This window comes from Gracilimonas halophila (genome assembly GCF_042684365.1).
GTDB classification, from domain to species: Bacteria; Bacteroidota; Rhodothermia; order Balneolales; family Balneolaceae; genus Gracilimonas; species Gracilimonas halophila.
In genome coordinates this window covers 519,044-576,714 of sequence record NZ_JBHULI010000024.1, presented here as the reverse complement: position 1 = coordinate 576,714, position 57,671 = coordinate 519,044, and the positions used below count along the sequence as shown (strand labels likewise).

At 41.7% G+C, this 57,671-nt stretch carries 47 protein-coding genes, 1 tRNA gene, 1 other RNA gene and 1 pseudogene (1 of these 50 cut by a window edge); 36 read left to right on the top strand and 14 right to left on the bottom strand.

The features are described 5' to 3' along the window. Nucleotides 1-170: 170 nt before the first annotated feature. Together ACFSVN_RS08975 and ACFSVN_RS08970 are read left to right on the top strand one after the other, a co-directional pair. Nucleotides 171-635 carry a nuclear transport factor 2 family protein gene (locus ACFSVN_RS08975; RefSeq protein ID WP_390301247.1) on the top strand — a complete coding sequence of 155 codons (465 nt, stop codon included), beginning with the start codon at nt 171-173 and terminating at the stop codon, nt 633-635. 21 nt (nt 636-656) lie between these two features. Continuing rightward, complete coding sequence (locus ACFSVN_RS08970; protein ID WP_390301245.1) at nt 657-1,196, top strand: hypothetical protein; 540 nt, start codon at nt 657-659, stop codon at nt 1,194-1,196. Here the strand turns inward: ACFSVN_RS08970 and ACFSVN_RS08965 are convergent. From ACFSVN_RS08965 to ACFSVN_RS08945, 5 genes are all read right to left on the bottom strand, one after another. Beyond that, a complete protein-coding gene (locus ACFSVN_RS08965) occupies nt 1,193-1,492 on the bottom strand; it encodes a hypothetical protein (protein ID WP_390301242.1) in 300 nt (99 codons plus the stop codon). The two genes, ACFSVN_RS08970 and ACFSVN_RS08965, sit on opposite strands and share 4 nt — an antisense overlap. A 93-nt stretch (nt 1,493-1,585) precedes the next feature. Further along, complete coding sequence (locus ACFSVN_RS08960; protein WP_290873054.1) at nt 1,586-1,762, bottom strand: histone H1; 177 nt, start codon at nt 1,760-1,762, stop codon at nt 1,586-1,588. 130 nt (nt 1,763-1,892) lie between these two features. Further along, a complete protein-coding gene (locus ACFSVN_RS08955) occupies nt 1,893-2,537 on the bottom strand; it encodes a hypothetical protein (protein ID WP_390301238.1) in 645 nt (214 codons plus the stop codon). Further along, the gene (locus ACFSVN_RS08950; protein WP_390301236.1) at nt 2,538-3,242 is read right to left on the bottom strand and encodes a cytidine deaminase; all 705 of its coding nucleotides are present in this window, start codon (nt 3,240-3,242) and stop codon (nt 2,538-2,540) included. A 4-nt stretch (nt 3,243-3,246) separates the two neighbouring features. Further along, nucleotides 3,247-6,150 (bottom strand): glycoside hydrolase family 3 N-terminal domain-containing protein, encoded by a 2,904-nt coding sequence (locus ACFSVN_RS08945; protein WP_390301233.1) that lies wholly within the window; start codon nt 6,148-6,150, stop codon nt 3,247-3,249. Nucleotides 6,151-6,383: 233 nt separating this feature from the next. Here ACFSVN_RS08945 and dnaG point away from each other — a divergent pair, with 233 nt between their 5' ends. After that, the gene (gene dnaG, locus ACFSVN_RS08940; RefSeq protein WP_390301230.1) at nt 6,384-8,390 is read left to right on the top strand and encodes a DNA primase; all 2,007 of its coding nucleotides are present in this window, start codon (nt 6,384-6,386) and stop codon (nt 8,388-8,390) included. A gap of 117 nt (nt 8,391-8,507) precedes the next feature. Here the strand turns inward: dnaG and ACFSVN_RS08935 are convergent, their stop codons facing one another. The 5 genes from ACFSVN_RS08935 to ACFSVN_RS08915 all read right to left on the bottom strand — a co-directional run bounded on the left by ACFSVN_RS08935 (nt 8,508) and on the right by ACFSVN_RS08915 (nt 13,770). Continuing rightward, on the bottom strand, nt 8,508-8,918 hold the full coding sequence (locus tag ACFSVN_RS08935; RefSeq protein WP_390301227.1) for a VOC family protein: 411 nt from the start codon (nt 8,916-8,918) through the stop codon (nt 8,508-8,510). Nucleotides 8,919-8,931: 13 nt separating this feature from the next. Continuing rightward, nucleotides 8,932-9,600, bottom strand: a complete 669-nt coding sequence (locus ACFSVN_RS08930; RefSeq protein ID WP_390301224.1) for a DUF4159 domain-containing protein — start codon at nt 9,598-9,600, stop codon at nt 8,932-8,934. Between the two features lies 1 nt (nt 9,601). Continuing rightward, on the bottom strand, nt 9,602-10,507 hold the full coding sequence (locus ACFSVN_RS08925) for a DUF4249 family protein (RefSeq protein ID WP_390301221.1): 906 nt from the start codon (nt 10,505-10,507) through the stop codon (nt 9,602-9,604). Between the two features lie 2 nt (nt 10,508-10,509). After that, nucleotides 10,510-12,774, bottom strand: coding sequence for a TonB-dependent receptor (locus tag ACFSVN_RS08920; RefSeq protein WP_390301218.1), 2,265 nt, complete (start codon nt 12,772-12,774; stop codon nt 10,510-10,512). Between the two features lie 108 nt (nt 12,775-12,882). Beyond that, the gene (locus tag ACFSVN_RS08915; protein WP_390301215.1) at nt 12,883-13,770 is read right to left on the bottom strand and encodes a DUF72 domain-containing protein; all 888 of its coding nucleotides are present in this window, start codon (nt 13,768-13,770) and stop codon (nt 12,883-12,885) included. Nucleotides 13,771-13,898: 128 nt separating this feature from the next. Between ACFSVN_RS08915 and ssrA the strand changes: the two genes are divergently transcribed. The 20 genes and pseudogenes from ssrA (at nt 13,899) to ACFSVN_RS08815 (ending at nt 38,056) form a co-directional block, all read left to right on the top strand. Beyond that, nucleotides 13,899-14,265, top strand: a transfer-messenger RNA (tmRNA) gene (gene ssrA / locus ACFSVN_RS08910). A 266-nt stretch (nt 14,266-14,531) separates the two neighbouring features. Beyond that, nucleotides 14,532-15,383 carry a proline dehydrogenase family protein gene (locus ACFSVN_RS08905; RefSeq protein WP_390301212.1) on the top strand — a complete coding sequence of 284 codons (852 nt, stop codon included), beginning with the start codon at nt 14,532-14,534 and terminating at the stop codon, nt 15,381-15,383. Between the two features lie 101 nt (nt 15,384-15,484). Further along, nucleotides 15,485-16,993, top strand: a complete 1,509-nt coding sequence (locus ACFSVN_RS08900; RefSeq protein ID WP_390301209.1) for a S10 family peptidase — start codon at nt 15,485-15,487, stop codon at nt 16,991-16,993. A 276-nt stretch (nt 16,994-17,269) separates the two neighbouring features. Next, complete coding sequence (locus ACFSVN_RS08895; protein WP_390301206.1) at nt 17,270-20,410, top strand: SusC/RagA family TonB-linked outer membrane protein; 3,141 nt, start codon at nt 17,270-17,272, stop codon at nt 20,408-20,410. 48 nt (nt 20,411-20,458) lie between these two features. Then, nucleotides 20,459-21,757, top strand: coding sequence for a RagB/SusD family nutrient uptake outer membrane protein (locus tag ACFSVN_RS08890; RefSeq protein WP_390301203.1), 1,299 nt, complete (start codon nt 20,459-20,461; stop codon nt 21,755-21,757). A gap of 47 nt (nt 21,758-21,804) precedes the next feature. After that, a complete protein-coding gene (locus ACFSVN_RS08885) occupies nt 21,805-23,403 on the top strand; it encodes an amidohydrolase family protein (RefSeq protein ID WP_390301200.1) in 1,599 nt (532 codons plus the stop codon). An 80-nt stretch (nt 23,404-23,483) separates the two neighbouring features. Beyond that, the gene (locus ACFSVN_RS08880; RefSeq protein ID WP_390301197.1) at nt 23,484-25,070 is read left to right on the top strand and encodes an amidohydrolase family protein; all 1,587 of its coding nucleotides are present in this window, start codon (nt 23,484-23,486) and stop codon (nt 25,068-25,070) included. Between the two features lie 101 nt (nt 25,071-25,171). Then, complete coding sequence (locus tag ACFSVN_RS08875) at nt 25,172-26,770, top strand: amidohydrolase family protein (RefSeq protein ID WP_390301194.1); 1,599 nt, start codon at nt 25,172-25,174, stop codon at nt 26,768-26,770. Between the two features lie 99 nt (nt 26,771-26,869). Continuing rightward, nucleotides 26,870-28,561 (top strand): DUF885 family protein, encoded by a 1,692-nt coding sequence (locus ACFSVN_RS08870; RefSeq protein ID WP_390301191.1) that lies wholly within the window; start codon nt 26,870-26,872, stop codon nt 28,559-28,561. A 58-nt stretch (nt 28,562-28,619) separates the two neighbouring features. After that, on the top strand, nt 28,620-31,550 hold the full coding sequence (locus ACFSVN_RS08865; RefSeq protein ID WP_390301188.1) for a tetratricopeptide repeat protein: 2,931 nt from the start codon (nt 28,620-28,622) through the stop codon (nt 31,548-31,550). A gap of 141 nt (nt 31,551-31,691) precedes the next feature. Further along, nucleotides 31,692-33,008: a M20/M25/M40 family metallo-hydrolase gene (locus ACFSVN_RS08860; protein WP_390301185.1), complete on the top strand. Its 1,317-nt coding sequence runs from the start codon at nt 31,692-31,694 to the stop codon at nt 33,006-33,008. Between the two features lies 1 nt (nt 33,009). Continuing rightward, on the top strand, nt 33,010-33,396 hold the full coding sequence (locus ACFSVN_RS08855) for a RidA family protein (RefSeq protein ID WP_390301182.1): 387 nt from the start codon (nt 33,010-33,012) through the stop codon (nt 33,394-33,396). 49 nt (nt 33,397-33,445) lie between these two features. Then, the gene (locus ACFSVN_RS08850; protein WP_390301179.1) at nt 33,446-34,519 is read left to right on the top strand and encodes a DUF2779 domain-containing protein; all 1,074 of its coding nucleotides are present in this window, start codon (nt 33,446-33,448) and stop codon (nt 34,517-34,519) included. Nucleotides 34,520-34,554: 35 nt separating this feature from the next. Further along, complete coding sequence (locus tag ACFSVN_RS08845) at nt 34,555-34,716, top strand: hypothetical protein (protein ID WP_390301177.1); 162 nt, start codon at nt 34,555-34,557, stop codon at nt 34,714-34,716. Between the two features lie 222 nt (nt 34,717-34,938). Then, entirely contained in the window at nt 34,939-35,091 is a 153-nt protein-coding gene (locus tag ACFSVN_RS08840) for a hypothetical protein (RefSeq protein ID WP_390301175.1), read from the top strand. A 106-nt stretch (nt 35,092-35,197) separates the two neighbouring features. Next, nucleotides 35,198-35,983: an ion transporter gene (locus tag ACFSVN_RS08835; RefSeq protein WP_390301172.1), complete on the top strand. Its 786-nt coding sequence runs from the start codon at nt 35,198-35,200 to the stop codon at nt 35,981-35,983. 254 nt (nt 35,984-36,237) lie between these two features. Then, entirely contained in the window at nt 36,238-36,411 is a 174-nt protein-coding gene (locus ACFSVN_RS08830; RefSeq protein ID WP_390301169.1) for a hypothetical protein, read from the top strand. A 10-nt stretch (nt 36,412-36,421) separates the two neighbouring features. Beyond that, a pseudogene (locus ACFSVN_RS08825) lies at nt 36,422-36,577 on the top strand (ion channel); the annotation flags it as partial. Nucleotides 36,578-36,753: 176 nt separating this feature from the next. Then, nucleotides 36,754-37,746, top strand: coding sequence for a hypothetical protein (locus ACFSVN_RS08820; RefSeq protein WP_390301166.1), 993 nt, complete (start codon nt 36,754-36,756; stop codon nt 37,744-37,746). Nucleotides 37,747-37,855: 109 nt separating this feature from the next. Then, nucleotides 37,856-38,056, top strand: coding sequence for a hypothetical protein (locus ACFSVN_RS08815; protein WP_390301163.1), 201 nt, complete (start codon nt 37,856-37,858; stop codon nt 38,054-38,056). 468 nt (nt 38,057-38,524) lie between these two features. On the opposite strand, the gene ACFSVN_RS08810 is transcribed toward ACFSVN_RS08815, so the two are convergent. Then, nucleotides 38,525-41,362 carry a M16 family metallopeptidase gene (locus ACFSVN_RS08810; protein WP_390302327.1) on the bottom strand — a complete coding sequence of 946 codons (2,838 nt, stop codon included), beginning with the start codon at nt 41,360-41,362 and terminating at the stop codon, nt 38,525-38,527. A 483-nt stretch (nt 41,363-41,845) separates the two neighbouring features. On the opposite strand from ACFSVN_RS08810, the gene ACFSVN_RS08805 reads away from it, so the two are divergent. Beyond that, the gene (locus tag ACFSVN_RS08805) at nt 41,846-42,208 is read left to right on the top strand and encodes a GIY-YIG nuclease family protein (protein WP_390301160.1); all 363 of its coding nucleotides are present in this window, start codon (nt 41,846-41,848) and stop codon (nt 42,206-42,208) included. Between the two features lie 420 nt (nt 42,209-42,628). Here the strand turns inward: ACFSVN_RS08805 and ACFSVN_RS08800 are convergent, their stop codons facing one another. Further along, complete coding sequence (locus ACFSVN_RS08800; protein WP_390301157.1) at nt 42,629-45,085, bottom strand: penicillin acylase family protein; 2,457 nt, start codon at nt 45,083-45,085, stop codon at nt 42,629-42,631. A gap of 745 nt (nt 45,086-45,830) precedes the next feature. On the opposite strand from ACFSVN_RS08800, the gene ACFSVN_RS08795 reads away from it, so the two are divergent. Beyond that, a complete protein-coding gene (locus ACFSVN_RS08795; RefSeq protein WP_390301154.1) occupies nt 45,831-46,313 on the top strand; it encodes a DinB family protein in 483 nt (160 codons plus the stop codon). 7 nt (nt 46,314-46,320) lie between these two features. On the opposite strand, the gene ACFSVN_RS08790 is transcribed toward ACFSVN_RS08795, so the two are convergent. Then, complete coding sequence (locus ACFSVN_RS08790; RefSeq protein ID WP_390301151.1) at nt 46,321-47,082, bottom strand: dimethylarginine dimethylaminohydrolase family protein; 762 nt, start codon at nt 47,080-47,082, stop codon at nt 46,321-46,323. A gap of 104 nt (nt 47,083-47,186) precedes the next feature. On the opposite strand from ACFSVN_RS08790, the gene truA reads away from it, so the two are divergent. From truA to ACFSVN_RS08750, 8 genes are all read left to right on the top strand, one after another. Further along, complete coding sequence (gene truA / locus ACFSVN_RS08785; protein ID WP_390301148.1) at nt 47,187-47,921, top strand: tRNA pseudouridine(38-40) synthase TruA; 735 nt, start codon at nt 47,187-47,189, stop codon at nt 47,919-47,921. Nucleotides 47,922-47,993: 72 nt separating this feature from the next. Further along, nucleotides 47,994-48,065 (top strand) — tRNA-Asn (locus ACFSVN_RS08780). Nucleotides 48,066-48,307: 242 nt separating this feature from the next. Further along, on the top strand, nt 48,308-48,625 hold the full coding sequence (locus ACFSVN_RS08775; RefSeq protein ID WP_390301145.1) for a hypothetical protein: 318 nt from the start codon (nt 48,308-48,310) through the stop codon (nt 48,623-48,625). A 55-nt stretch (nt 48,626-48,680) separates the two neighbouring features. Beyond that, a complete protein-coding gene (locus ACFSVN_RS08770; protein WP_390301142.1) occupies nt 48,681-49,217 on the top strand; it encodes a hypothetical protein in 537 nt (178 codons plus the stop codon). Between the two features lie 213 nt (nt 49,218-49,430). Further along, nucleotides 49,431-50,327, top strand: coding sequence for a replication protein (locus tag ACFSVN_RS08765; protein WP_390301139.1), 897 nt, complete (start codon nt 49,431-49,433; stop codon nt 50,325-50,327). Nucleotides 50,328-51,758: 1,431 nt separating this feature from the next. Beyond that, on the top strand, nt 51,759-51,968 hold the full coding sequence (locus tag ACFSVN_RS08760; RefSeq protein WP_390301136.1) for a helix-turn-helix transcriptional regulator: 210 nt from the start codon (nt 51,759-51,761) through the stop codon (nt 51,966-51,968). Nucleotides 51,969-51,973: 5 nt separating this feature from the next. Further along, nucleotides 51,974-52,309, top strand: coding sequence for a HipA N-terminal domain-containing protein (locus ACFSVN_RS08755; RefSeq protein WP_390301133.1), 336 nt, complete (start codon nt 51,974-51,976; stop codon nt 52,307-52,309). Then, nucleotides 52,306-53,328, top strand: coding sequence for a type II toxin-antitoxin system HipA family toxin (locus tag ACFSVN_RS08750; protein WP_390301130.1), 1,023 nt, complete (start codon nt 52,306-52,308; stop codon nt 53,326-53,328). Before ACFSVN_RS08755 ends, ACFSVN_RS08750 begins: the two co-directional genes overlap by 4 nt. A gap of 277 nt (nt 53,329-53,605) precedes the next feature. Here the strand turns inward: ACFSVN_RS08750 and ACFSVN_RS08745 are convergent, their stop codons facing one another. Next, a complete protein-coding gene (locus tag ACFSVN_RS08745; protein WP_390301127.1) occupies nt 53,606-53,803 on the bottom strand; it encodes a hypothetical protein in 198 nt (65 codons plus the stop codon). 156 nt (nt 53,804-53,959) lie between these two features. Between ACFSVN_RS08745 and ACFSVN_RS08740 the strand changes: the two genes are divergently transcribed. The 3 genes from ACFSVN_RS08740 to ACFSVN_RS08730 form a co-directional block, all read left to right on the top strand. Then, the gene (locus tag ACFSVN_RS08740; RefSeq protein ID WP_390301124.1) at nt 53,960-54,232 is read left to right on the top strand and encodes a hypothetical protein; all 273 of its coding nucleotides are present in this window, start codon (nt 53,960-53,962) and stop codon (nt 54,230-54,232) included. A gap of 73 nt (nt 54,233-54,305) precedes the next feature. Further along, nucleotides 54,306-56,267, top strand: coding sequence for a DUF2779 domain-containing protein (locus ACFSVN_RS08735; protein WP_390301121.1), 1,962 nt, complete (start codon nt 54,306-54,308; stop codon nt 56,265-56,267). A 77-nt stretch (nt 56,268-56,344) separates the two neighbouring features. Further along, nucleotides 56,345-57,671 carry the 5' portion of a class I SAM-dependent DNA methyltransferase gene (locus tag ACFSVN_RS08730; protein WP_390301118.1) on the top strand. Its footprint extends 365 nt past the window's final position, so the window shows 1,327 of its 1,692 coding nt (coding positions 1-1,327); it begins with the start codon at nt 56,345-56,347; its stop codon lies beyond the right edge, outside the window.

Here is a 57,671-nt window from a genome sequence, read left to right as displayed (position 1 = left end):
TATTGAAATAGACAAGGTTGGTCCAAGCAGACGCTTGAACCGGCTCGTGATTTACACCATTTTTATCAGTGACCATCCGCAAGATCAATCTCATCCGCGTTCCATTCACAAGTTTAATTCCAAAATACCTAGTTACATTTTCTAACAAACTTCTCAGAATTATTGAAATCATGAAATCTATTCTTTTTGCCACAACCATTTTTGTAATGACCTTGTCTGCAACGACGCACGCTCAAAATTCACCTAAAAAGGAAGTACAAACCACTATTGAAGTGCTATTTGAAGGAATGCTTGAAGCAGATGGACAAAAAGTAGCTGATTCTTTTACATCGGACGCCATTATGCAAACCATTGTTAAAAATGAACAGGGAGAGGTTTCTATAAGGAGTGGTGATCTGCAAGCATTTGTAAATAGTATTGGCTCTGCTGAACCCGGTAGATTAAACGAAAAGATCGGTGGATATGAGATCAAGGTTGATGGTGAGCTTGCTTCAGCATGGACACCCTATGAGTTTTATGTGGGGGAAGATTTTTCACATTGCGGAGTAAATTCTTTTCAGCTTATGAAAACTTCAGATGGCTGGAAGATCTTCCATATTGTGGATACACGTCGCAGAGACAATTGTGTAGATTAGCTATAAGCGGAGCATAACAGGATGGATCAAATGAAAAAACTGTCTTTAATACTATTGATAATGCTTCTTGGGGCAGAAGTTACCACAGCTCAGGTCAGTGAAGAACAAAGGACTAAAGATGTTCAAACCATTGACAACCTGATAGAGGCATTGTATGCATCAATTTCAGGAGATAAGGGAGAGCCGCGAGATTGGGAGCGATTCAGGAATTTGGTGATACCAGAAGCCAGATTAATTCCTACCGGTCGGAATGAGGATGGTGAAAATGTTTACAGGGTTTATAGTCCCGAAGAATATATCGGGATGAGTGATAACTATTTTCTTGAAAATGGTTTCTACGAATATGAGATAAATAGAGAAGAACATCACTATGGGAGAGTGGTTCATTTATTCAGCACCTATGGATCTAAGAACAGTAAGACGGATGCCGAGCCTTTTAATAAAGGAATAAACAGCATTCAGCTATTTAATGATGGAGAACGCTGGTGGTCAGTAACGATCTATTGGGCTCATGAATCGGAGTATAACCCCATACCTGAAGAATACAGCGGATCTAATTAATCCTGAGCTTTTAACAACCGGTCGATAAGTTTTGCTTTATCCGGATCAACATACATTCCGTAAGACATAATGAGGGTGCCCTTTACCCCATTATCAGATTTTATGGCATAAACCGAAGATTCACTGCCCGGGTCCGTTCCTTGGTCAAAGGAATGGGTTTCTACAATTGTGAGGTTATCGGTACTGTATTCCACGTCCAGTTCTTTACAGGTAATACAGTTGTCGCCCAACTCGTAAGTATGGTCGAATCCTTTATCCTTCAGAGACTCTACTGCGTCAGCTAAATCGTTGTACATAAATGTTTTACCTATTTTAGATTCATTATATAATACAAATAAAAAAAGCCGCTCGTTCAAGCGGCTTTTTAGAAAAAAAATAGAGCTGTAGAATTAGCCGTTATTTTTAATGTCTTGGATCTCAAGGCGAATTTCTTGGGCCAATTTCTTTAGTTCTTGAAGGCCTTTGCGAGCACGTGTACCGGCTGCTTTGTTACCCTTGTCGTAGAATTTAGTCATTTCTTCTGTTGCTTCTTCTACGAGATTTTTGATTTCGTCAACTCTACTCATTGTAGCTCCGTTAAATTATATGTTAGTTTAATTTTCTGTTTTCAGAAACTGCGTTGAAGCTATTCAATCGGGGCTATTGAGTCAAATAAAAAAAGCGTTTTTTATGGATAAAATGATCTTTTTTTACTTTTTATCTAATAAAAGTCACTTTTTTGAGATCAGGCCAGTTGGTAAAGTCGTTAGCAGTGGTGATTTTTACGGAATGCCCGAAATTATGAAACTCATCAGGAATGGATTCTTCTGCAAATGATTTCGGAATATCATCCCATGTAAATTCATGTTGAGATTCAGAAATTAGAATTTCATCCTTTTCATTTTTCGAAAATAGAAGGATCTCCGACTCGCTCATACTCTGTTCGATCGATTTGGTAAATTGTGGGAGGGGAAGATGAACCGTTTTTCCGTCTTGTTCCACAAGATTTGAGATGAGTAAATTTGGTGTAGAGTGAAGAGCATTAAGGGCTTTGGTATCGACATAAATACTATCCTCTTTTTTGGTTACGAGCCCTTTTTGAAAACCATGTATCCCAATAGTGGCGATTCCCTGATCGGCAAATAACCCTATAAGCCTTTTGTTCAAGTCTTTAATAGCCCTGAGGCGGGCATCTTCCCGCATCATTCCGGTCTGTATTAATCGGTCGGTGTAAGGGCTGTCTCCGTGAATGATGATTCCCTTTCTATCCCCGAGCTGTGCCAGTGACTTGGCAAAAGAAGTGAGAAATATGGAATTTTCTAAATGTTCGTGATCAAGGACCGCAATAAAAGACTTAGGCATTTATTTTTTTAGGGATGAAGACTTAAAATTAAAGGGGAGAAGATCTAAAGTGAGATGTTCAGAACTCGTTCCGTCAGCATGATGTAAGATGATATCGTTATAAGGTAAAAACTCCGTTATAACTTGTCGACACGCTCCACAAGGACTGCTTATCTCACCTTTCTTGGTATGAATTTCTAAACGGGTGAATTCACGGACACCGGCGGCGATCGCTTTTGATAGAGCAACTCGTTCTGCACAGAGTCCTTTGGTCCAGTCACTGACTTCAATATTAACTCCTTCAAGATATCCATCAGAAGTAAATAATAACGCAGAAACAGGGAAGTCTGAGTTAGGAATGACGGCCTGATCCAGAAGTTCCTTCAAACGTGCAGTGATATCAAGGTCAGCATTCCATTTTTTGTGAGGGTCTTCAAGTGGTGATTCCGGTAAAGAATCCGTTTTGATGATCTCGAGCTGAAATTCCTTTTTCCAAAAATGGAGCTGATCGAGTTCATCACCTTCAAGATAAAGTTTTGCCGGGATTTCTTTTTCACTCAAACAAATAGCGCATGCAGCCTGAACAGCGGGAATAGTGATCGGGTAAGAAATATTCTCTGTGCGAACACCTGCAAAAAGCTTTCCCGATCTGCTTTCAACTACACAGGCTTTACTCTTTCCTGAATAGGGGGCATAAGCACGATCATTTAGGGAACTCCAGTTCATTATGTTATTCGTTGATTGCGGAGTAAGCTGCATTAGCTACTCTGGCTCTTATTTGGCTGATGGTCTTACCATATGATCTGTTAGGAAAGGTTCGGTTTGTTAATAATATCACAACCATGTTTTTCTCGCGGTCAATCCAAAAGCTGGTGCCGGTAAAGCCAAGGTGACCAAAAGTATCGTCACTGGCAAGACTTCCGGCAGTTGAAAATCCTTCTTTACTCTTACGGTCAAAACCCAATCCTCGTCCGCTGTGTTCCGACTGTTCGCTGGTAAATAATCGTATAGTTTCAGGTTTCAGGTAATGACGGCCTGAATACACACCGTCATTCAATAACATGGTACTGAATTTTGCGATGTCTATACTTGATGAAAAAAGACCTGCATGTCCGGCAACACCGTCCATGAAATAGGCTCGTTCGTCATGAACCTGAGCCTGAACGAGTCCACGCCCGAATACAGTGTCTATTTCGGTAGGTGCGATCCGGCGTGAAAGCCAGCTGCTTTTAACAGCAGGATTGAAAAATGAACTATACATATTCATAGGAAAGAAAAGTTCTTTTCTTGAGTATGTGTCTAAAGGAAGACCTGACACTTTATGAATGATCTCCGCAAGTAAGATCATACCCAGGTCGCTATACACATATTTAGTTCCCGGTTCATAGGTAAGGGGCTCATTTTTAATAGCTTCAATAATGCCATCCCTGTTTTTGATGGAATCAACATATACTCTGAAAGGAGGCAGTCCGGTTTGATGAAGTAAGATGTCACGAATAGTGATCTCTCGTTTCTCATCCGTATCAAACTCAGGAAAGAAATCTGAGATCCGGTCGTCTAGACTAAGTTTCTCCTCATCTATAAGCTTCATGGTAGAAGCGGTGGTAGCCATAACTTTTGTCATGGAGGCCACGTCATATACATCGGTGTCTCTTACAGCTTCTGTTTTGTTGTAGTCCTGATATCCATATCCTCTGTTGTAAGCCAGCACACCATCTTTGACAACACCGACAACGGCACCGGGGAATACGGAATCACGAATGGCTTCGTTGATGATATCATCAATTTCAAAAAGTTTGTTATGGTCGAGCCCAACTTCTTCTGGCTGCCCAAATCGGAGAGTGGTATGATCCATGTGGATACCGGAACCAAGTTCATATAGGCCCGGGATCTCAATTGGAAGATTTGACGTAACCGTGGATGCTCCAAACAAAGCAGGTACAAGTCCACTGACTTGCTGACTAGAGTTATACCATCCGAGTACGTGAGCGTCTGCATTCTTCAGGTCTGATAGCACATAGGGGTTTCCAAAAGAAACAAGTATAGAGGGTTTATTCATTTTTAATACTTGTTGCAAGAATGACAATTGGTCCGGAGCAAGGTGAATGGATTGTCCGAATCTCAAATAAATGAAAGACCCTATAAGAACAAGATCCACTTCTTTAGCTTTACGAAGCATTTCCCGTTTATCTTCCTCACTGGTACGATTATCATAAATATGAAATGATACATTCGGGTGATAATCACGCAGCTGGCGTACAAAAGAACTTCCCGTATCTCCTGATCGGTCATCAGCTACGGAAATAACCATCATGCTTGGATATTCAGATGGCAAAATGGGCAGAAGATCCTTTTCATTCTTAAGAATAGTTACAGATTCCCTGGCTATACGATCCGATACTGCCCGGTGATGAGCCGTATTGATCTTTGTGTCCAGAGAAGAAATATCAACCTGATTTTGACTTTCAAAAAGACCGTACTGTTGTTTCCATAACATCAGTTTAAGAAAGGATTTGTTGATCCTTTCCTCTGTTATTTCACCCTGTGCAACAGCATCTTCAACTTCATTTATGGCTGTGTATACATCCGGGCTAATAAGCATTATATCAGCACCGGCATTCAACGCCCGAACTACTGCTCTTCCCGGTGAATACTTAGAAGTTATCCCGTTCATCTCAAGGCCGTCAGTGACTACCATTCCTTTAAATCCAAGGGAATCGGTAAGTATATGATTCAGTATAGTGGGATCGAGGGTGGCGGGTAAAAATTCATCGGTGTTTAAATAAGGAAAGGCAATGTGTGCACTCATTATACTGGAGATACCGCCATCTATTGCTGCCCTGAAGGGAATCAGTTCCAAAGAATCGAGACGGTTATAATCATAATTTACTACCGGTAAGTCACTGTGAGAATCTACATCCGTGTCACCATGCCCCGGAAAATGTTTTGCTGTCGAAACCAAACCTTCACTTTGTACACCCTGCATGAATGCCGTTCCAAACTCTGCTACCATATCAGGATTACCTGAAAATGAGCGGACATTGATAACAGGGTTGTCCGGGTTATTATTTACATCCAATACGGGAGCATATACCTGATGAACACCAAGAGCTTTTGCTTCAATGGCTGTGATCTTTCCCATCATAAAAGCATTTCGCTTATTACCAGTTGCTGCCACCCCCATTGCAGGAGTGAAGCGGGTTGTTCCTGAGATCCGCATGGCCGCACCAAATTCCATATCCTGAGAGATCCATAAAGGGAATTTTGCCATTTGCTGGAGTTTATTGGTCATCACAGCCTGGCCATAAATATCACCCCGCATAAAAATGATCCCACCTATATGATGTTTTTCCACCATTTCTTTTAGCTCGGTGTAAGATCGTGAATCACGGTTGGTGAATCTGCCTTCAGCGGGCACAAAGAATAATTGCCCGATCTTTTCCTTCAGTGGAGTATTGGTGACCAATGAATCCAGGTATTCATCCGACTGTATATCGAGTCGCTTTTCAGAAACATTCTTATTTACCCGTTGACCAAATAAGAACTCAGAAAGACTTTGAGCCTGAGCAAAGGTCCCGGTAGATAAAAAAATACTTATCAGAAGTAATAAAACTGCTTTAAAATGGCGTATCATAAATGTGACGATAAACTGTAAATGATATAACGATTGTAGCTCCCTAAATGTACGTGATAGTAACTGTGAACGCCAATGGTTTATTTTAAAACAAAGGCTTTAAGTTTTCCTGTACTGAGAATTGGGATCATTTTTTTTGAGAAGGAATACATATTCTGAAAAGCTTTCGGTAATAATCCTGATGAATTCATAATTTTACTTTATTTCCAGTCAGTAAATGCTCATTATTAACTATGATAAGTGACGAAAAAAAGGAAGAAGTACGCGCCGCCGCAGATATTGTGGAAGTAGTTCAGGACTATGTAAAGCTGAAGCGCTCCGGCAGTGGGTTTGTAGGGCTTTGTCCTTATCATGATGAAAAAACACCTTCCTTCAACGTTACCCCTCGGCTACAGATATTTAAATGCTTTGGCTGTGGAGAATCAGGCGATGTTTTCAAGTTTGTCATGGATCAGGAGGGCGTTGGTTTTACTGAGGCTATTCGTCAGCTTGCCGAACGATACGGTGTTTTTATTCCGGAGGAGGACGATCAGGAACCCAGTGAGAGTACACAACTGCGTGAAGGAATTTTACATGCGCTCAAATTCGCCGGTGTATTCTATTACAGAAATTTGATTGAAAATCCGGAGGCGGAAAAAGCACGGAAGTATTTGGAGGAGCGTGGTTATGGCCGTGAAGTTTTTAAAAAATATGGACTCGGATATGCACCTTCAGGTGGAGAAGAACTCTGTAAGGCAGCAAAAAATGCAGGTGTGGATGAAGAGTATCTTGTTGAAGCCGACCTGATCAAGCCAAGTAACCGCGGCAGCGGGTATTACGATACGTTTAGGGGACGACTGATGTTCCCGATCTTCAATCCAACCGGTAAAGTGATTGCTTTCGCAGGGCGTGTTCTTGGGAACGAGAAAACCGCGAAATACATTAATTCATCCCAAACCAAAGTGTACAATAAAAGTGAAGTAGTGTATGGGGTGAATTTCGCAAGGAATGATATACGCAAGAATAAGGAAGTGATCCTTGTTGAAGGCTATACGGATGTGATCACTCTGATGGAGCACGGCATTGGGAATGTAGTGGCCAGCAGTGGTACATCACTTACTCCGGGGCAAATGAAGATCCTTCACCGTTATGGAGATAAGATCATAATGATATATGATTCGGACAGTGCAGGACAAACAGCCATGAAGCGCGGGATCAATATTGCACTTGCGGAAGGGATGGAAGTGGAGTTGCTTGAACTTCCCGAAGATCAGGATCCGGATTCATTTGTGAAGCAGTTTGGGAAGGAGTCCTTTGAGGACCTAAAGAAAGAAGAAGCCGGCGATTTCGTAGACTTCCTTTTGCTTAAAGCCGGTGAAGAGGGACGATTAGATAAACCGACTGAGATTCCTAAAGTAATCACTGAGATACTTGAAGCGATCGCTAATATCAAAGATTCCATTCAGCGTCAGGTATATGTTCAGTATCTGCATCATAAAATGCAGAAGTTTCAGAAAGTGAAGGAAAGTGATCTTTACGAACAGCTGGAACGTGTGATGAATGATAAACGCTGGGAAGAAAAACGTTCTGAACGAAGAGAAGAGGTAAGGCAGCGTGTTCAGCAACAAAATGAAGGTTTGGGAAATGCTTCTGAAGAAGAACCTCCGCACCCGGGACAACGTACCGTTCAGGCTCAATCCTCAAAAAAGAAACCTCATTTTGAAAAAGAATTGATCCGTCTGATGATTACCTATGGGCGAGGTATGGTGGAATATATCTGTTCATTTACCAACTCCAAGCTATTTGAAGATGACGAGTTGCGTATATTCTATGAAGATATCATTGAGCGCTATAAAGAAGAGAAAGATTTCTCCATTAAGACTTATACCGGTGAAAATGATCCCTTTCCGCGACTTGTTGGTGATGTTTCCCTTGAACAACATTCTGCCAGCGACCGTCATGAGGAAAAGATTGGTTTAAAGTACGAAAAGGATAAAAACCCTTACAAAACCGCCAAAAGTTCGATCCGGGCTTCTGAGATAAGCTTTTATCGGCGCAAATTAAATGAACTAGCTGATAAGATCGGTAAAGTTTCCGGAGATGAACGCCTTGAGCTTATGCAAAGACAAAAGGATGTAAAGTCTAAACTGACAAGGAGAGAAACCACGGATCCCGATGACCTTTATCCCGATCCTGAGAAAGGAGTCAGCGATGAGGTGAATGAGAAAGTGTTTGAATATAAGATGAAGAGTGAGAAATGAGAATTGAGAGTTGATAGTTGAAAAAGTGATAGAAGTTGGGAACATCTCCAAACCTGACCAGTCTGAAATGGTTAACATGGAATACAAGTCAGACATGCCACCATCAACTCTCAACTTTCAGTCATCTATCTCACAATTGAGCATCCAGCGGATACCGAATTTGTCTTTTAACATTCCGTAACGGGCACCCCAAAATGTTTTTTCTAATGGCATGGTGATCTCCCCGCCTTCAGCGAGTGCTTCAAAGATACGGTCTTGTTCATCAGTAGCATCAAGAGTGATACTGAGCTGGACATTATTCTCTTCTTTAATATCCTTATGCGGAGCACCGTCCGAGAACATAATATGGATCTGCTCAGCTTTTAGTTCTCCGTGCATGATCTTTTCTCTATAATCGTCGTCAACGGGCATTTCGGTATCTTTGAAACGTTGCAGGGTTATGATCTCCCCATGCAAACAATCTTTATAAAAATTCATTGCCTGCTCACAATTACCCCGAAAAAATATATATGGTACGATCGTTTTCATAACTTAAGTAAGGTTAGTTACGGGTGAGTGCATATACTAAAATATTTGTACCCATTTGCAAAGCTTTTTGTCGTAGAGATTCTGGAGTGTTATGTACTTCAGGATCGGCCCAGCCGTCGCCAAGATTTGATTCATAGCTATAATAAGCAACAAAACGTCCTTCGTGGAAAATTCCAAACCCACGGGGCGGTTCACCGTCATGTTCATGGATCTTGGGAAGTCCGTTGTCAAAATTAAAAACCTGGTTGTAGATAGGGTGATCAAAGGGAACTTCAACAAATTCCTCTTCCGGAAAAACCTGTTTCATAACGGGACGAATATACTCATCCAGTCCATAGTCATCATCGATATATAAAAAGCCGCCATTTTGGAGATATTCCCTGAGGTTTCTCGCTTCCGAAGAATTGAGTATGATATTACCGTGTCCGGTTAGGAAAATAAAAGGGTATAGATGCAGGTCAGCGCTGCCAATAGAGACATCTTCATAATTCTCAGAGATCCGGATGGGAATATTTGACTTGGTGTATTGAATAAGGTTTTGCAGGGCTGAGGGATCGTTGTACCAATCACCGCCGCCTCGATATTTTGCACGGGCGATCTCAAATTCTCCTGATGTCTGAGCGGGGGCATGATCAGCAAAAAGAAAGGCTGAAATAAGTATAAGCGTGATGCGTATGATCATATCAAAGTGTGGGTCGTTTTACAAAAGTTTCAACGGTATCAGAAGCTACGGAACCAAAAACACCGATACCACCGTTTATATTGGTTATTACATTCTGGATCTCACCGGGAGAAAGGGTAGAGCCCCCAAGCTGAACTTGTTGAGACCTGACGAAATCGTAAATGTTATCATCTAATGTATTTGCCACGATTTTATTTTCTTCAAAAAACGCAATTCCTATCCATGGATATTTTACAGTGATCGATCCATCTCCATTGACCTCAAAATTTCCTTCATTGATAATTCCAGAACTGTTATTGGCGAATTGCTCAAGGTCTTCTTCCTTTTGATCACTGCTTTCATAACGATCGGCATAAAATGGAGTTAGTTTATCGGGAACAGGGTCCTGACTAATGGCATTAAATACAAAAATATTCTGGCGTCCGGGGTAGGAGCTTTCACTCAATCTGATCTCAAGTTGTTCAGAAGATTGATATACGATACTGTCTTGTACTCCACCAAGTACACTGAAAGTATCAGGGACCACGGTATGTGCAGTTATGATATCCTGAGAATCAGGAAAGTTAATTTGGATCTGGTATGTTCTATTTGGAAGCACGGTGTGTTCCTGATTGGATATGTAGATGCCTTGCTGAGAATTTATATAGGTGAATATCTGGTCTATATCACTTTCAGGTCCGGTTTCCAGCAGATGGACCTCAATAAGTGCATTACTTACTGCGGTCTCCTCAAAATCATAAAAGTCTAAAGCAGGTATAGTAGTGGATAGGCGTACAAAAGGAAGTTGCCGGTTGGCTACCAGGTATGATTCCAAGACATAAAATTCTTCATAATCATCCTGTTCATAGACTTCGCATGAAGTGATAGCAGTGATAGCCAATAGTATGGGGATCAAAATATTTTTCATGACTAGAATTTTACGGTGTATGAAATTGAAGGAAGGATAGGTAACATACTAATTTCGTCTACTCCCACCGGATTTTCAGAGAAATCGTAATTTAAGAACCAGGTGTTCCGGCGAGAATATACATTGATGATCTGAAACTGCAGTTCAGAATCCCCAAGGTCAAAGAATCTGCCGGATCTTGAGAAAGAGACATCCATCCTGTGATAATTCGGAAGTCGAGAGGCATTTACTTTTCCTACTGTAAATGCATTCCTGTTGTTGTTATCCCAGGGAAGGTCAAATTGTACATAGCGCCCTAAAACTTTAGTGTACGATTGTCCGGTCGCAAAATTAAAGGAGAGGGTAGCTTTCCATTTATCATTGAACTTATAATTTCCTACTACATTCATATCGTGTCGCCGATCGTATTTTGGAGGGTAGAAACGTGCAACCTGATTTCCCTCTGTAACTTCTGCATTATATCCGGGAAATTTTCTCCAGGTATAGCCCAGTGTGTAACCAATAAAGCCTGTAAAATTCCCTCTTCGTTTTTCAAAAAAGACCTCCATTCCATAAGCGTATCCCTCGCCAACCCGGAACAGATCTTCATATAATAACCCAGAGACGTCAGGAATGAACGGGTCGAGTTCAAAAAGATCGTTCATGTTTCTATAGTAGAATTCAATATCTAACCCATAGTCGGTAAAAGGAATGGTTTTAGTGCCTATTACAAATTGGTCACCGAAAGCAGGAGAAACTCCTTCTGCGGAGGTAAGCCATACGTCAAAGCCTGAGAAAGCTTCGTTTGTAATAAGAGTAAGGAATTGATTGTAGCGTCCATATGCTGCCTGTAAACGAACACGATCCACCGGGCGGAATTCCATGGAAAACCGAGGTTCAATACGCATATAATCTCCATCCGAAAAATAATTAAATCTGACCCCGGGGGTGAAGATCCAGCGCTCGGAAGGGCGGTATTCATCCTGAATATAAAAGGAGGCGTATTGATTCTGTATACGACTTTGAAAAGTATTTTCGTTGTCAAAACTATCCTGAAGCCTTAAAGTAAAACTCCCTGCCCAAACTCCGGTTTTAATTTGATGGTTATTTCCCGGTAAATACTCAAGGTCAGCCTTCAGCGAAAAATCATAAATGTTATTTTCTCTTGTAAATGGGGTTCCGGCAATGTTGAATTTTGGGAAATTGAAATATCGAGAACCGGTAAGGACGAAATTCGAGAATAAGTTTTCGGAAAAGATATGTGTCCAGTTGCCACTTAAGGTTTGGTTTCCATAGTCGAGATTGAATTCAGAGTCATCTCCAAATGGGAAGCTGACCCGATCCTGACCTGCATAGAACGCCAAAGAAAGTTTGTCATTTTCTGTCGCATCCAGGTTAACTTTTCCGTTGAAGTCATAGAAATAGAATTTACTGGGGATATTATCAATAGATTGGCGAAGCCCTGCTAGCAACGGTTCCAGGGTAGAGCGACGTGAAGCCAGCATCCAGGAGCCTTTGCTATATGGTCCTTCCACAGATAGCCTGGAAGCTAATAAGCCAACAGTAGCTGAGCCGGTGGTTTCATTTCGATTTCCATCTTTATTATAAATGGTAAGCACCGACCCAAGCCTTCCACCGTATTCAGCCGGATACCCTCCTTTATATAGCCGCACATCTTTAATGGCATCAGGGTTGAAGGTTGAAAAGAACCCGAAAAAGTGACTGGGGTTATAAACTGTAGTTCGGTCTAATAAGATCAGTGTTTGATCGGGACTGCCACCACGGATATACAACCCGCTTGAAAAATCAGAAGCGGCTTTTACACCGGGTAATAGCTGTACGGAACGGAATACATCAGCTTCAAAAACAGAAGGTAATTCTTTAATGAGTTCGGTATTGATCTGTGCTGTTCCGATGTTTTTTTTCTCTTCTTCTTCAACCCGGGAGCGAACGATGATCTCATCAAGCTCGATACTCTCGGGAACCAACTCAATATCAAGTCGAAGACTTTCGCCTGGCTCCAGTGTAATCTCTTTCCGGTAAGGACGATATCCAATGTAGCTGCAAAACAGGATATAGGTTCCCGGTTCAATATTTGGAAGAGTAAAGTACCCAAGTGTATTACTGGAGGCTCCTTTATTGATCTCCTGAAACCCAACATTAGCACTGATCAGTGTTTCACCTGTTTCTGAATCCGTTACGTATCCATTTATAGAGGCTGATTGTGCAATAACTGAAGAAGAACCCACTAAAAAAAATAACAACACAAATAGATAAGATTGCCGCATATAAAAAAAGAATAAATGCTTGTAGTTTTGTTCTGTTAACGTAAATACAAGTATTTAGTTGAGTTTAAATTTAGGTTTTCTTGAATGGATATAAGCTGTAAAGAATAATTATAATCCGAGGTTCCCTTGTTCATTTTCGCCGGGGATGTCGAGCTCAGTACCCAATTCCCGGTTTATGTTCTTTATAAAATGAGCGGAAAGCATCGGAGATTCCTTCTCCATGTTTTGATGAACGAAGAAATATAGTTTTTCCATTCCCTGTTCTTTCCAGAATGTAAGACGTTCCACCCAGTCGTCCAGCCTCGTATAATCACTCTCATGGTTGGCTCCTACATATCGGATAAAAGCAACAGGGGAGGTTAGTCGCATGTGCAGCAGATCACGCCTTCCGGCTGTATCCGTGATCACATTTGCTACTCCGTGCTTTTCAAAAAGCTGATATACCTGATCAGCGACCGTGGCATCATTAAACCAATCGGTATGCCGAAGCTCAATAGCCAGTGGTATATCATCAGGCCAGATCTCAACAAAACGCTGCACTCGATCAAAGTCTTTGGGTTTGAAATCATCTCTGAGTTGCAGAAAGATCATTTCAAGCTGATCGCCAAATCCACGCATGCCGTGAAGGTATTCCTCAAGTGGAGCTTCAACTCCTTTGAGCCTCTTAAAATGTGAGATGCTGTTCACAACTTTTGGAAAGAATTTAAAACCGGATGGTGTTTTATCTTTCCATTCCTGAGCCTGTTCCGGGCCATAGGTTTTGTAATGAGTGGCATTTAATTCAATGGAGTTAAACTGCCGGGAGTAATAGGTGAGTTCATCTTTAGTGCCCCGGGGATAAAATCCTTTCAGATCTTTTTTATTCCACTTTGCACAGCCTACATATGCGTCGAGTTTATCACTGCCCATTTGTTTCAACACTTTAAGAGTGTCGGGGTGATCTTCAGGGAGAGTGAAGTCAATGGAACCGGGATTATCTACACTGCCAAATTTCATGTGTTCGTTATTGGTTATTCGTTATTTGTGGGCTCCCAATATAACGAATAACCAATAACGATTAACGAGTTTCGATTACAATAAAGAGCTTAAAATTTCGTATATTTGAGGCAGTTCATTGACGTATTGGGGGTGTTCTGGATTCGACGGGTTGAGTATCACCGTTGGTTGCGTGTCGAGATTGTCCAATGATTCTCGTAATAACAATCATTATGGAACAAAAGTAATTGACAATAATTACTCATACCGCTTAGCAGCTTAAACTGTTGAGCCGTCCCGCCGGTTAAGTGCCTATCATTGCCGGCCCGGACGTCATACAAGATAGGATAGCGTTAGAGTGCTTTCTGTCGCTTTAACGTGAAACTTTAACAGGATAGTTTGAAGTCGCTTAGGTACTGGGCTCGGCTTCAGGCGAATGTCAATCAGTACCTACACATGTAGATGCTAACAGGTCTACCTTCTCGGACCGGGGTTCGACTCCCCGCACCTCCACAATACAATACATTACATTTCCAAAAAGCCAAAGTGCCTTAAAAGCGCTTTGGCTTTTTTCATTTTCAGGTGTAATGCAGGTAAAAAATCTTTAACTAAACACTCCTATTTTAAGAATCAGGTCTTGTTATACTTTGTTAAATAGAGGGTGTAAGCCCTCTTTTTTATTTGATGCTGTTTTATTCACTGTAAAGTTTCTTCATATTAAAACAGAATTTTTCTTACGAAAAGTACCAAGATATTAAAGCATTACATTCAAAATTATAGAAATGAAGTTACCTTTTGTTCTCGCGAAAAAGTTTGTAGCCGGAGAATCTTTTACAGATGCCAAGCCTAAAGTTGAGCATCTAAATGATAAAAAAATCAAGATCACGCTGGATTTGCTTGGGGAAAATGTTGAAGATCGTGAAACGGCAGATGCTACCGTTCAAAGTTATATAGACCTGATCAATAGTATAAAAGAGGCCCAATTGGAAAGTAACATTTCTATCAAGCTCACTATGTTGGGTCTCGATATAGACCGTTCGTACTGTAAAGACAATTTATTTAAGCTTTTGGAAGTCACCCGTGAAAATGATCAGTTTGTACGAATTGATATGGAGGGGTCTGACTACACACAAGTTACTATAGATTTGTTTAAAGAGGCTTATAAGGAATTTGGCAAACATGTTGGAATTGTAATACAAGCTTATCTGCATCGAAGTAAGAATGACATTCATGAGTTGGCAAAAATTGGGGCAGATGTACGAATCTGTAAAGGTGCATACAGTGAATCCAAAGAAATTGCATTGCAGAATATGGATGCCATTCGGGAAGCCTATAAGGAGTACACCAAAATATTGTTAGAGGAAACTCCTTACCCAAGGATAGCGACGCATGATGACAAACTCATAGAATGGGTAAAGGCGTATACGAATGAAAATGGGATTGGAAAAGACCGCTTTGAATTTCAAATGCTCTACGGTCTAAGGCAAGAAACTATGGAAACGTTTGTGGAAGATGGGTATAACGCGCGGATATATGTTCCATTTGGAACGATGTGGTTCCCGTATTTTAAAAGAAGACTGATGGAGCGAAAAGAAAATATATGGTTTGTGATTTCGACAATGTTTCAGAAGTAACAGAGTAAACACTCTGCATTGCAGATGAAGTATGTGAATGGAAATTTTCAAGCCAACCAATCATCAATACAATAACCCTAACGAGAACGGACAGACCAATTATGAAATCGAAAAATAACACATTTAACATGAAGGCCTTTTTGTCTTTATTAATGCTATTTGTGATCTTTTCAGCAACGGTAGATGCTCAAAAACGATCTTTACCAATAGACACTGCTTTAGTCCAAACTGATGAAGTCACGATCAAAGGACAAAAAGTTCCTTATAAAGTAACAGTTGGAACACAACCTGTATTCGGAGAGGATGGTGAGGCGGATGCTTCATTATTTTTTACTTTTTACGAGCGAACCGATGTAAGTAATAACGAAAACCGTCCAATTTTTATCTCTTTTAATGGAGGTCCGGGCGCGGGTTCTTTATGGATGCATTTGGGATATACCGGTCCTAAGCGGTTAAAGATCAGTGATGAAGGATATCCGGTTCAGCCTTATGGAGTGGAAGATAATCCACATTCCATTCTTGATGTGGCCGATATTGTATTCGTGAATCCTGTAAACACCGGTTTTTCGCGTATTGTAAATGATGGGAAACCCGAACAATTTTTCGGGGTGAATGAGGATTTAGCTTATCTGGCTGATTGGATCGATACATTTATATCCAGACATGAAAGATGGAAATCTCCAAAATATTTGATTGGAGAAAGCTATGGTACACCAAGGGTATCCGGGTTAGCCGGGCAATTACAGGGCCGTCACTGGATGTTTCTGAATGGTGTTGTTCTGGTTTCACCAACCGGTTTGGGGCTAGAGCCTGAAGGCCCGACACCGCGTTCCTCTGTACTGAAAATGCCTTATTATACGGCTGCAGCCTGGTATCATAATCAGCTTACCCCGGAATTGCAGAACAGAGATCTTACCGAAATTCTTCCTGAAGTAGAAGCATTCACACTTGATGAGTTATTACCTGCACTAAGCAGAGGTGGTTTTGTAGATGAAAACCGCAAAGCAGAACTAGTAGAGAAAGTAGCGAGATATGCCGGCCTTTCAGAAGAGCTTGTTGAGGACTACAACCTGGCGGTTCCGGCTTCAGCTTTCTGGAAAGAATTACTTCGGGATGAAGGATTTACCATTGGTCGTTTAGATTCGAGGTATAAAGGAATTGATAAAACAGATGGGGGGGATTCATATGATTATCCTGCTGAATATTCGTCCTGGAAGCATTCCTTTACACCTGCCATAAACCATTACGTTCAAGATGTTCTTGGGTTTAAGACTGATCTGCAATATTACGTTTCCGGACCTGTGAGACCCTGGAATAGAGAAGGAAATGAAACAGGGGAAATGCTACGCCAGGCCATGGCTGAAAATCCGAACCTAAAAGTATTGGTGCAAGCGGGTTATTATGATGGGGCCACGGATTATTTCTCTGCAAAATATACTATGTGGAATATTGACCCGAGTGGAAAAATGAAAGATCGGTTTAGATTTGAAGGATACCGAAGCGGACACATGATGTATTTACGGACAGAAGATCTGGAAACTTCTAACGAACATATTCGTGAGTTCATAAGAAATTCATTACCCGAACAAGGGGCACCCGCTAAATACTAAACTAATTTTCAAGACAGTATTTATGCAACCAGAGTCATAAATCATGGCTGTGGTTTATTTATATAGAGCGGTAACATTGTAGATGGGAAGTTATTGTAAAGTAAAATTCGTTTTTCAATATTTTACACAGTTTCCTTGTGTTTTTGCTTTTAATAGTAGAAAATACAGAGATCAAAATATGGCAATGATTAGTTAATCAAGAATTAAAATTAAGATCAAATGAAAATACAGATACCACTATTATTAATGTTAGCGATACTGTTTTGTATACCCAATTTGAGTTGGGCACAAACAGGGACAATTGAAGGGCAGGTTACAGATGAATCAGGAGAATTCCTGATCGGTGTAAATGTTACGCTTCAAATTGAAGGAAGAACATTGGGTGCATCAACAGATATTGATGGCTCCTATACAATTACAGGGGTTCCCGCAAGAACGGTAGAAGTAACTGCACGATTTGTTGGTTTCAGAACTGAAACCCAGATGGTGGATGTTACAGCAGGTCAGACAACTACTGTTGATTTTATATTGAGTACCTCAACTATGAATCTGGATGAGTTAGTAGTAACCGGTACGGGTGGTACGGTAGAACGGAAGTCATTAGGACACACTATTTCCTCAGTTGAGTTCGGCGGCATCGAAAATGTCTCTACTACATCTGTGCAGGATGCCCTGACCGGAAAAATTGCCGGGGTGAATATCAATGCTCAAAGTGGTGCTATTGATCAGGAGCCTAAGATCCGTATTCGTGGTACTTCAAGTTTATCCATGACTAATCAGCCGTTGATTTATGTTGATGGTGTACGTGTAAACGGTGGCGGTGGATTTGCCCCTGGATTTGGCGCTGGTGGATTGGGTTCTCCTTCAGGCCTTTCAAATATTAACTTTGATTCTATTGATCGTGTTGAGATCCTTAAAGGACCTGCAGCAGCAACGCTATATGGTTCTCAAGCCAGTTCAGGTGTTATACAGATCTTTACCAAGCAGGGAAGGCAAGAGTCAGCGCCTCAATTTGAGGTAGAATTAGGTACTACTTTGTACCAGATGCCAAACCGATTCAAGACGAATGCCGGTTTTGCGGAAAATGCTACAGAACAACAAAACATAAGTAACATCTTAGGTGTAAACGTAGATCTGTATGAGCCTTTTGAAACTCCTATCAACCTGATCGATCTTTATAATATAGGTGTAGGACAAGAGATCTCTGCTTCGGTTCAGGGTGGAGGAGAGTCAATGACTTATTTCTCAAACTTGAGATATACATACACCGACGGTCCTTTCGACCCGAGCCCAGCAAATTTTAATGGAGGTGCAGTTGGTGAGGCGAACGATCTTTATAAAAAGATCTATTTCACAGGGAATTTGAATTTCATGCCTAGTGATAATCTCACCTTGAAAGCTCAAACCTCTTATACAAACTCAGACATTAGCATCTACGAAAGTGGTATTACTATTTATACCCCTACCAGTACTTCTCGATATGCTAAACCTGAAAGAGTAGGTCAGGCAAGTCAGTTTGATACCTTTGGTATCCCGATTTTTGCTACAACCAGAGAAGGGACCTACCCAACAGTGACTGATAACACGAATCAGGGGCGAGTAGTACTTAAAGTTGATTATTTCCCTACAGATGAGCTTTCTTTTGACTTTTCTGGAGGGCTTGACTACAGAGACCAGCGCAGTGCTAATTTTCTTGCCTTTGGTTACAATGTAGATGGCGTGGCACCTAACGGTGATGGCCAAATTCAGATCGGTACCCGTCAGCAAATGGTATTGTCACTGGAAGGTAAGATGAACTGGATCAAGGATATTAATGAAGACCTAAGGTCTTCTTTTGTAGCCGGTTTCCAGGCCTATCAGGAAGAACAAAATACTGCGAGCTCAACCGGTACCGGCTTTTCCGGACCCGGATTAGAAGTATTGGGTGCAACAGCGTCTCAGACATCAAATTCCTCTTTCCAGGAAGTTGTGAATGCTGGTGCATTTATTCAGGAGCAAGTTGATTATGGCGACTGGATCTACCTTACGGCCGGCTTGCGTATGGATGCAAGTAGTGCTTTTGGAGAAGATTTCGATTATGCAACCTATCCAAAATTTTCAGCATCCTTCATCCCTACGACAGCATTTGATTTTGAGATCAATAATGTCTCTTCATTCAGGGTTCGAGCCGCATGGGGGCAGTCAGGTCAGCAGCCGGGTGCTTTTGACAGGTTCACAACTTTTGTTCCTGTGAATTCAGCAGAAGGTGCTGGAGTGCTTCCAGGAAACCCCGGTAACAGAGATTTGAAGCCGGAAGTAGCAACTGAATGGGAAGCCGGTTTTGAAATTGGTTTATTTGATGATAAGATCGGTTTTGAAGCCACTTACTGGGATCGTGTAGTTGAAGATGCATTGATCGACAGAACGTATGCCCCATCCGGTGGATTTACCTCATCACAGCTTACTAATGCCGGTGAACTCGTAGCCAATGGTGTTGAATTAGGGATAAACAGTAATGTAGTTCAAAATCCTAATTTCACACTTAACGTGTTTGCCAATGCGGCCTACATTAAAGAAGAAGTGACATCATTAGGTGGCGAACCGCCGATCAAGATCGATGCTTCTTATATTCGTGACCGAATGTTTATCAAGGAAGGATATGCCCCGGGTTCTTATTTTGGAACCAAATTGCCGGAAGGTATCGCGTTTCCTTTTGACAGTAATCAGGATGGTACTCCTGACAGCCAGTCTGAATTGGAAGCTTATTTCTCAGGACCGGTTGATCCAGGCTCATTTAACTCAGCCATCATGGTTGCAGGTCCAAATGGAGAAGCTCTGACAGGTGGTTCTACATACCTTGATCACTATTTAGGTAAGCCAACTCCCGATTGGGAAGGGGCTTTTGGTTTCACAGCGAATCTGTATAAGAACTTCTCTGTGAGCAGTCGTTTCCAGTATGCTACAGGAAACTACTACCACCATAACCTGACTGATGCATTCCGTAGAGTAAACAGTGCTATTGGCCGAAATACATTGAGTGCTTCAAGACTTGAGTCAGTACTTAAAAATCCTGCAAGTTCTGCTTCTGAACGTATAGAAGCTGCACAGGAGTGGGTAAATAACAATGTATCACTTTCCCCATTTGATGGGTTAAATGAAATTGAGAAAGCTGACTATATTAGGTGGACTAATTTGAGTATTTCTTACCAAATTCCTAATGAGACAGTTGAAAGACTTGGTTTGAACGGTGCTTCACTGACGTTATCAGGTAACAACCTGGCGCTTTGGACTAAGTATGGAGGAGTTGACCCTCTTGCTACCGGAGAAGCTAGTTTAGGGCAGGGAGCATCTCTGCAAGAAAACTTTGGTGGCGGAATGGATACCTACGGTACTCCACTGCTTAGAACCTACGCCTTAACATTAAAGTTTGACTTTTAATTTAATGACGTCAGTACAAACAATTTTTCACTCAAATTATTTTCAATTATGAAAAGTATATTTAATCAATTAAAAATTCGCCACGCCTCGATATTAGTAACAGGAGCACTCCTGTTGTTTCTTGGCAGTTGTAACCTGTTGGAAGTAGAAAACCCGAACAGCCTCACGGTAGATGATGTAAGTTTGCCTTCATCTGCTGAAGGTTTAAAAAATGGACAACTTAATGCATTGATGTCCGGTTTAGGCTGGACCTATGCGGCCACATCTACTGTAAGTGACGAGATTTACTGGACGGGTTCTTACGAATCCTACAAAACGTTCGGTGAAGGAAGGATCGCTTTTGATGCAAATGAGATCACGGTTGCAGGATATCCTGAAATCAGTCAGGCAAGGTATATGTCTGACTTCGCTATTGAAAAGTTAGAAGAGTTTGATAGCAATTCAGAACTTGCTAACCGGGCAGTATTAGTACGCAGTTATATATATGGGGCTTTGACTCGTATTACGATTGCTGACTCCTATGATAATTTCGTTTTCTCAAGCGGTACTGAAACATCTCCTGCTATTGGTGAAGACCAAATGTTTACGCTCTACGATCAGGCGATCGATCTGCTTGATAAAGCACTGCCAATTGCACAAGCAATTAGTAATAGCGAGCTTGAAAGTCAGGTATTTGGATTACGTGCAAGAGCAAAGCATGCCAAAGGAGTTTGGCAGAAACTGAATCCAAAAGGCACTACTCCGGCAAACCCGTTAGTGTCGGGAACAGGTGCTATAGCGGATGCTGAAGATGCCTTGGATATTATGTCTGCAGATTATAAAGCGACTATTGACTATCAGGCAGGTAATATTACCAATTACTTGGCCGGGCAGGTAAATAGCCGTGGAGAACTTACTCTTACTCCTGATCCTGATGGAAGCAGAGCTCCTTTTAATGATCTGAAAACCGGAAACCCGGATCCTCGGGTAGTAGCAATTGCTGCTGATTTCAATGATACCCAGACCTATACTGAGAACTATTCTCCGTTTACCTGGTTGTCAGCTCGAGAAATGCACCTGATCATTGCAGAGGAGTTAGTAGGAACAAATGACATCAGGGCAAGAAATGAGATCAATACGGTAAGAGCCCTTGATGGACTTCCTGATATGGATGTAACAGATGATTTCGTTGAGTTTATTGAGCACGAAAGAAGAGCTAATCTTTATCTGCAAGGCAGAAGGTTAAATGACATGTACCGCTTTGGTTCACAGTCTCCAGACTGGTTAGCCGGTGAAGATGCGCTAGAAACTCCGGGAATATTATTACCTATTCCTACCAATGAGCAACTAGCAAATCCGGACCTCTGATAAAGTTTTTTAAAACAATAGAAATTATAAATAACAGGATATAAGATATGTTTAATTTAAAATGCAGAACCATGTTGTTGGGCCTGGGGGTATTTATGCTCTCCATAGTTACAACAACGGTGTTGGCTCAACCTTCAAATCCCGCTCCTGACCGGACGGAAGGCGAAGGCCCATATGACCGCCTCATAATTCGTGGCGCTAATATGATCGACGGAACCGGAGCACCAATGGCCGGTCCTGTTGATATTGTTATCGAAGGCAACGAGATCGTTTCAGTGCACCGGGTAGGTTATCCCGGTGTACCTATCGACGAAGATCGTCGTCCAGGTGATGCAACGAAAGAGATCGATGCTTCAGGTATGTATGTGATGCCTGGATTCATTGACATGCACGTACATACAGGCGGAAAGCCAAAAGTACCTAATGCAGAATACACCTATAAACTATGGATGGGGCATGGTATTACCACAGTACGTGGTGTTCCATTTGACAATTTGGAATCTTCACTTAGCGAGAAAGAGCGAAGTGCACGAAACGAAATTGTGGCTCCTAGAATGTTTAGTTATCACAGAGTAGGTTCCGGTTGGGACGAACCTGTGACAACACCTGAACAAGCAAGGGAATGGGTTCGATGGGCTAAAGACGAAGGCATTGACGGCCTTAAATTAGGAGCCCATGATCCTGATATTATGGAAGCTTTAATTGACGAAGCCACCAAGCAAAACCTGAATACCACAGCTCACCTTGATCAAATGGGTGTTGTTCGTATGAACCTCAAAGAGGCCGCGGAATTAGGCTTAGGTGCACAAACACACTATTATGGTTTGTTTGAGTCAATGTATGATGGCTATGATCTGCAACCATATCCAAACGATTACAACTATCAAAATGAGCAGGACCGCTTCGGGCAAGTTGCACGTCAGTGGAATAAGATTGTTGAGCCGGGTGGAGAAGAATGGAATGATCTAATTCAATTATTCCTGGACAATGACCTTACTTTAGATCCTACAATGACCATCTACGAAGCAAGTCGCGACGTAATGAGGGCCAGAAATGCGGATTGGCATGAAGATTATACTCTTCCAACTCTTTGGGAGTTTTACATGCCCAGCCGAAAAGCTCACGGATCTTATTGGTTTGATTGGACCACCCAGGATGAAGTAGAGTGGAAAAACTTCTACCGAACATGGATGCAGTTTATCAATGATTACAAGAATGCAGGCGGACGAGTAACTACCGGTTCCGATGCAGGGTTTATTTATAAGCTTTATGGATTCGATTATATCCGCGAGCTTGAACTTTTGCAAGAAGCCGGATTCCATCCTCTTGAAGTAATTAGATCAGCAACCATGAATGGCGCCAATGAGTTATACAAAAGAATGGATGAAGACGCTCCATTCGGAATAATTCGCCCGGGTAAATTAGCTGACCTTGTGATTGTAGAGGAAAATCCACTTCAAAACCTGAAAACACTTTATGGTACAGGTGCTATCAGGGTGCAAGGTGTTAATGAAGTAGTTCGAGTAGGTGGAGTGAAATACACCATCAAAGATGGAATTGTATATGACGCAAAACAACTGCTCGAAGATGTTCGCAATATGGTTGACGAACAAGAAGCCGAACTTGGTGAAAAAGAACGCTACTAAGATTTATATTTAAATATCAATATCGACCGAAACCCCTGCTAAAGCAGGGGTTTCTTTTTAAGTAAAAGTGGGACTGACAAATGAATAAAATCAAAGCTATAACAACAATATTTTCGATAATACTCTTCATGGGTATTTCACTCGATAGTATAGCACAAAAGAAATTCGGAGACCTTGCTGAAGGTCCATACGACAGATTGGTAATTAGGAATGCAATGGTTATTCCGGGACATGGCGGACCTTCTGTAGGGCCTTATGATATCGTAATTGAAGGAGACAAGATCACTGACATGATACCTTTCGATCCGGTAACGGCTGAAAGAAGAGGTGACAGTGAACGCCCAACAGGAAATAGGGTGATCGAAGCTGATGGTAAATATGTGATGCCCGGTATGATCGATCTTCATATGCATTTGAGACAAGATCCTATGGAAATCGAATATGTATATTACACAAAACTTGCTCACGGTGTAACCACTATGGTACCGGCTCCTGACCGTGGTCTGGATAACGCAATGGACGAAGCCAGCCGCAGTGAGAATAATGAAATTCTGGCCCCTCGCATGTATCCGATCTGGGGATGGGGCTCAAATACTGATTTTGACCGTGAGTTTTTAGAAAACCCTGCCAATGCTCCGGAAGTAGCGGCAGAGATGTTTGAAAAAGGTGCACATGTGGTCAGTGTTGGCAGTTTAGGCTGGAACCAGAAATTGCTTGGTGCAGTAACTAAAGCTGTTACTGAAAATGGAGGTATTACTACTTACCATATACCACCAAATACCACATCAGTAACACAGGCAGTTGATGCTGCCCGTTTAGGTGTTACGATGATAGAACACCATTATGCATATGCAGAGTCTTCACTTGATCGTCAGGTTCAGGATTATCCACGCGATTATAATTATAATGATGAAAATGCACGATTCCGCCATGCCGGTAAAGTATGGACGGAAGCCAACCGCGAACGCCTTTTGGGAGAAGTAGCTGACTCCCTTTTTGCCTACGGTGTGCATATGCTTCCAACCCGGGTAGTGTATGAAGCAAACCGTGATATTCTAAGAGCAGCCAGTTTGCCATGGAATGAGAAATATACTCATCAGGCACTTATAAACTGGAACTTGCCAAATCCGGCCTTTCACGGATCATATCATTACGACTGGACTTCCGATGATGAATATTACTGGAGTTATGCCTTCGATCTTTGGGGCGACCTGATCTACGAATTCAATAAGAGAGGAGGACACGTTTCTTACGGTACAGATGATAACTATATCTGGGCAACACCCGGTTTCTCAAATGTCCGTGAACTGCAGTTACTCAGAGAAACAGGAATGCATACGCTTGAAGTACTTAAAGCTGCCACGCACAACAGTGCTATAACACTTCGTGAAGAGAAACTAGGCCTGGTACGTCCCGGTTATACCGCTGACCTGATCATTGTGGATGGAAGTCCCCTGTATAACCTCAGGAATATGTACTCTTTTGGTGCAATTAACACCGATGAGAATGGTGACATGTTTCGATCAGAAGGAATTGTACATACCATCAAAGGTGGGGTTGTGATTGAAAATGACCTCCTGATGGAAGAAGTAGCCCGAATGGTTAAAGCCTCCAAAGAAGGTGTTTCTTCAGAAAATATTATGACAGCTCCATTTATAGTGGAATAGATTCTTATCGAACCTCCCATTCAGGTTTAATCCTGATGGGAGGATCATAAGAAATTTCTTGGCTTTAGCTTTTATCACTCATCAATAAGTTGGACTATACTATGAACTATCAAATAAAAAAGATCGTCAAAACACTTTGCCTCGGAATGGTTTTACTGGCTCTGAGCTGCCAAGGTGCACAAGCACAAAAACAATTTGGAGACTTGGCAGAAGGCCCTTACGACCGATTGGTTATCCGTAATGCAATGGTCATTCCCGGACATGGCGGCCCACCGGTAGGTCCATACGATATTGTTATTGAGGGAGATATGATCACTGAGATGATTCCTTTCGATCCTGTGACCGCAGAACGAAGAGGCGACTCTAACCGCCCAACTGGAGACCGGATCATTGATGCTTCCGGAAAATACGTAATGCCCGGGCTTATTGATTTGCACGGCCACCTAAGGCAAGAACCGATGCCTTTAGAGTATATCTATTATCTAAAATTAGCTCATGGGGTTACTACTTTTGGACCGGCTTCAGACAGAGGGGTTGAGTATGCGATGGAAGAAGCACGACTTGCAGACCAAAATGAAATTTTAGCTCCTACCATGTATCCATTATGGTCTTGGGGGTCCGGTTTGGACTATGATGAAATATTTTTATCAAACCCGAAAAATGCCCCGAGAATAGCTAAAGAAATGGCTGAAAAAGGAGCACGTCAGGTTTACCTTAATGGTGTAGCATGGAATCAGGAATTGTTTAAAGCCGCTGCAGATGCGGTATGGGAAAATGGAGGCGTTACAGGAGTTCATATTCCTCCATCATATACATCAGTGATAGATGCTGTGGATGCTGCACGATTAGGTGTTACATTTATACTTCATCATTACGGATATGGGGAGTCATCATTAGATCGTGCCGTTCAGGATTACCCAAGAGATTATAATTTTGATAATGAGAACCACCGTTTTCGCGAGGCAGGAAGGGTATGGCAGGAAGCGGACAGGGAACGACTGTTAGGTGAAGTAGCTGATTCCCTTGTAGCTTATGGAGTTTTCATGCAGCCCACCCAGGTAGTATATGAAGCGAACAGAGATATCGTAAGAGCTCAAAGCTTGCCATGGCATGAAAAATATACGCATCAGTCTTTGATAGAATGGAATCTTCCTGATCCGGCTTATCACGGATCTTTTCATTATGACTGGACTTCCGATGATGAACAAACATGGTATGAGGCCTATGACCTCTGGGGTGACCTGATCTACGAATTCAATAAAAAAGGCGGAACCGTTGCTTACGGTACAGATGATAATTACATCTGGGCTACCCCCGGATTTTCAAATATCAGAGAATTACAGCTTCTCAGGGAATCCGGTATGCATACCCTTGAAGTTCTGAAAGCTGCGACACATAACAGTGCAAAAGCACTTCGAATTGAAGATGAAACAGGCTTGGTGCGTCCGGGTTATGAGGCAGACCTTATTCTGGTAGATGGAAGCCCTTTATATAATCTTCGGTTTATGTATTCTTTTGGAGCCATCACACTTGATGAAGATGAGAACATGTACAGAACCAAAGGCATTGTTCACACGATCAAGGATGGAGTTGTTATCAATAACGACAAGCTTATGGAAGAAGTAGCCCGAATGGTGAAGGAATCAAAAGAAGGTGTAGGTTCCAATATAGCCAATGATCCTTTTTTAATTGAAGAATGATCTATATACGCTCTTAGAACTCTCTTTTCCATAGGATATTTGGATGAGAGAGTTATGGAGCGATTTAGTTATGTCCCTATTAATACTTATATCCATATTATGACTACATCAAAACTTTTCAAAAGAACGTTTCTGGCGGCGACCGGTCTTTTAATTATGTATCTAACGACTAGTTTAGCGGAAGCTCAGCCGGTTCAAGATGTCGAGACACTATATAGTTTAGTGGAGGAAGTTGGTGATATTTCTATTCCAACAAAAAGTGAATCTGAATACCAGAAAGCACTAACTGATTATAAAAGCATTCTGGAACGAATGGATGCTATTGAATACGATAACCTCGGACTTGACGACCAGGTAGATCATGACTTATTGAGGGCTCACCTCAAAACGAATATCTATGAGATTGAAACGGTTCAGTTGTATAAACTTCATCCCGTTTCGTATATACAATTAGGCAGAACAAATCAGCTCTTCATTCGGCCGGGCTCAATAGCTGATAATGGGGTTAAAGCTGCGATCAAAGAACTGGATTTGTTACCTGAAATACTTTCTAATGCTCGTCAAAATCTAACAAACCCTGCTAAGGTGTGGACCGAAAACACACTTTATGAGATCTATTATGCTAAAATGATGCTTCAGGATTATGTGCCAGAGGCGAAAATAGATAACACAGAGTTGAAAGATCAACTTATAGAATCTTCGAGATCAGCATATTCTGCATTGATTGATTTTGAAAATTGGGTAAACAGCACTTTACTTCCCCGGTCTGACCGAAGTGCAGGATGGAATCCGGATTACATTAATTTCTATTTGAAGAACAAAGAACATCTGCATCACTATAATGTAGAAAATATGCTTGCCGTTGCATTAGAGGAAGAAGAGGAGTTATTAAAAGAAATGGATGCATTAGCCGACAGCATTCATCCATCGGGTGACCTAAATACGGTGTGGGAGAATATGAAAGAAGAAGCGCCACCTTGGGAAGGTGTTTTACCGATGTCTAAGAGTTTTGTGAATATGGCTAGTTCGTGGCTGGAAAATGAAGGTGATCACGTAGTAACAATTCCCGACTACATAGATTATGGAGCCCGTATTTCGCCACCTATGGCACGAAGGGTATTATCTTTTGGTGGAGCAACACAAGGCCCAACGGTAGCTAACCGACAATCCGGTTACTACATTCTGACTCCTTTAGAAGATCGGTTATCAGCAGAAGAAAAAGCAAGCCGAATAAAATCCTATAATCCATACTGGACGCATGTGATCTCTTATCACGAATGGCTGGGGCACAATGTACAAAACGCAGCTGCAAGGGAGCATGTAGATCGCCCGATGCGTAAGATATTCCGTTCAGCCTACTTTGGGCAAGCCTGGTCTTTTTATCTCGAGAAAATGCTTGAAGAAGAAGGTTATTATAATGATCGCCTTGATTACATAACGGCTTTGAAAACCCGAATGGCCCGTCTTCAAATGAGGATGTGGAGAGTACAACGAATTGTAACAAAGCTTCAAATGGCATTGGGGGAAATGACTTTTGACGAAGCTGTTCAAGCTTATATCGATAAGATCGGAATGGAGCCTACCAACGCCTTTATTGAAGTTCAGCGCGACAGCCAAACACCGGCTCCCCCCGGACGAGAAATAATTGGGGAAATGGAAATAATTGAACTCAGAAGGGAATATAAGGTTCGCATGGGTGAGCATTATTCACTTAAAAATTTCAACGATAATTTACTTACCTACGGATATTTGCCTTTCAGAGAAATTGAAAGATTAATGTTCAATAAATAAATTTTTAGCTTAAAAATTTAAAACAATCTTACTTCAAATTGACCTAAAATCTATACATATGTCTGGTTTAAAAATAATTCCCAAAGTATTAATAATACCTGCGTTCGCAGCTTTATTGTTTATTTCGTGTACCTCTGAAACAGAAAAGTACGTCGATGACACTGAAATTGTAAAGGAACAGTTAGAACAAGAGCGATCCACAACACTGGAAGAACTTGAAACTGAAGTAACTCCTCAAAATATTGAGAAGCTTGTTGAGCTGGGAATGTGGAGTGAAGCAGAACAATACATTGCCAATGCAGATGCGGGCAATAATGAGGTGAGACTTGTTGAAGCAAAATTGCTGATGAAGAAACATCGATACAGTGACTCAGAAAGTATCGTTAATGCCGTTTTAGAAGAAAATCCTTCGAACCGTGAAGCACAGTTGCTTAAAGCTGAATTGAATATTCAGGCTTGGGATTTAGATGAAGCTGATGACATAGGTGCTGCACTTTTGGAGGAAAATACGAATGATGCAAAGGTCGGTTTAATCCGTGGAAAAGTAGCCTTGCTTAAGCGTGATTTTGAAGAGGCCTTGCGTTGGGCTGAAAATGTTCAGGATTGGGATCCGCAATTTGATGGGGGTTATCTTCTGGAAGCTGAAGGTTTATTCTGGGATCAGGATCCGGCTGCTGCGGAACCTGCTTTGAAAAAAGCTCTCTCATTGAATCCATATAATCCTGATGCACGATTCAGCTATGGTTATGCCGTATGGCGCAGAGTAGATGCCACACAACTGGATAATATGGCAGCTCAATGGAATCTGGCCTTTGAAGTAAACCCACTTCATTATCTTACACACTGGCATTTCGGAAACGGACATACCAATTTAACTTATGCGGATTATATCCATCCTACCGATGAGGAAGTACGAGAAGAGCTTAACAGGGCAGAAGTACTCATTCCTCAGAACAGATTAGATGAAGCTATTCAAATAACACATGAAGTGGAAGCAGAATATCCTGAATCGGTGCTTCCGGAGATGATGCGGGGCTCCATCTATTATATGTATTATGATATGGACCGGGCTGCGCGACTGGATTCTTCTCAGGCTGCTTTTGAGAATATCCTCGATAGAAAACAAAACTACGGGCCTGCTCATAACGGATTGGCAGCGGTTATTAAGCAGCGTCAGTTTGAGTATCTTGATGGGTTTGAGGAACTCGAACAAACCATTACTGATACCGAGATTCCGGAAGACGGTGCAGTGTTTTATAATGTATTTAAAGATGCAAATTACTATCCCGGCGATCGGGTCAAGAAGATGATTGCACAGCAGATCGGCCCAAGTAAGGCTTATCTCCCAATGATCAATAAGTTTGATTCTGATTTTGCGATTCCACCCCTTCATATCGATCTGGCAATAGCCATGGACCGAAGCTATTTCCGAGTTGGAACTACCTTTGACAACCGGCAGTGGATGGATATCCGTGGAGTTGGAAGTGGAGCCACCGGTATTGAATATCTGGAAAGAGGAGCTCACTGGGAGCGTAATGTGCTGGCACATGAATATGCTCACCTTTACCACGGACGTATTCTAACGGATGAGGAAAGCAGGAAGATCCGATCACTGTATCATACTGCTAAAGAGAATGGCACTACCCTGGATTATTATGCATCCAATAACGAAAGTGAATTTTTTGCTCAGGGTTATGCTGGATTTCTTTCAGATAAAAAAGTACATCCATTGAACCATAAATCAATGAATACCCGTGAATTCATTCGCGAAAAAGACCCGGATTATTATGAGTTTCTGGAGTCATTGCTCCAAAAGCAAGAGGAATACCTTGCCGGCAACGAAGAAGTACTGGATGATAACTGGGCTCAAACGTACTTAACACTGGCAAACAGAGCTCGGGGCAGTAATAATTTAAATGAAGCCACTGCTTACCTTCATACCGCTTTGACTTTCAGTAACGATTATATTCCTGCTTTACTTGAGTATGCTGAAGTGAATGCAGAAAAAGGCGATTTCGAAGCAGCTGAAGAAATGATCACCAGGGCAAATGATCTGGATTCTGATTATGCCCCGGTCTTGGTTTCAAGGGCAAATGTTATCCATCAAAAAGCTTTGGAAGGCATCATGGCATTTGATGAAGCGATGGAAGAACAAAAATTGCTCTTTGATGAAGCTGAAACAATGGAAGAAGATCTAGCAGAAGCTGCAAACCTCAACCGGCTTTCAAGAGAACGATACTATAACTATGGTTTCCTTAAGGAGGCCATCGATGTTTCTGAAAGTTATGTTGCTGACGCACCAATGGTTTCTACATACCTGCGTGACCGGAAAGAAGATGCAGAGGCTTTTGCAAAAAACCTTCGAAGTGTACTTGGGTATTCAGGTGATGTGTCTGACTTCTTTAAGGACTTACTGGATCAAAATCCGCAAAACTTTGACTACCGTCTGGTATATGCTGATGTACTGGCGCGTCAATCCCGGCTTGAGGAAGCACTGAGTGTATTAGAAGAAGGTCAGCGTATCCTTGCTTCAGCAGATAATGAATTACCAAGTTATACACTTAGAATTGCGCATATCAATCTTGAAAATGGAGAAGAAGAGAAAGCGGAAGAGTCCATTAGCACCTTATCTGAGGACGACCTTGGAATGGATGAGAAATTTCTGCTCGCAGAACTCTATGCAAAACTCGGCCGGATCACTGAAGGGAATGAAACATTGGATAGTATTTCAGATGTAAACTTACCCATTCATAATGCTGAGTATGAATTTGTACTCGGTACACTTGCAGAAGCAGATGGTAACATTGAAAGTGCTGAAGATCACTTTAGTGAGGCATTAGAAATGAATCCATATCATCTTTCAGCCCGTGCAGCTCTAATTCAGCTTTTGAACGAGCAGGATGATCAAGATGCTGCAACTATCTTAACTGAAGAGGCTGAAAATCTGCCTGTCCCACTCGGCCCTGATTTTACCCGACAGATCAACTAATAGAGAAGCACCCTTTTTAATCATTACTAAGCCAGAGTGTTCAAGCGATCACTCTGGCTTTTACTTTAAAGTTATATACGCTTTTACTATAATTGATCGCTATTCAACAATTTAACTTTCACTTTATAACGAGATAATTGAATGAAGTTCTTCTCAAGATTACTGGTTCCGGTTCTAATGGTGGCTGTAATAGGTTGCACATCTCAAACTCCCAATGAAGGCAATGATGGATCTGAAATATCTGTGGAGGAATCATATATGAGTGAGATAGAGAATCTGGCTGAGAATTCCAGGATCAAGGAAGCGATGGAGTTCATCCGGAATATGGATGATGAAACCGTGCAGAATCAGATCATGATAACCGAGATCCCTGCCCCTCCATTTCAGGAAGAAGTTAGAGCTGAACGATATGCAGAGATGATGCAAGAATATGGGCTCGATCAGGTTGAGATAGATGAGGAAGGGAACGTGATTGGCAAGCGCCCCGGAAGGGAAGGAGAACATACCATTGTGATATCAGCACATCTGGATACGGTGTTTCCTGAAGGAACCGGCGTTGAGGTTGAGGTTCGGAACGATACGCTCTTTGCTCCTGGTATCACCGATGATACCCGGGGACTTACTGTGCTGCTTACCTTAATAAACACAATGGAAACACTGGATATTCAAACGGCTGATAACATCTGGTTTGTGGGAACTGTAGGCGAGGAAGGGATCGGAGATCTCAGGGGAGTGAAGCATTTGTTCGAAACGGAGGGTGAAAATATTGATGCTTTTATTTCCGTGGACGGCAGTGACGACAGCCGCATTGTGAATAAAGCACTCGGCTCACACCGTTACCGGGTTACATTTGAAGGTCCGGGCGGACATTCCTGGGGTGCCTTTGGAACAGCAAATCCGGCTCATGCACTGGGGCGGGCGATCACCTACTTTGAAGATAATGCATCTCAATTCGTTAAAAGCGGCCCTCGGACAAGCTACAATATTGGGAGAATAGGGGGAGGAACATCCGTCAATTCTATTCCCTTCGAAAACTGGATGGAAATTGACATGCGGTCAGAAAGCCCTGAAGCATTGCAGCAGATCGACGGTATCATGCAGGATGCGATGCAAAAGGCACTGATAGAAGCTAACAATATCAAAACCGAGGGGCCTGATCTTACGGTGGATATTGATATGATCGGGAACCGTCCTTCAGGAGAGATCCCCTCTGATGTCCCCTTTATACAGCGGGCATTGGCTGTTGCAAAACATTTTGGACAGGAACCCGGTTTGACAAGATCTTCAACGGATGCCAATGTATCCATTTCTATGGGGATCCCATCCATGACTATTGGCGGAGGCGGAAGCAGTGGAGGTTCTCACTCTCTCGATGAATGGTGGTATAATGAAGAGGGCTATAAAGGAGTGCAACGGACGTTCATGATCTTAATGGCGGAAGCAGGGTTGGCAGAGTGATATGAAGCGGCAGAATATTACCTCAGGAACAGAATGGGAAGGAAGAGTAGGGTACAGCCGGACTGTGAAAGTTGGAAATCAGATTTTTGTATCTGGCACAACCGCTGTTGACGAGCAGGGAAAAGTAGTCGGGAAAGGAGATGTATATCTTCAAACAAAACAGTGCATCCTGAACATCGAGAAGGCATTGAATAAAGCCGGTGCCTCCCTTGAAGATGTGGTCCGAACACGGACGTTCATTACAAATATAGAAGAGTGGAAAGCTTTCGGGAAAGCCCATGAAGAATTTTTTGGAGCCATCAAGCCGGCCGCTACTCTGGTTGAAGTAAGCAAATTGATCGATGATGACCTGTTGGTAGAAATCGAGGCAGATGCGGTATTGGAGTAGTGAGTAATCTGACCAAAAAAGTGGATTTCAGGAGTGCTGGGGTGAAACCTTGCAGTGGAGGGAAAAGGATTTTTCAAGACCACATATTTTTGATGTTTGGAATGAACAAGGGATGCAGAAGAAATACCTCGACAAGGAGGTGTATTTCATGGAGGAGCTTATTCCGGGAATGCTACCTGCCAATCCAGAGCTTTTATACGTGCAGCCGGAATGGGATAATGACCAGCGTAAGACCATTCAGATTATGAAGCAGACCGGCCACCACGAAGCGACAGAGGCGCTCGCCCCGGGTCTGTTTCACGAGATGGACAGCTGGACATACCCCTTGCATTTCATCGACTTTGAGGCGGTACTGGCAGCCATTCCTTTTCATAAGGGCTTGTACCCCTATGACTATGTGCCCTTTCAGTTTAGTTGCCATACCATGTATGAAGATGGCCGGGTAGAACACCGAGCCGACTGGATTGAGGAGACACCGGGGAAGCTCCCATCTATTATGTTTGTACGGAAGCTGAAAGAGTGTCTGGAGGGGGATGAAGGCACCGTATTTCGGTATCACAACTTCGAGAATACGGTCCTCAACAAAATGAAGGATTTGATCCGAGAACGAGAGCCCGAAGATGCGGAAGAGTTGATCGCCTTTATTGAAAGCCTGGTCAAAGGAGGCGAGCGGGAGATGGTCGATCAGTACGAGATGATCAAGAAATACTATTACTCTCCGGTAATGAAAAATTCGATCAGTATTAAGAAAGTACTCCCGGCTGTATTAAGCGAAAGTCCAAAGTTGCAAGAAATCTACAGCCAACCGTACAGCGGCTTATATCTAAAGAATAAAGTCTTTTACCAACCGAATCCAGAAACGGGCCAGGCTATCAATCCCTACGAACTACTGAACAAAGTCGGATATGGTATTCCGGATTATGATGATAGTGACAAAGCAATTGGAGAAGACTCGATCTCCGAGGGTGGCGCAGCTATGATGGCCTGGAGTCGCTTGCAGTTTAATGATTTGGATAAAACTCAACGCGATGCCATTCTGCAATCTCTTTATGAATATTGTGAGTTAGACACTCTAGCGATGGTGATGATCCATCAGCATTGGAATTTTTTAAAAAAGAATTAAACTAACAATAACAATAACTAAAAAACAGACTTAGAATGAAGGAAATTGCAAATAAAGAGCAGGCTTTAGAAGCAGTAAAAATGTATAAGCTGTCCTTAGAACATGTATCTGACAAGCTTAAAGATTCTTTAGAAAATCTTGAAAAGCTTGGTATCAAAGTTGATGACAGATTTAAAAAACCTGCTGGTATGAAGTAAGTCTTAAAAATGAAAATTGTTTTATTTCAAATTGAGCATATTTTCACGATGAGTAAAACACTGTAAAGCAAATCGTAATTACAAATTTAACATTGTGATATGATTTTGATTCAACTCATTTCCTTTCAAGATTAATATATTAATCACTATTTTATAAACAAGACCAATTATATCACATGATTATTAAACCAAATAGTGATATATAAACATAATATCATATTTATGAGTAACGACAGGAAAAAGATTAACAAAAGATTGAGTAAAAACAGGAAACCCATCAGGGTAGGGCCGAGAGGCGGAAAGTATTATATTTCCGATAATGGCAATAAGGTATATGTGACTAAAGCTGTGGGTAAAACGACTACCAATCATTAGACAAACAGGTTTTTTCACGGTCTGTTTGAGTAATCATTAGTTACAAAAACTACCTAATGCTAAAAAAGTAAGTGGTGATTTAGATTTATTAGCAATAGCTGAAAAAGTGCGCAAGATAAAAAGTAAATTAAATGCTTTAGTGAACGATTCTCATACTAAATGGGGAGCGAGATTCGCTTATACAATTCAGGCTCTAATTATTTATTCGTTGGTTACATTTTCTTTTTCAACCTTACCCAATTTGAGCAAGGGTACTTTACTCTTTCTTGAAATTTCCAGATATGCAACTGTTGCGATCTTTTCTTTAGAGTATATGGTAAGAATCTGGGTAGCAGAGAATAGATGGAAATATATATTCAGCTTTTATGGGCTAGTAGATCTTGTTGCAATCCTCCCATTCTATTTGTCGATGACTATTGACCTAAGAAGTTTTAGAATTATTCGAGTACTTCGTGTATTCAGACTGATCAAAATCACTAAGTATAGTAAAGCAATAAAACGCTTTAAGTATGCTTTCAAGGACGTTAAAGAAGAGTTAGTGATTTTCCTTACGGCTACTCTATTTTTATTATATATTAGCGCTGTTGGTATATACTATTTTGAAAATGCAGTTCAACCTGAGAATTTCACATCAATATTTCATAGTCTATGGTGGGCTGTTGCTACATTAACAACTGTAGGATATGGGGACGTTTATCCAATTACTACGGGAGGAAAAATTTTTACTTTTTTTGTGTTAATGATAGGTCTTGGGTTGGTGGCCGCTCCAGCAGGTATCATTGCCACTGCTATGGAAGAAGCTCACAAAGCAGTACCTGACAAGGATATCAATATTCAAAGCACCAATACTCAAAAAGAGTTAATGAAAAGAAAGGATAAGAAGAGTAATTAATGTATTTCAGAGCTCTTTTTGTTTCATATTCATTGGCATTGTTTTTATTGTCCGGCCAAGCTTTACTACCAAAATTTAAAGGGCTATAAAAGTACGTAGATGAATATTGCGAGTTAGACACTCTAGCGATGGTGATGATCCATCAGCACTGGCAATATTTAAAAGAGACATAATGTCTTAAAATTGAAATTTCTTAGAGTTTGATTATTATTAATGATAATATTGAATACTAAATAACACTAAAAACACATGATATGAGCAAATTATCTGAATATCTGAATAATGTTTCAAATGGTATTTCTCTTAATACAATGAAAAGGTTAACAAAAAAGAATAAAAAAGAAACACCAAAGATACTCAAAGAGCTGAAAAGTTTGGAAAAAGAGAGGGAAGAAATTGATGATATAATTAAAAAATATTCTAAGTGATCGGTTATAATATTTCAAAAACTCAGTACAACCTGAAATTTTTAGTTCCATTTTTCATAGTCTATGGTGGGCAGTAGCCACACTAACAACGGTAGGTTATGGAGATGTTTATCCAGTTACAGGTGGAGGGAAAGTTTTTACTTTTTTTGTTTTGATGATAGTGATATTCAACATCTACAAATAAATCTTTTGAGTATTTCAAAAAAGTCGAAAAGACCATCTAGTGGTTTATCTGCTCCTTCACGTTTTAATGATGCATTCTTATGTTCCCTACATTTGTGCATTAATAATTTTGCTTGGAAAAACTAAACCCAATATTAATAGAAAATAAATCACGAGAAAATGTCGAACAAAACAAAGATTACCAAATATCAAATAGAAAAATTGAATGCCTCAGACTTTCCCGATCAGGGCCATTCCACAATTACTATTACCTGTGCCAATGGTGTGTATGAAGAATTAGTTATTGATTATGATGGGCTTATATTGGAATGCGAGATGGAGTGGAATAGTGGAATTTTTGATGTAAGGATAGATAAAACTGAGCTTCAACAGTTATTATCCGAAAAACCTATTCATCAATGGACACAGGAAGATATTCTAGCACCATATGTGTGGGACTTGAATGAAACAACATCTGGATTTCTTAAGTTTGAAAATCTGGATGGAGAAACTGACTGGGAGGAGGCCGCAAAGGCACTGTCTATGCATTTAGATTCTGAAATTAAGGATGAGGACGAATTTGATGATGCTATTATGAGGGTTTATAATGAGGGTACAATTGAAGATTCAGAATATAGATTTGATGGCATCAGAAGCATTCATTCTGATTTTGATTTTGAATTGGAGTGGAATTATTGGGAAGTAAACTTAGATTCAGTTAGCAAACTGATTGAAAGAAACGATGAATTATATATAGTTGAAACCGAGTTAAAGCAATATACTGACTGGGAAGAATCTGACGAGAAACTAGGTCACGCATACTTTCTGTTAGGTAATATTGGGTACAAAACAGAGACATGGGGTACAGCTATAACTAATTATAAGAAAGCAGTTGGCCATGGATACGAAACACTAGAACTATACCAGTCGTTAGGGTGGTCTTACCGAAAAACTAATCAGATTGAGAAATCTATTGAAGCATATGAGAAAGCAGCTGAAGTGGATGATAAGGCTGAAGCTGTATTTCTCATGCTTGGCGCTTTAAAAGCACATAAAGGAAAATTGAAAGAAGCTCTTGCTGCTTATGATAGATGTGTAGAAATAGATCCCGATAACGAGGACTATGTACAGCGTAGAAATAAATTAAAAAATCATTTGGAACAGCAAAACTAAGATTCATTGACATTGGTTGTACAAATCATTTTTATTAAAGAAATTATACCTGATATATTCGGCCAAAAATAAATAAAAAAGTCTATAATTAAGAACAAAGTATCGAGCTATGTCTATAAATGGTAAAGATAAAATAGGATCAAGTTTTAGTATTTTTGAAAAATTTGTCAGAGATATACAAATGAAAAGTCAGGATAGATTTATTAAAAGAGCCCAAAATAAAGGGGTGCCTAAAGAAGTAACAGAAAAGATGGAGAAGGTAAATAAAGAAGTTGAAGAATTAGAAGAGTTTTTGAAAAGCTTGTATTAATAAATGGCTAGAGCCAAGACTTGTAAAAAAACTGGAAGATCTAAAAAAGGAAAATGAAGAGCTTGACGATTTGATTGAAAGATACTCAGAATAAGATTTGTAACTTCGCCAAAAAATGGACCGTTAAAAGGAGAATCTTAGGTTAAGTTTAATCAAGAATAGCTTATTGTAAACCGTCCTTCAAATCCTTCCCCAAAAGCATATTCAAAAACCCCTGGCGGACTTGCTCATCTCCATTTCGTTGTCAAAAAAGCAAAAAGAGGAGGCGGATTTATCTCAATTCCGGTCAAATTTGCCACCCGGCGAGGTATCAAAAGAGCTGCAGGCCGGAGAAACCTATATAGGCTATTAGAGGAGGAATAGATGTTAGACGTGAGATTTTAGACATAAGAACACATCTAAAACCTAAAACCTAACACCTAACACCTAAAACCTAACACCTAACACCTAACACCTAATGCCTAAAACCTATTCCCCCTCTTTAAAGTATTCATTCACCAGAATAGGTTCTCCAAAACCCAGCTGTTCAAGACGGTCCATCTGAGTTTCTGCATCACCGACTACCAGCCAGATCATTTTGTTGGGATCCGCATAGGTTCGGGCCATTTCCTGAATTTCGTCTATTGTGATCGATTGAACGGTTTCCTGACGGTCTCGCACATAATCAGGTTCCCATCCATAAGAGCTAATATTTGCCAACATGTTCAGTTTAGAACCGGATGTTTCAAACTGACGGGCAGAACTTTTAATAAGATAGCTTTTGGTATTTTCCAGATCTTCATCCGTAAAGGTTTCCGGATACTCTTCCAGGATCTGTTTTACCAGGGCTGCAGATTCATAGGTAACATTTGTTCTCACCCCACTGGAGATGCTAAATGGGCCGGCGATATCAGAACCCGAGAAACCGGAGCGAATGCCATAGGTATAGCCTTTGCCTTCACGTAATTCCTGGGTCAATCGTGAGGCAAATCCGCCTCCGCCAAGTTTGTAATTCATGATGTTAGCACGATAGAAGTCAGGATCGGTTTCCGGCATGGCAAGGTAACCGAATCGCAACACGGATTGCTTGGCGTCGGGTACATCATAAAAATAAACGGTTGAAGATTCCGGTGCATCAGGCAGGTCGAATTCCGGGATCTCAACTTCTTTGTTTTCCCAGCGAGAGCTGATACCGCTCAATGAGCTCGTTACTTCTGATTTATCGATCGCTCCGACCACGTGCATATCTGCGACAGCAGGAGAGAAATTGGTATCATAATAAGTCTTCAGATCATCAAGGGTTATATTTTCAATACTGTTTGTAGTTCCGATAGGGTTGAAGGAAAGAATATGGCTGTCACCATATAGTAGTTTATTGAAGGTGTTGGAAGCAATGCTGTTCGGGTTGGCACTTTGCTGAGCTATCTGACTTGCAGTACTTTGTTTTGCAAGCTCAAACTCACGCTCGTCCCATCTTGGTTCCAGCATGATCTCTTCCACTAATTCCATGGTGGCATCGTAATTACGGGCAAGGGTATTACCGCTGATGGAAATACTTTGTCTGCCGGCGTTCACACGGATGGTGGCACCCAGTTCAGCGATCGCCTCTTCAAGTTCTTCGGGGGTTTTGTTGGCGGTTCCCTTTGTCATCAGATCTGCCATTAAGTTGGAAACACCCACTTTTTCAGGATCTTCGAGTAACAGTCCGCCTTTCAGGGAGATCTCAAACTGAACCAAAGGCAATTCATAGTTTTCGATCCCATAGATATTGAGTCCGTTTGCCAATTCAGCTTCCCAGACTTCCGGTACTTTCAGGTCAGGACTTTCACCATAAGGAGGTTCTACAGTGCGATCAAAGCTGGAAGGGGTTCGTTCATATTCGGTTTCTTCCGGCAGTACAAACTGCTCGCCTTCTGCATTGGCTACGATCTCTTCCTCTGATACTTCAGCAGCCTCAGAATCGTCAAGGATCAGATCTGTTTGTCCGCGTGGCACAAAGCTTGTGGCTACGTAATGTTTTCCTTTGATATATTTCTCATACACCCGCATTACATCTTCCTTGGTAACGGCAAGTGTCTTTTCGATGTCCTCATTGATATATCCCGGATCATTTGCAAAGATATTGTATTGAGCCAGTTGAAAAGCTTTACCAAGTACACTTGAAAGACCATTATAGAAATCAGTCTCAATTCCCGCTTTGATACGGTCAAGGTCAGCTTGGGTGAATCCTTCCTCTTCAAAACGCAAAAAAGCTTCCTCCACAGCGGTAGCCACTTCATTTAGGTTAGTATTGGGGTAAGCTCTGGTGATAAGTGAAATTTCACCGGCCAGCTCAGAGTTTCCGCTGTTAATGAATACATTTGAAGTAAGCTCTTTTTCTTCAACCAATACCTGATAGAACGGTGCTTTTTTACCATCAGAAAGTAGTTCTGTCAGGATATCGAGCGCATAGGCATCTTCGTGATAGAGGTCAACACCCGGCCATACCATTCGGAGTTCAGGAAGACGGGCAAAATTATCTTCATAATACTTTTTCTTGGTTTCATCTAAAGAAACCGGCATATCCGGTAATGGTTCTATCTCATCGCCACGTGGGATCTCATCAAAATATTTGTGAACCCATTCCTTCGCCTGTTCTGAATAAAAGTCGCCTGCAATAACAAGAGTGGCGTTACTGGGAACATACCACTTGTTATAAAAATCCTTTACATCCTGAAGAGTTGCATTTTGAAGGTCTTCAAGGGAGCCGATCACCTGCCAGTTATACGGATGACTTTCCGGATACATATTCTTACCGACCAAGTAGTTTGCGTGACCGTATGGAGCATTATCAACGCCTTGTCTTTTCTCGTTCTTTACAACCTGCTTCTCTTTTGCAAGTACGGCTTCCGTTACCGTATTGATGAAATAGCCCAACTTATCGGCTTCTGCCCAGATCATCTTTTCCAGGGCATCGCTTGGTACTGTCTGGAAATAGTTGGTTCTGTCTCGACTTGTGGATCCGTTTGCTCCGGACCCGCCAATTCGGCTGCTCATTTTATCAAGACCGCCTTTCCCAAGGTTTTCGGATTCCAGAAATAACAGGTGCTCAAACAAGTGGGCAAAACCCGTACGTCCCTCAATTTCCCTGGCTGATCCAACATGAAATGTCAGGGCAACGGCAGTAACAGGATCGGAATCGTCTTTATGGAGTATGACTTCCAGTCCATTATCCAAAGTGAATTTCTCATAATCCACCGAAAATTCGGTTTCACTTTGCGAGCAGGAAGAGAGGGTTAATGTTGAAATTAGGAGGGCAGTAAAGAGGTAGAAAAATCGTGTTTTCATAACAGGTTTTTTGATGGTTAGAGCTCCGAATATAAGAGGATGGGAGATACGGGTTTGTAAATAATTTGTTGCTCCATGAATGATCTTGTCAGATTCAGTCACCAAGACCTTTTCCATCTCGAGCGAAGCCGAGAGATCTGCGTGATTGGAAAAGGTCTTGGAAGTCTCATCTTACCCCGTAGATTTCTCCGCTCCGTTCACTCGCCCGTTAGGCTCATTCACTCCGGTCGAAATGACACCGGGGTGGTGGGAAGGAAAGAGGTTTATACTGTTCTGGTAGCAACAATAAGCCCTCGTGTTTGTCATCTCGAGCGGAATGAACGAGTGAATATGAGATGAATGCAGCCGAGAGATCACCGTAGTTTTCGAAGGTCTTTGTTGTCTGTGTCTTACCCCGTGAATTTCACTCCGGTCGAAATAACGAAGGCAGGATTGATTTTGGGTTAGCAATGACAAAAAGAAGTGTACTTATTATAATCTGCTATGCCATATTGCACCTATATAATCACTAATTCCAGTAAAACCACTCTTTATGTAGGAATGACCAATAGTCTTCCATCAAGAATACTGGAACATGGCTTAAATGCCGGAAAACCTGAAACGTTTGCAGGACGTTATAGATGCCACCTCTTATTGTGGTATGAAGAATACAAATATGTGCAAGATTCAATACGAAGGGAAAAACAAATAAAGAGATGGAGCAGGAAAAAGAAGTTGGAATTAATCCAGCGAACAAATCCTGAGTTAAGATTTCTGAATAAAGAATTGGGGTTATATCCTTTCGGTGATTACGCTGATGAAAGGAATATTAGGCACAGTAAACGAAATAAGACCGAAGGTGACTGAATAAGCCCCCCATATTTGCCATCTCGAGCGGAGTCGAGAGATCTGAGGAGTTGGGTATGGTCTTGGGAGTTTAAATCATACCCCGTGGATTTCACTGCGTGGGTGACGCTTCGCTCTGAGCTCCACTCCGTTCACTCGCCCGTTAGGCTCATTCACTCCGGTCGAAATGACGCAAGGGTAGTGGGAAGGAAAGAGGTTTATACTGTTCTGGTAGCAACCATAAGCCCTCGTGTTTGTCATCTCGAGCGGAATGAACGAGTGAATACGAGAGAATGCAGTCGAGAGATCCACGTAGTTTGTGAAGGTCTTTGTTGTCTGTGTCTTACCCCGTGGATTTCTCCGCTTCGTTCACTCACCCGTTGGGCTCATTCGCTCCGGTCGAAATGACAAACAGAATAGGTGGATGACACCAAGGTGGAGTTACTCACCCGGAACCAAACGCATAGTTCGTACTTCAACCTCATCAAATAAAACGGTAGAATCCTGATATAGCCATCGGTACTGTCCATTCAGCCATAGTTCGGTTTGATCTCCGTAATAATCAGAAAGTGGATTTCCTGACTGTCCTGTAGGCAGTACACTCTTGCTCTTGCTCATATCAGAAAGATCTGAGATCCGCCGGAGAGAAGGCCCCAGAATCATTTCAAAAGGTTTATTCCAGCGATATTGCCCGTTGTTCACACTCATTCCATGACTTTGAACTTCATAGGGACCTTTACTAAGCACATTATCTACGATCATTCTTAATGAAGATGGAGCCTCCGGATCTTCAGCGGCTTGAGCAAATAATGGTGGCTCAAAGGTGATGGTATGCAGTTGTTCCCAGCGCCATTCGTACGGTTCACTGCCCAGCGAATCACTTAAAAACAGTATTGCTTCCTGCATACTTTTTATGACCATATCCTCTTTGGTTTCAACAGAGTCAGTTTGAATGTCATCAAAAAGTGAGCTTTCCTCTTCGATGAGGGAGGTCATGGTACGAACAGGAATATTTTCATGATGTATGAAGTTTGAATAAGCAATGTCTCCAAAATCATCTTTGAGTGTATTCTCTGTGAAGTTCATAAAGAATACATCAAAAATAGAAGCAGCTGTTGATTTAAGCCCATAGTTATAATCCCAGTTTTCCAGATAGGAAATGGGAAGGTCAAAATTATAAGCATCCTGATCTTTGATGATCTGCAGGATCTGTGGGGTGAGTGTAGCCGCAAAGTGTGAATAGGAATCATTCTGAAGTGTCTCAAAATCAGCGTACCTAAAAGTGGTACTGTCACTCAGAATTTCCTCTATCCGTTCGATCCTCGAGGGCGGTTCCCAAAAGGTAGCGAGATAATAGGGGTAGCTGTCGGAAGTGATCTTATTGTTGGCGTTTGCGATCCATCCTTTTTCAGGATTTATGATACGAGGCATCTCATCATGAGGAATGAATCCCTGCCAGTCCTGTTCCGGATCCCAGCCATGCTTCATCGTAATCGGATCCCCGTTGATAATCGGAATATTGCCAATGGAATACATGGCTATGTTACCCTCCACATCACCATACATAAAGTTCAAACCGGGTACACCGAAAGTTGGTAGTGCATCTTTGAAATCCTGGAAGGTATCAGCCCAGTTGATCCGGTAGAGGGTTCTCATTTCGTTGCTTGGTTCATATCCGGCCCATTTCATACTGATCAATTTATCGGATGTCAGTTCCTCAACAGGGTAGATATCGGAGATAACCGGACCGTTATCCGTATAGCGAATTTCAAAAGAACGATCGTCGCCATCTTTTACTTTTATGATCTCCCGTACACGTGAAAAATATTCATATTCAGCTTCGCCATTTTCAAGGGAATCCACTACATAGCGACCGCGGTCTTGCGGATCCATCTGCTCGATAAAGAAATCGGTATCGTCGCTCATCATGCTGGTGAAAGACCAAGCCATGTTATCATTTTGTCCGATTATGATGGCCGGAATTCCTGCAATGGTGGCCCCGGATACATTTTTCCCATTCAGGTTCAGGTGAACTTCATACCATTTCCCGGGCATATCCAACCCAAGGTGGGGATCACCGGCAAGCATGGGATACCCTGATTCGGTTTTGGAACCATCAACGACCCAGGCATTACTGCCCACATGAGTTCCTTCCGCTTCAAGTAAATTCCTTTTTTTGATCTCCTGCTGAAGCATAGGCATAAGCGAAGCTCCCAATTGTGGATTTTCATTCCCATTTACAGATCTGGGAGCATCTTCAGGAAAGCGGAGGCGAAGTTGTTCAAACTGGTCGGGGGGTAATTGTTCCTGAAGGTATTGATAGGTGACCTCACTCCACCAGCTCATATTCAATTCCCAGGCCATCATGCGGCTGACGGCAATTGAACGAGTCGAAGTCCAGTTGAGAGGCTCAATTTCAGCAAGTGAAAACTCAACAGGCAACCGATTAGAATTTGTGTTAATGAATGCATTCACTCCATTTGAATAAGCCGACAACACTTGTCGCTCTTCCGCTCCAAGGGTATCCACCAACTGCTCCGCCATCTTCCAGAAACCCAGTGTACGCTGATATTTGTCCAGTTCGATCAACTCTTCCTGATTCCCAAAAAATTCAGCAAAACGCCCCTCTGCTGCTATCTGCGATAATGTCATCTGCCATAACCGATCCTGGGCATGTACATAACCGAGGGCATAATACAGATCCTGTTCATTTTCGGCATAGATATGAGGCACTCCATGGTCATCCCAGTGAATATCGACAGGGTTTGAAAGTCCGTTCAGCGTGATGCTGGCTTCATAATCGGGCAATGGTTTATAGAAGGTCCAGTAGAAAGCGAGTCCTGCAAAACCGATGATCAGGATCAGAAAAAAGAGGAGGAGCTTTACAAATGTATTCATAAGGCAATTTCATGGATAATTGATTCAGCGGAAATTAAACATTCTGCAGGGTTTATGAATGGATTAATTTTAGCATACCGGTTTTTTTATATTGACCTGTTCTGCTTGCCATCTCGAGTGTAATGCAACGAGCGAATGCGAGTGAAATGAAGCCGAGAGATCTGCGGGGTTGGAACAGGGTTTGGTATTCTATTTATGCCCCTTGGATTTCACTGCGTGGGTGACGCTTCGCTCTGAGCTCCGCTTCGTTCACTCGCCGTTGGGCTCATTCACTCCGGTCGAAATGACGAAGGTGGTGGGGTAGAGGTATATTATGTTTAGTAGCAGTTACAAGCCTATCGTGTTTGCCATCTCGAGCGGAGCCGAGAGATCTGCGGGGGTGGAACAGGGTTTGGGAGCCTCATCTTACCTCGTAGATTTCTCCGCTCCGTTCATTTGCCCGTTGGGCTCATTCACTCCGGTCGAAATGACGAAGGTGGGTGATGGAAAAGGGTTATTAAGTTTAGTAGCAACCACAAGCCTCCCGTGTTTGCCATCTCGAGCGGAGCCGAGAGATCTGCGGGGTTGGAACAGGGTTCGGGAGCCTCATCTTACCTCGTAGATTTCTCCGCTCCGTTCATTTGCCCGTTGGGCTCATTCACTCCGGTCGAAATGACTAGTTAAGTAAGAATCAAAACCTTAGCCATTTGAATGATTCTCGGTTATCATGTATTTATGTACCAAAACGATCAATCAAAATACAATCATGGAAGTAAATTCACACCGAATTACGCGCGAGCAGATCATTCAGCAATTGGAAGGCGGACAAGCTTATCTAAAGATCGAAGAACTGTTGCAGGAAGTTGATTTTGAAGATCTGGGAAAACGGCCGACCGGATTACCCTATTCCTTTTATGAACAGTTTTTTCATATCCGTGTAGCACAATTTGACATCCTTGACTTCAGCAGAAATCCGGAGTACGAACCAAGAACATGGCCCGACGAATACTGGCCGGTAGAACAAGCACCGGGAAGTGAAAAGGAGTGGGAAGAACTCAAGAAATCGTTTCTGAAAGAGAGGGATGAAATGATGAATCTTCTGTTGGATGAAACCAATGGACTTACCAAGCCTTTTGAGCATGGTGACGGGCAAACCTTGTTGAGGGAGGCGTTGCTGGTACTTCAGCACAATGCATACCATACCGGTCAGCTTGCCATTATTTACCGGCTGTTAAACAGAGATCAGTAATGGCTTTCTAAAACCGCAGGGATAAGCAACTTAGCCCACCATCCAGTTTCTCAAACTCAGTCATTTCGATCTGAACTGTTTTATAGCCGGCGGCTTCGATCTTTTGCTTTGTGACCGGAAAACCTGCCGGAATAACAACGGTACCGTTTATCCAAATACTATTTGCAGCATATGCTTCCTCGTCAGGAACTATGATCTTATTGAAAGACGAAAATAGATCGATTTCATTCATTTCAGCGGTCAGAAGCAGATTATTATCTTCCAAATAAGATATGCCTGTTTTGAGGTGAAGAATATCACCAAGGGGAACCTGATGAACGGAATAATTAAATTCTTTCATGATATTTCGGAATTGATCTATACCCGGTTTATTGGTCCGGTCAGATAATCCAACATAAAACGTATTATCCGCCATCATTACATCTCCTCCTTCCAGCGTTCCGGGTTCTTTTATAGACTCAACGTGGTCGAAGTTTGAACTAATAACCTCTTTGATGAGTGTTATTTCATCTCTTCTGGAACCGGCCCCGGGCCTGGTGATCACACCAAGATTTCCAATACATACAGCCACATCTTCCACAAATACTGAATCAGGAAAACGATTATCAGCTTCCAAAACATCAACCTCTAAACCGAGATCCTTGAGCGCATCTACATATCTGGCATGCTGTAACAGGGCTTTATGATAATCCGGTTTTCCGAGATTGGAAGTGGTGATCCCCGATGCCAAATTCGGGCAGGGTTTACGCACGATCGCTTTCTTAAACATAGGTTGAGTGCTAATATTTATGGGAAAATGTGGGTACCTTCAATCTTATCATTTGAAAGCCACATAGCAAGCTAATTAATTTGAGCAAGTCCATTACTAAGCTGATGCAAAAATATAAACTCATCATTGAATATGATGGAACTGACTTTTCAGGATGGCAGATACAGCCAAATGACAGAACCGTTGAGGGTGTGTTGGAGAGTGCATTTTCCAAGGTTCTTCAGCAGGATATCGATCTGATAGGGCAGGGGCGTACAGATGCCGGTGTGCACGCCCGGGGACAAGTGGCGGATGTCCAGATCCCCGAAGGTACAGATATAGAGAAGCTGCTAAATGGAGTTAATGGGCTGGTGGGAGATGAGGTTCAGGTGACTAACTACGAGGAAGTCCCGGAATCATTTCATTCCCGGTTCGATGCGGTAGGCAGGGAGTATGAATATACTATCACGACCCGCCCCATGCCACTGATGCGTCACAATAGCTGGGCTTTACGGCAGCCTGTTGATCTGACTCTATTGGAAGATTGTGCAGCCCTGTTAAATGGTGAATTTGATTTTGCAGGCTTTTCAAAATTTAATGAGGATAGCTTTACCACACTTTGTGAAATACAGAGTTCGTTGTTCGAATCAGAAGGAGAGGTGATCCGATATCGGATCAGAGCCAATCGGTTTCTTAGAAATATGGTGCGCCGATTAGTAGGTACGATGGTGCGGGTCGCACAAGGAAAAATGTCGAAGAATGAGTTTAAAAGGGTACTTGAGGAACCCGGTTCAGATATTCCAACTTATACCGCTCCTGCGCGGGGATTAGTACTGGAAAAAGTTTTCTATAAAAAGTGAAGAAAAGTGTTGATAGTAGTCAGTGAATGTCTTTATATTTGTCGCCCCTTCAACAAGGGAACTCACTGAAATTCCTCGGTAGCTCAGTGGCAGAGCAGTTGACTGTTAATCAATTGGTCGTAGGTTCGAATCCTACCCGGGGAGCACTTATTTTTCAGTAAAATTATCGATCAAAAAAGCCCCTTAGAATACGCTGAGGGGCTTTTTTTATGCTTTTCTGTTTCTACAGCTGTTCAAAACCGGAATGAAGAGTTTTCATTTTATAGCAAGTTTCGCGTAATTAATGGGTACAATAGTGGGTGCAAATTTTCACTGTACCCACTGAACCCAAAAATGGGTGAAAAACTTATTGACACCCTCAACCAGTTGATAGATACTCAATTGCCATGGCAAGTCTCAAAAAAAGAAATGGAATTTACTACATTAGGTTCTTTACCAACGAAAATGGAGAGAATAAAAGAAAAGCACTGAGTTTAGGAACCACGCTCAAAAGAGAAGCAGAAAAAATGCTGATCGAGTACGAGGATAAATTCCAAAGGGGAGAGATCGATCCTTTTAATGGTTGGTCTCCTAAAATGGAAGCTCAGAAAAAAAGAAAGTCGTTGTCGGGAAAACATATGTCCATGAAAAAGGCTACCGATGAATTTATCAGTAAGAGGAATCAGGCAAATCAAAAAACTAAGGATCACTACCAACGAGCATGATCTACGAGCACCTCAACGTAAATAATATAACCGACGCCCTTAAAGGAATTGATTGATGGAAGAGAACAAAGTTAAGCTGGTATTGGACATATTCTACACGTTAAATGGACAAAGCCTATCAATATCTAATGAGCTTCCTTTTGAGGATGTGGCAATTATGGTTATAAGAGAAAATGAACAGTATGAGTCCACAAAAAAGAACTACCGAACGCAATTTCATGGAAAAAAGGAAAGTGAGATTCACGATGACCAATTCAACAAACAGAAAACAGCTGTTGAAAAGCTAATAACTGACCTAAAGGGTGATATAAGAAATAAAACACCTAATATTTCTACTGAGGGAGAAGTATACTCTTTCAGCTATGATAAAACTGCAACCGAAGAGATGAAAAATACCTCCGTAATCATTAGAAGATTACCCGATGAAGTGAAATCTGTCCTTGAAAGTGCCTTTATAGATCTTGGCAAGACAATTGTAAAGAAAAGAATTATAGAAGAGGGAGAAGGATACACTTTTAGCTATGATAAAACTGCATCGGATGAGATAAAAAATATCTCGATCACCTGTTTTGATATTTTCCAGAAACCTTAGAGCGCATTGAGAAAAAGTTAGACATTCTTCTTAATTCAAAGAAGCACCGAATTAATGAGAAGCGGTATATAACAGCCAAAGAAGTCGAAGACCTTACGGGGTTAAACCACCGTACCATTCTGAATCGCTCAAATATGGACGATCAGCATCCACGCTATATACCTTCCATCCAGTTTGGAGGGAGTCGTCGCAAATACTTCGAGCGAAAGGTCATTGAGCGCATCTTTCACCTTAGGTAAGCCAGGTATGTCTAATAAAAATAAAGATTACGCTTTTACGGCCTATCCTAATTTCATTATAAAAGAGGTCATGCCACATATTGATGGAAACACCTTCAAAGTGTTATCACTTATTGTCAGAAAGACTTTGGGCCATCACAAAAAGTATGATAGAATTGCTCTTTCGCAATTTGAAGAGAAAACTGGTCTAAGCAGAAATACGGTCTTAAAGGCTCTGAAATATCTTAGTGAGCATCAGATCATTGAAAAGTTTGACCGTGGTAGAATTAATCAATACCGGGTTATCATGCCTAAAGATAGTTCACATAAAGAGCAGAAGAGCTCTTCACCAAAAGATTCGACCAGTTCAGGTTCTGAACCCTCCGGTTCAATAATTGAACCTGCATCAGTTCACAATTTGAACACTTCATCGGTTCAAACTTTGAACACACAAAAGAAACCTATAAAAGAAAATGAAATAAATACTACTACTAAAGAAGGAGAACTGGAACGGGTTATAAATACCTGGAATGCTAAGTTCGATATATCGGTCAACCGTAACGATAAAGATCTTATGGAATGTATTCTTAGTGCCATCAATGAGTTTAGTGAAGAGCAACTATCACAGGCTATGGATGGGCGATTAGAATCATCATACTACCGGAAACACAAACCTGAACTACTTCATCAACCAAAAGCCTTTTTTAAATTTACAGATACTATTAAAAATGATCTGCATCGCCAATCTAACCAGTTGTTAACCCACAAAGAGTACGCCAGTATGATTACTGAAAAAGGTTATAGTGGCGATGACTTTGAAATGATTGACGTAATCACAGATAAGGGCACAGAGAAGCGATGGAAGCTAATGAAACAGGCACCCGGAGTGTAGTTAAAGTTATGAAAGGACCAATTTCTTTCAAATTATTAACGCTTTTGCCACCAAAGAATCTTCAAAACTCTCTTTTATATATAACTTTTAAAAGAATTGATGGGTTTTTGGCCAAAACGTATGATTCTCTTACCACCAAATAAGACCCATTTTAGAGCTTTTGTTTAAAACATTAGATGGTTTAAGGGGTTATTATCTTTAAAAAAACCAATTCGTTTAATAAATCGGGCCATTTATTAACGATTGACAGCCAGCCACTTTCCCTGATTTAGTACAAAAACCCGCCATTTATTAAACTTTTTACCTGTGTGTTTTAACGTTTAAGCGTCAAAACGTTTTTACTTATAGTTGTTTATCAACCTAAAACGTTAAGACGTTTGGAGTCAAATCCTGGTAGCGTTATAACGTCATAACACAAAGACGTTTTAACGTTTTTCTTCAAATCGTTACATGTTTTGCAAGATTCTTTAGCCATGGTGACGGTAGCTGTCATCTTTCCATGTTATACTTTTAAGAAAAATGGAAGAATCTTACATCGAACCCGACCCCGGACAACGTATTAAGTTAGAGATCAATGATTACGAAGACGCAGTCTACGCTGCCTACCGTCATGGCTACCAGGCCTATATTGGTCAGATACGGGTTAAGGTCTTAGACTACGAAATTCTGGGGGTGCTGGTCCACCAACATGGGCACCGGGCTCGAGTTTGGGTCGAGAGTGTTTAACTTTTTGGGGAGTTGGCTCAAAAATATGACTTTACCATAAGAGAGTGGGCAATGATCTGCCCATTTTATTCCAATAAATAAGCCTTTCGTCATACAAACCAAACCATAAACAAATGTTGTTTTCAACAAAACAACAAAACAACAATGGCTTGGTTTATGGGTATTTGTATGACTTTTTGATCGTTTTAGGCCAAAAGTGAGAGATTATCCATGCGAATTGATTGGGACAGGGGTATGTATGCAGATTACATATATGGCCTGACGCTTATACTCATATAATTCTGCAGAAGTCATACTATTCCGCATAACTTTATGTATTACCGGCCTGCCTGAACCCTGTGTTCGAATGACTTTGCCCCTATAAGCATAAAATGTATGACAATTAAATAGAGAGCTAGATGGCAATGTTTAACCAATTAAAGGGTGCCAAAGACTTAAAATGTCATGCAAACCAATGAATAAAAGGATATTTATAGGCCATGTATTAAAATACAGATGTATAAATGTACAATTGTACAAAACTACAAAAATACATAGGGCGGTTTATAGTCAGTCTTTTTAGCCTTCCTCTTGTTGGCAAATAGTAGCTCATACACCTCCAGGCTATAGCTCTTTAGTTTATCAGACTCATATATCACATTATGTTGTGACTTTTGTTATATTATTCCAAATATTTTCAGAAATGTCATACAAAATCACATTATAATGTTAGTCAAAGAAATGGGTAACCGGATTAAAGAGCGAAGAGATACCTTGGGTATCACGCAGCCTGATTTAGCGGAAATGGCCGGGATCAGCAAAAACACCCTCTATAAAATAGAAACCGGACAGGCTAACCCAACCCTTAAGGTGCTCAATAAGATCGCGGAAATACTGGGCATGGAAATCACTATGTCTGTCAAAAAACCAAGCTAAGATAAATGAGAGCAGCAAAGGTTATACGAAATGGAGAAAAGGTGGGCACTTTGGTGCAACATGATAAAACTTCATATGAGTTTACATACGATGACGCCTGGTATGACAATCCGGATAAGCCACCGGTAAGTCTGACAATGCCGAAAAGCAAAAAAGAGTATAAATCGGATCACTTATTTCCTTTTTTCTTCAACATGCTCTCAGAAGGGGTAAACAGAAAGCTGCAGGCTCGCCAGCTTAAAATTGATGAAGAGGATTACTTTGGCCTCTTACTCGAAATTGCCCAATCAGATACGATCGGTGCCATAACGGTTCGACCCATAGAAGAAACTAAACAATGAGTCTCCCTGAAATCACATATTGTCCCGGTACCTTAGCCGAAGGATTTGACACCTACAGTTCGACCTGCTTAAAGCGTGTCTTTAACAGGCGGAAAGTAGACCATATACTTCCTTACAATGCGCCTGACGTAAGTGAGGCGGATGCCGAGTTGTTTATGCAGAACCGTAAACGGTTATCCATATCAGGAGTACAGGAAAAAGTATCCTTGGTAATGGATAAAAATAAACTAAGACTGGCGAAAGAAGGTGAGCAGGGCACCTATATTCTTAAACCTATTCCCAGAGATCTAAGGAAAGTGAACCAGGTACCCGCCAATGAACATTTGACCATGCAAATTGCCCGTCAGGTATACGGCATTGAAACGGCTGAAAACGCGCTCATCTTTTTTAAGAATGGAGATCCGGCTTACATCACAAAGCGCTTTGATGAGAAAGAAGATGGCTCAAAACTGGGTAAGGAAGATTTTGCTACACTTGCCGGTCAAACAGCTGAAACTAACGGCAGGGATTTTAAATATGACTACAGCTATGAAGAAGCTGCAGCTCTGATCAAGAAGTTTGTACCTGCCTATCCGGTCGAGATGGAAAAGTATTTCTCGCTCGTGCTGTTTAATTATATGTTTGGCAACGGAGATGCCCATCTAAAGAACTTCAGTTTGTTAGAAACCCCTCAAGGGGATTATATACTCAGCCCAGCTTATGACCTTATCAATACTCGTCTGCACGTAGATGACTCTGCTTTAGCTTTGAATGATGGATTGTTCAAAGATTTCGAGACCACAGAAAGCTTTGAAGCCAACGGTTTTTATGCCTACGATGATTTCTATGAGTTTGGAATCCGAATTGGTTTAACGAAATCCCGTATGGAGAAGATTCTCCAGATTTTTATGATTGATCAGAAGCAGGTCCATGAGCTTATCACTCATAGTTATTTAAATGAGGAGATGAAAAAAGGCTATAAGGCTACGTATTTAGATAAGCTGAAGGCTATTAATTATTCTTTTACAGGGAAGGTTTGACGTCTAAAGAAGGGAGTTTGTATGACAATAAGCTATAATTGCAGCTTAGAAGTCTAAATGTATGACATTTTTAAGTGGAGAGAATGATGTCTGCTTACACCAAAACCCTGAAATTGGTTATACAAAAGGGGGGTAAACATTATGACAAGCCAACAGTATATATTTATATAATTCAATAAATATATAATTATATAAAAATAAAGTGGGTTACATCAGTCTTTTTCCTTGGCCTTCTTTTTGTTGCCAAATAGAACCTCATAAATATACATACTGGTACTCATCGGAGGCTCAGTGATCTTGGCATTAGATCATAGATCTTTCTTGCAAAAGTATCCGGAATGGGAAAATAGTAATACTCTTCTTTCTCAAAGTCGTATTCGATAAAACGGATCTCGAAGGACTGCCCCTCTCCATCGGTTATGTATTGACGCTCTTTGAACTTTGGTTTGGGAAGATAAGGGAATTTATGAGTCATGATATTTGATGATTGCTATACATTGTTATGGTAATATTTATAAGTAAATAATAAACAATATCTTATAATTTTAATAGTATAACAAATCAGATTGCTTCATTAGGCATCAGGGCAAAATTATGATCGAAATATATATTTGGGGTGACATAATCTGTCATGGGTAAATGGTATGTTACTTACCCATATAAAATTAAGCGAGAAGATACAATGAGTGCTATAGTTTATTTAATCGGAAGTACAGTTATGTTCTTTACCGGGTTTTATATCGGTTTTCAAAAAGGGCACGAAAACGGCTATTCAAGTGGCTTTGATGAGGGAGTTAATGCGACTCTAAACGAAATGGATCGCTTTATGAAAGGTGGCCTGAAATCACCGCTTGATTGGGAGACGGCTCAGCAATTAATGAGAGAAAAGATGAGTAAAAACTAAGACCGCCTGAACCTGGCTAACGTAATTTGTATGTTAACTATACAGGGCTAAACCAATTATTTTCGGAGTACTTATGAATAAGATTGCATATCTCACAAAATCCAAATTCACCCACTGTCTGGAATGCCCAACAAAACTCTACTATAAAAACCACGATAATGAGTACGCTACTTCACAAGACGATAATGATTTTCTGCAAGCTTTAGCAGAAGGCGGTATTCAGGTCGGAGAATTAGCCAAGCTGTACTATCCCGGTGGTGTTGAAATTCCCTATTCCAGGAATAAATCCGTTTCCATTGAGCAGACTAATGAGCTGTTGCAACAGGATGAGGTCATAATCTACGAGGCAGCTATTCGTCACGGGCTGACCTATGCCTTGGTCGATATCTTAGTGAAGGAAGGAAACCGGATCGATCTCATTGAAGTGAAGTCGAAATCGTGGGATGATAAGGAAGGATTTTATCTGCAAAATGGCTCAATGCGATCCAATTGGCATAAGTACCTCTACGATGTGGCTTTTCAAACCTGGGTCATGCAGAAGGCATATCCCGAATTTGAGATTCGTCCGTACCTCATGCTCATCGATAAAGACACGCCCACCAGTGTGGAAGGACTGCATCAGTACTTTAAGATCGAGGAGAATGAAGAAGGCCGGAGTGAGGTCAGGCTGACAGAAGACATAGCTGACATGGACCTTGGTAATCACATCATGAAAACTATCCCTGTAGCGGATGAGGTGGCTCTGATCTTTAACGGGGAAGCACGTGAGCCGGAAAGTGAGCTCGAAGCCAAAGGGTTTGACCGATGGATCAACGGGCTCTGCGAGCTGATCCGTAACGATAAAAAGTACCCGGTGAGCATTGGGGCCAAGTGTCGGAATTGCGAACACCGCGTCAAGGCTGATAAACTGAACGGCAAAAAAGCCGGATTTAATGAATGCTGGAAAGAGGATCTGAACTGGAGCGAGGCAGAACTCTCCAAACCTCACGCTTTTGATGTATGGCACGCCAAATCTAAACAGTATATAGAGGACGAGATCTACCTCATGGAAGAACTCAATCCGGAGTATCTGGAAGTAGATGAAGAAACGCTCTACCAACAACCAATCTGGGATGATGGACGAAAACAGCGGCAGCTAGCACAGGTTATGAAGATGACCGGGAGGCATGATGACAGCGAAGTTATCCTGCCCGGACTCTTCCAGGAAATGGACCGCTGGACCTACCCGTTGCACTTCATCGATTTTGAGGGGATTGCTCCGGCCATTCCATTTCATAAAGGGTGCTATCCCTACAAGAAAATTCCCTTTCAGTTTTCCATCCATAATGTATATGAAGACGGTCGGGTGGAGCATGCAGCCGAATGGGTGGATAAGCGAAAGGGTGTGTATCCCGGATTCGATTTTGTCAGGGAGCTAAAAAAGGTATTGGAGAAGGATGAAGGCAGCGTGTTCATGTATCATCATTATGAAAAGACGGTCTTGAATGATGTTAAAAAGAGATTAAACGAATCAGAAGAAGCAGATAAAGATGCATTGATCGCCTGGATCGATACCTTGGTGAATGAAGAATCTCCTCGTTATTTAATTGACCAACAGAGACTGGTTGTTAAGTATTACTACTCAGTGCACATGGGCGGTTCGAACAGCATCAAAGATGTATTACCGGCCGTGCTGAATGAAAGTGACGCCCTCAAGGAGATCTACTCTGATCCTTATTCAGGTTTGAGTATGAAGAACAAAGTACTCTGCCAAACCGATGAAAGTGGAAAGGTGATCAATCCCTACAAACTGCTTGACCCGGTGGGGTATGGCATTCCGGATGAGGATGAAATTGAAGATCTGGATCTTGACCTGGATGACCGAATCACTGAAGGTGGCACCGCTATGATGGCTTGGGCGCGCATGCAGTTTGATGATGTGCCGGAGGAGGAGCGGGAGAGGGTGTTTGAAGCTTTACTTCGGTATTGTGAGTTGGATACGCTGGCTATGGTGATGATTTATCAGCATTGGGAATCTTTGAAAAATCAATCCTAAACTACTTCTTTAATCTCACACCTCCTTTCCCTATAATCAACTGTTATTTAGAATTATAAACCTACCGAACGGAGTACATGCAGAAAGCCGAGCAGGAATTTCTTAAGGACCTTGATAAAAAACTTTGGAGCGCCGCCGATAAGCTCCGCAATAACCTGGATGCCGCCGTGTATAAACACGTGGTGCTGGGACTCATCTTCCTCAAATATGTATCGGATGCTTTTGATGAACGCCGGGACGAACTCCGCGAGCATTTTCGGAATGAAGACCACGATTTCTACATCCCGCAGGATGATATGAGCGATGAGGAATACGAGGCTTTGATTGAAGAGGAACTGGAAGTGCGCGACTACTACATCGCCAAGAATGTATTTTGGGTGCCACCGCTGGCTAGATGGGAAACGCTGAAGCAAAACAACAAGCTTTCCAACGGGGATATCATTGAGCTTCCTGAGGGAGAGAAATATGAGTTTAAAAATGTGGCGCGACTGATTGACGATGCCAACGGAGCTATCGAAAAGGAAAATCCCAAGCTGAAGAATATTCTGGATCGTACGTATTCGCAGAAGCAGTTGCCGCCGGAGAAACTGGGTGAGCTGATTGACCTGTTTTCGGATGCGAATTTTAATGCCAAAGAGTATAAGGGGAAACCGCTCAGTATAAACTCCAAGGATATTCTGGGGCATGTGTATGAGTATTTTCTGGGGGAATTTGCGCTGGCCGAGGGCAAGAAAGGCGGACAGTATTACACGCCCAAAAGCATTGTGAAGCTGATGGTGCAGATGCTGAAACCCTTTGAAGGCCGCGTGTATGATCCGGCCATGGGCTCGGGTGGATTTTTTGTGCAGAGCGAGGAATTTATTGAAGAGTATGGTGGAAAGATTGGACAGATTAGCGTGTATGGACAGGAAAGTAATCCCACCACGTGGCGACTGGCAGCTATGAACATGGCTATTCGCGGTATTGATTTTGATTTTGGGAAACAGCCCGCCGACAGTTTTACCAACGACCAACACCCCGACCTGCGCGCCGATTACGTGATGGCCAATCCGCCTTTTAACGTAAAGGACTGGTGGAATGAGAAGCTGGCCGATGACCCTCGATGGGAATACGGTACACCGCCCGAGGGCAACGCCAACTTTGCGTGGCTGCAGCACATGCTGTACCACCTGTCACCCAACGGAAGTTTGGCGCTGCTGCTGGCCAACGGCTCCATGAGTTCACAAACGAGCGGAGAGGGCGAGATCCGGAAGAACCTGCTGGAAGCCGATTTGGTGGAATGCATGGTGGCCCTGCCGGGACAGCTATTCACCAACACGCAAATTCCCGCCTGTATCTGGTTTTTGACCAAGAACAAAACCAACGGCACCAAAACACCGGACGGGAAAGGCAAAGGCGACCGCT

Bases quoted from the DNA above. Each gene is read 5' to 3' on its own strand.
- dnaG (WP_390301230.1), top strand. From the start codon at position 6,384: ATGATAAGTGACGAAAAAAAGGAAGAAGTACGCGCCGCCGCAGATATT.
- ACFSVN_RS08945 (WP_390301233.1), bottom strand. From the start codon at position 6,150: ATGATACGCCATTTTAAAGCAGTTTTATTACTTCTGATAAGTATTTTT.
- ACFSVN_RS08845 (WP_390301177.1), top strand. From the start codon at position 34,555: ATGAAGGAAATTGCAAATAAAGAGCAGGCTTTAGAAGCAGTAAAAATG.
- ACFSVN_RS08770 (WP_390301142.1), top strand. From the start codon at position 48,681: ATGGAAGAGAACAAAGTTAAGCTGGTATTGGACATATTCTACACGTTA.
- ACFSVN_RS08925 (WP_390301221.1), bottom strand. From the start codon at position 10,507: ATGAAAAATATTTTGATCCCCATACTATTGGCTATCACTGCTATCACT.
- ACFSVN_RS08840 (WP_390301175.1), top strand. From the start codon at position 34,939: ATGAGTAACGACAGGAAAAAGATTAACAAAAGATTGAGTAAAAACAGG.
- ACFSVN_RS08975 (WP_390301247.1), top strand. From the start codon at position 171: ATGAAATCTATTCTTTTTGCCACAACCATTTTTGTAATGACCTTGTCT.
- ACFSVN_RS08915 (WP_390301215.1), bottom strand. From the start codon at position 13,770: ATGAAATTTGGCAGTGTAGATAATCCCGGTTCCATTGACTTCACTCTC.
- ACFSVN_RS08810 (WP_390302327.1), bottom strand. From the start codon at position 41,362: ATGAAAACACGATTTTTCTACCTCTTTACTGCCCTCCTAATTTCAACA.
- ACFSVN_RS08885 (WP_390301200.1), top strand. From the start codon at position 21,805: ATGTTTAATTTAAAATGCAGAACCATGTTGTTGGGCCTGGGGGTATTT.
- ACFSVN_RS08935 (WP_390301227.1), bottom strand. From the start codon at position 8,918: ATGAAAACGATCGTACCATATATATTTTTTCGGGGTAATTGTGAGCAG.
- ACFSVN_RS08965 (WP_390301242.1), bottom strand. From the start codon at position 1,492: ATGTACAACGATTTAGCTGACGCAGTAGAGTCTCTGAAGGATAAAGGA.
- ACFSVN_RS08830 (WP_390301169.1), top strand. From the start codon at position 36,238: ATGAGCAAATTATCTGAATATCTGAATAATGTTTCAAATGGTATTTCT.
- ACFSVN_RS08800 (WP_390301157.1), bottom strand. From the start codon at position 45,085: ATGAATACATTTGTAAAGCTCCTCCTCTTTTTTCTGATCCTGATCATC.
- ACFSVN_RS08735 (WP_390301121.1), top strand. From the start codon at position 54,306: ATGAATAAGATTGCATATCTCACAAAATCCAAATTCACCCACTGTCTG.
- ACFSVN_RS08750 (WP_390301130.1), top strand. From the start codon at position 52,306: ATGAGTCTCCCTGAAATCACATATTGTCCCGGTACCTTAGCCGAAGGA.
- ACFSVN_RS08880 (WP_390301197.1), top strand. From the start codon at position 23,484: ATGAATAAAATCAAAGCTATAACAACAATATTTTCGATAATACTCTTC.
- ACFSVN_RS08815 (WP_390301163.1), top strand. From the start codon at position 37,856: ATGTCTATAAATGGTAAAGATAAAATAGGATCAAGTTTTAGTATTTTT.
- ACFSVN_RS08900 (WP_390301209.1), top strand. From the start codon at position 15,485: ATGAAATCGAAAAATAACACATTTAACATGAAGGCCTTTTTGTCTTTA.
- ACFSVN_RS08745 (WP_390301127.1), bottom strand. From the start codon at position 53,803: ATGACTCATAAATTCCCTTATCTTCCCAAACCAAAGTTCAAAGAGCGT.
- ACFSVN_RS08905 (WP_390301212.1), top strand. From the start codon at position 14,532: ATGAAGTTACCTTTTGTTCTCGCGAAAAAGTTTGTAGCCGGAGAATCT.
- ACFSVN_RS08875 (WP_390301194.1), top strand. From the start codon at position 25,172: ATGAACTATCAAATAAAAAAGATCGTCAAAACACTTTGCCTCGGAATG.
- ACFSVN_RS08775 (WP_390301145.1), top strand. From the start codon at position 48,308: ATGGCAAGTCTCAAAAAAAGAAATGGAATTTACTACATTAGGTTCTTT.
- ACFSVN_RS08755 (WP_390301133.1), top strand. From the start codon at position 51,974: ATGAGAGCAGCAAAGGTTATACGAAATGGAGAAAAGGTGGGCACTTTG.
- ACFSVN_RS08960 (WP_290873054.1), bottom strand. From the start codon at position 1,762: ATGAGTAGAGTTGACGAAATCAAAAATCTCGTAGAAGAAGCAACAGAA.
- ACFSVN_RS08790 (WP_390301151.1), bottom strand. From the start codon at position 47,082: ATGTTTAAGAAAGCGATCGTGCGTAAACCCTGCCCGAATTTGGCATCG.
- truA (WP_390301148.1), top strand. From the start codon at position 47,187: ATGCAAAAATATAAACTCATCATTGAATATGATGGAACTGACTTTTCA.
- ACFSVN_RS08870 (WP_390301191.1), top strand. From the start codon at position 26,870: ATGACTACATCAAAACTTTTCAAAAGAACGTTTCTGGCGGCGACCGGT.
- ACFSVN_RS08795 (WP_390301154.1), top strand. From the start codon at position 45,831: ATGGAAGTAAATTCACACCGAATTACGCGCGAGCAGATCATTCAGCAA.
- ACFSVN_RS08760 (WP_390301136.1), top strand. From the start codon at position 51,759: ATGTTAGTCAAAGAAATGGGTAACCGGATTAAAGAGCGAAGAGATACC.
- ACFSVN_RS08955 (WP_390301238.1), bottom strand. From the start codon at position 2,537: ATGCCTAAGTCTTTTATTGCGGTCCTTGATCACGAACATTTAGAAAAT.
- ACFSVN_RS08950 (WP_390301236.1), bottom strand. From the start codon at position 3,242: ATGAACTGGAGTTCCCTAAATGATCGTGCTTATGCCCCCTATTCAGGA.
- ACFSVN_RS08930 (WP_390301224.1), bottom strand. From the start codon at position 9,600: ATGATCATACGCATCACGCTTATACTTATTTCAGCCTTTCTTTTTGCT.
- ACFSVN_RS08890 (WP_390301203.1), top strand. From the start codon at position 20,459: ATGAAAAGTATATTTAATCAATTAAAAATTCGCCACGCCTCGATATTA.
- ACFSVN_RS08970 (WP_390301245.1), top strand. From the start codon at position 657: ATGGATCAAATGAAAAAACTGTCTTTAATACTATTGATAATGCTTCTT.
- ACFSVN_RS08855 (WP_390301182.1), top strand. From the start codon at position 33,010: ATGAAGCGGCAGAATATTACCTCAGGAACAGAATGGGAAGGAAGAGTA.
- ACFSVN_RS08805 (WP_390301160.1), top strand. From the start codon at position 41,846: ATGCCATATTGCACCTATATAATCACTAATTCCAGTAAAACCACTCTT.
- ACFSVN_RS08860 (WP_390301185.1), top strand. From the start codon at position 31,692: ATGAAGTTCTTCTCAAGATTACTGGTTCCGGTTCTAATGGTGGCTGTA.
- ACFSVN_RS08740 (WP_390301124.1), top strand. From the start codon at position 53,960: ATGGGTAAATGGTATGTTACTTACCCATATAAAATTAAGCGAGAAGAT.
- ACFSVN_RS08820 (WP_390301166.1), top strand. From the start codon at position 36,754: ATGTCGAACAAAACAAAGATTACCAAATATCAAATAGAAAAATTGAAT.
- ACFSVN_RS08920 (WP_390301218.1), bottom strand. From the start codon at position 12,774: ATGCGGCAATCTTATCTATTTGTGTTGTTATTTTTTTTAGTGGGTTCT.
- ACFSVN_RS08865 (WP_390301188.1), top strand. From the start codon at position 28,620: ATGTCTGGTTTAAAAATAATTCCCAAAGTATTAATAATACCTGCGTTC.